Below are 56,808 nucleotides of genomic sequence, written 5' to 3'. Positions count from 1 at the left end.
GCATTGCTCTTTGAGGGGTGGGCTGCGCCAACGTTCCTTCCTGATGGGGTTGGAGTATAGGAGGGAATCACAAGGTGCTCAGGGACGGAGTCGGGTGTGATAACGATGCTCTTCCAGTGCCCTCGAGGCTGGCCCCTGCCGCCCGACTCAGCTAGCATCCTGCCTTTTCCCCAGGATTGCCCTTCCATGAAGATCGTCTCGTTCAACATCAACGGCCTGCGCGCCCGGCCCCATCAGTTGGCGGCGTTGATCGACAAGCACCAGCCGGATGTGATCGGCCTGCAGGAAACCAAGGTCTCCGACGATCAGTTCCCGCTCGCCGAGGTGCAGGCCCTCGGTTACCACGTGCATTACCACGGCCAGAAAGGCCATTACGGCGTCGCCCTGCTGTCGCGCCAGGCGCCGCTGAGCCTGGTCAAGGGCTTCTCCACCGATGAAGAAGATGCCCAGCGCCGCTTCATCTGGGGCACCTTCGCCGATGACCAGGGCAACCCGGTGACCATCATGAACGGTTATTTCCCCCAGGGCGAAAGCCGCGACCACCCCACCAAGTTCCCGGCCAAGCAGCGTTTCTATGCCGACCTGCAGAACCTGCTGGAAAGCGAGTTCAAGAACGACCAGCCGCTGATCGTGATGGGCGACGTGAATATCTCCCCGGAGGACTGCGACATCGGCATCGGCCCGGACAACGCCAAGCGCTGGTTGAAGACCGGCAAATGCAGCTTCCTGCCGGAAGAACGCGAGTGGATGGCCAGGCTCAAGGGCTGGGGCCTGACCGACAGCTTCCGTCACCTGCACCCGGAGGTGGTCGATCAGTTCAGCTGGTTCGACTATCGCAGCCGGGGCTTCGAGGATGAACCGAAACGCGGGCTGCGCATCGACCTGATCCTCACCTCCGATGCGCTGTTGCCGCGGGTCAAGGCGGCGGGTGTGGACTATGAACTGCGCGGGATGGAAAAGCCGTCCGACCATGCGCCGATCTGGCTTGAATTGAGCTGACAACGCGAACCCTGTGGGAGCTGGCTTGCCAGCGATGAGGCCCGACCTGACACCCTCTTCGTCAGTGCCGGCCAAATCGCTGGCAAGCCAGCTCCCACAAGGTCCCACGCCACAGCCGTCATTTTTATTTCATCTTCCTGTCTTAATCTGCCGCCACCTTCGTCCCTTCGAGAGTGCCTTCCGGCAATGATCCGCGCCTGCGCCCTGCTCCTCGCCCTGCTCGCCCCCCTGGCGGTTGCCGATACCCTGCGCATCCAGGGTTCCAACACCATCGGCGCAGCCCTGGCCCCGGCACTGGTGCGCGGACTCCTGGAGAGCCGGGGCACCAGCGATATCCACACGGAGCCCGGCGCCCGGGCCAATGAAGTGCGCATCAGCGCCGGCGATATCCAGGTGGACATTGCCGCCCACGGCACCAGCACCGGTTTCGCCGCACTCAAGGCCGGCAGCGCCGACCTGGCGGCTGCCTCGCGCCCGATCAAGGACAGCGAGCAGGCCGAACTCCAGGCCCTGGGCAACCTGACCAGTGCCGAAGCAGAGCAGGTCATCGGCCTCGACGGCGTCGCGGTGCTGGTCCACCCTGACAACCCTCTGCCGCAACTGACCATCGAGCAACTGGCGAAGATCTTTTCCGGGCAGATCACCACCTGGGAAGCACTCGGCGTCGGCGGCGGACCGATCCGCCTGTATGCCCGTGACGACCGCTCCGGCACCTGGGAAACCTTCAAGAGCCTGGTACTCGATCCGCACCAGCAGGTCCTGGCCGAGAACACCCGGCGCTTCGAGTCCGGCGAAGAACTCAGCGAAGCCGTGCGCAACGACCGCCATGCCATCGGTTTCAGCAGCCTGAGCACGGTGCACGGCGCGCGGGTCCTGGCCGTCGCCGACGGTGCCTCGCGGGCGATGCTGCCGAGCCCGGAGCAGATCGCCAGCGAGGATTACCCGCTGACGCGTCGCCTGTACTTCTACCTGCCGCCGGCACAGCACAATCCCCTCGCCCGTGCCCTGCTGGCGTTCAGCCAAAGCCCGCAGGGCCAGGCCATCGTCGCCAGCAACGGTTTTATCGACCAGCGCGTGCGCACTATCGACGAACAGCCCCAGGCGGACATGCCGCCAAGCTACCGCCGTCTGTCTAGCGAAGCCAGGCGGCTGTCGGTCAACTTCCGCTTCCAGGAAGGCAGCGCGACGCTCGACAACAAGGCCCTGAGCGACATCCAGCGGCTGGCCGAGTACCTCAAGCAGAACCGCAAGCTGGACAACAAGGTGGTGCTGGTGGGCTTCGGCGATGCCAAGGATGACGCCCGTCGCGCCGACCTGCTGTCGCGTCTGCGCGCAATGGCGGTGCGCCGCGAACTGGTCAGGGCCGGCGTGACCCTGCGCGATGTCATCGGCCTCGGCGCCGAGCTGCCGGTGGCGGCCAATACCGACACCCAGGGCCGGATACGCAATCGACGTGTCGAAGCCTGGGTTTACTGAAGGAGGTTTCGCTCATCCTTGTAAGACCTTGTAACGCTCTCACCCGACCCCGCGCCTGTCGCCGACTAGGCTGAAACATGTGACGCCGGGCCCCTCTGACGGTCATTCGACCGCCATGTCGGAGTCACTTCCACGACATAGGGAGGGGCTCATGACAGCTCTGCATGATTTCATCAATGCCGAATTCCTCGGCACCAGCGGCCTGCTTTGGCTGGCCTTCGTCGTTATCGTCGTCGCCCTGCTGGTCCTCGACCTCGGGGTGCTGCACCGCGACCAACGCGAAATCGAGATGCGCGAGAGCCTGCTGCTCTACGCCGGCTACTTCAGTGTCGGGCTGATGTTCGGCGGCTGGATCTGGTACGAACTCGGCGCCCAGAGCGCCCTGGAGTTCTATACCGGGCTGCTGGTGGAACAGTCGCTGTCGATGGACAACGTCTTCGTCATGGCGATGATCTTCGGCTACTTCGGCATTCCCCGACGCTACCAGCACCGCGTGCTGTTCTGGGGGATCCTCGGGGTGGTGGTGCTGCGGGCGATCATGATCGGCGTCGGCAGCGCCCTGGTGAAGGAGTTCGACTGGATTCTCTACGTGTTCGGCGCCTTCCTGCTGATCACCGGGGTGAAGATGCTGTTCAGCCGCGAGGATTCGCATCCGGACCTGGCCAACAACCCGATGATCAGGTTCATCAAGAAACATGTGCGAGTTACCGACCGCCTGCATGACGCGCACTTCTTCGTGCGTCTGACGCCACCGGGCGGCTCGAAGGCGATTCTCTACGCCACGCCGCTGTTCCTGGCCCTGGTGCTGATCGAGCTGGCCGACCTGGTGTTCGCGGTGGACAGCGTGCCGGCGATCTTCTCCATCACCCAGGACCCGTTCATCGTCTACACCTCGAACATCTTCGCCATTCTGGGCCTGCGGGCCCTGTACTTTGCCCTGGCGGCGCTGATGCACAGGTTCGTCTACCTGAAGTACGCGCTGGCGCTGGTGCTGATCTTCATCGGCGGGAAGATCTTCCTGCATGGGTTCATCGGCAAGATCCCGGCGCTGGTGTCGCTGGGGGTGACCTTCGGCTTGCTGGCGGGCGGGGTGGTGTTGTCGCTGTTCAAGACAAGGGCTGAAAAATCACCACAAAAAGAAGGCTGACCGCTAACCTGTGGGAGCTGGCTTGCCAGCGATAGCTATGGTGAATCACTACAGCAATCGCTGGCAAGCCAGCTCCCACAGGGGTTAGCTGCCAACCTTAAGATTAGTGGCTGCTACGCAACATCTCCTTCGGCACATACTTGCCGATCTCGTACTTGCCGATCGCCGCACGGTGCACTTCATCCGGGCCGTCGGCCAGGCGCAGGGTGCGCTGCATCGCGTACATGTAGGCCAGCGGGAAGTCCCCGGAAACCCCGGCGCCACCATGGATCTGGATCGCCCGGTCGATCACCCTCAGCGCCACGTTCGGCGCCACCACCTTGATCTGCGCGATTTCGCTGCGGGCCACCTTGTTGCCTGCGGTGTCCATCATGTACGCCGCCTTCAGGGTCAGCAGGCGGGCCATGTCGATTTCCATGCGCGAGTCGGCGATCTTGTCGACGTTACCGCCCAGCCGCGCCAGCGGACGACCGAAGGCGGTACGCGCCACCGAGCGCTTGCACATCAGTTCAAGGGCCCGTTCGGCCATGCCGATGGAACGCATGCAGTGGTGGATACGGCCAGGACCGAGGCGTCCCTGGGCAATCTCGAAACCACGGCCCTCGCCGAGGATCACGTTCTCGTACGGTACCCGCACGTTCTCGAACAACACCTCGGCATGGCCATGGGGCGCGTCGTCATAACCGAATACCGGCAACGGGCGAACGATCTTCACCCCTGGCGCATCGGTGGGCACGAGGATCATCGAATGCTGCTGGTGGCGCGGGTTGTCCGGATTGCTCAGGCCCATGAAGATCATCACCTTGCAGCGCGGATCGCAGGCGCCGGAGGTCCACCATTTGCGCCCGTTGATCACCCACTCGTCGCCCTGGCGCTCGGCGCGGGCGGCCATGTTGGTCGCGTCGGACGAGGCTACGTCCGGTTCGGTCATGGCGAAGGCGGAACGGATCTCGCCACGCAGCAGCGGTTCCAGCCATTGGCGCTTCTGCTCCTCGCTGCCATAGCGCACCAGCACTTCCATATTGCCGGTATCCGGTGCCGAGCAGTTGAACGGCTCCGGCCCCAGCAGCGAACGGCCCATGATCTCGGCCAACGGCGCATATTCCAGGTTGGTCAGGCCGGCGCCCAGCTCCGACTCGGGCAGGAACAGGTTCCACAGGCCCTCGGCCTTGGCCTTGTTCTTCAGCTCTTCCATGATCGCCGTCGGCTGCCAGCGATCACCCTCGGCGACCTGGCGCTCGAACACCGCTTCGGCGGGATAGACATAGGCATCCATGAACGCCGTGACGCGCTCGCGCAGGGCCTGGACCTTGGGTGTGTAGGCGAAATCCATCAGCAGTACCTTCTTCGGGAAAGGGATCTGCAACGGATGCTAGAACACCGGTCAAAATCCACCTAGTCTATTTTCAGCGTGTATAAACATTCATAACCGATATATGATCGGCCGATAACACCAACAAGAGCAGTGCCCATGAACCTGAACAAGGTCGACCTGAATCTGTTCATCGTTTTCGATGCGATCTACACCGAAGCCAACCTGACCCGTGCCGGGCAGATCGTCGGCATTACCCAGCCGGCGGTGTCCAACGCCCTGGCCCGGCTGCGCGAAACCTTCAACGATCCGCTGTTCGTGCGTACTGCCCAGGGCATGGTGCCGACGCCGATGGCGCAGAACATCATCGGCCCGGTGCGCAACGCCCTGTCGCTGTTGCGCGTATCGGTGCAGGAAAGCCGGATCTTCAACCCGTTGCAGGCCAACAAGACGTTCCGCATCAGCATGACCGACCTCACCGAGGCGGTGGTCCTGCCGCCGCTATTCCAGCGCCTGCGCCGCCTGGCGCCGGCGGTGGTGATCGAAAGCTTCCTGTGCAAGCGCCGCGAGACCACCAAGGAGCTGGCCGCCGGGCGCCTGGACTTCGCCGTGGATGCGCCGCTCAACACCGACCCGCAGGTGCGCCACGTCAAGCTGATGCAGGACCAGTACGTCTGCGCCCTGCGCCAGGGGCATCCGATGGCGAAGGAGCGGATCAGCCTCGACGAGTACATGGGCATGACTCATATCCATATCTCCAGCCGCCGCAACGGTCTGGGTTACGTGGACCTGGCACTGGGCAAGATGGGCCTGCAACGGCGCATCGCCCTGCGCTCGCAGCATTACCTGATGGCCTCCCAGGTGCTGCAGCAGACCGATATGGTGATGACCGTGCCGGAGCGTTTCGCCCGGCGTCATCAACTGAACTACGTACGCTTGCCGGTGAACGATGTGCCGCCACTGGAAACCCATCTGTACTGGCATGAAAGCACCGACCAGGACCCGGCCAACCGCTGGATGCGCGAGCAGATGATCGAGTTGTGCCAGGCGGTGGTGGCGCAGGATGAGCGGGAGGCGAAGCAGTAGGCGGGAGCCGGTCTGCGGCAGGGAGTGCGTGGTTCCCTGCCCCGGACCGGCTTGTTGCTCAAGGTGTTCTCGAGGGCCCTATCGCTGGCAAGCCAGCTCCCACAGGGTCAGCGTAGTAAGCGGGCCCACCGTTTGACTCCAGCCCCCGGGGGGACTGGCTTGCCAGCGATAGGGCCCTCGGGAACAGAAGATCAGAAGGTCATTTCCTTCACATCGTCGGCCACGATCAGCTTGCCCGCGGTCTTCTCGATGATTTCCTCGACACTTACCCCAGGCGCCGTCTCCTTGAGGATGAAGGCGCCATTGTCGATTTCCAGGTAGGCCAGGTCGGTCAGCACCTTGCGGATGCAGCCGGCGCCGGTCAGCGGCAGGCTGCAGCGCGGCAGCAGCTTGGACTCGCCATCCTTGGATGCATGGGTCATGGTGACGATGATGTTCTCGGCACCGGCCACCAGGTCCATCGCCCCGCCCATGCCCTTGACCAGCTTGCCGGGGATCATCCAGGAGGCGATGTTGCCTTCCACGTCCACTTCGAAGGCGCCGAGCACGGTGAGATCGACATGCCCGCCGCGGATCATCGCGAAGGATTCGGCCGAGTTGAAGATCGACGCGCCACGGCGGGCGGTCACGGTCTGCTTGCCGGCGTTGATCATGTCGGCATCGAGCTGGCCTTCGCTGGGGAATTCGCCCATGCCCAGCAGGCCGTTTTCCGATTGCAGCATCACGTCCATATCGGCGGGGACGTAGTTGGCCACCAGTGTCGGAATGCCGATGCCGAGGTTGACGTAGTAGCCGTCCTTGAGTTCGCGGGCGACGCGCTGGGCCATTTGTTCGCGGGTAAGTGCCATGGTCAGGATCTCTTCGTTGTTCTGGGGACGGGTCAGGCTTTGACGGTGCGCTTTTCGATGCGCTTCTCGAAAGTGCCGACGATGACCCGGTCGACATAGATGCCCGGGGTGTGGATCTCGCTTGGCAGCAGCACGCCCGGTTCGACGATCTCCTCGACCTCGACCACGGTGATCCGGCCGGCGGTGGCGGCCAGCGGGTTGAAGTTCTGTGCGGTGTTGCGGTACACCACGTTGCCGTAGTGGTCGGCCTTCCAGCCCTTGACGATGGCGAAGTCGCCGGTGATGGCTTCTTCGAGGATGTAATGGCGCCCGTTGAACTGGCGCACTTCCTTGCCTTCGGCGACCGGGGTGCCGTAGCCGGTGGCGGTGTAGAAGGCCGGGATCCCGGCGCCACCGGCGCGCATCTTCTCGGCCAGTGTGCCTTGCGGGGTGAGTTCCACTTCCAGTTCGCCACTAAGCAACTGGCGTTCGAATTCAGCGTTCTCGCCTACATAGGAGGCGATCATCTTGCGGATCTGGCGGTCTTCCAGGAGCACGCCGAGGCCGAAGCCATCGACACCGCAGTTGTTGGAGACCACGGTCAGGCCGGTGACACCGCGGCGCTTGATCTCGGCAATGAGATTCTCGGGAATGCCGCAGAGGCCGAAACCGCCGGCCAGTACCGTCATGTCGTCGGTCAGGCCTTCGAGGGCCTGTTCATAGGTTGCTACGCGCTTGTCCAGTCCGGCCATGTGATCCGCCTTGTTGTCGTTGTAGGGCTGGACGGATCTTCCTCTCTGAGGACTGATTTGTTAATTTTGTTTTTCTCATTGATTGATTTGGATTTCAAAACAATTCCATGAACCTCAAGCAATTGCGCGCCTTCGTCGCGGTCGCCACCTACCAGAGCTTCGCCCAGGCCGGTGAGCACCTGCATATATCGCAGCCTGCGCTGAGCCTGACCATCAAGGGTCTGGAAGAGCAACTCGGCGGCGCCCTGCTCAGCCGTACCACGCGCAGTGTCAGCCTGACTCCGGAAGGCCAGGTCCTGTTGCCCCTGGCCCGGCAACTGCTGGCCGACTGGGACAACACCGAGGAGTTGCTGCGCCAGCACTTCACCCTGCAGTTGGGGCGGGTGTCGATCGCCGCCATGCCGGCCTTCGCCGGCAACCTGCTGCCGCCGGTGCTCAAGCTGTTTCGCCAGCGCTACCCGCGGGTGACCGTCACGGTGCATGACGTGATCAATGAACAGGTACTGGAACTGGTCCGGCATCGGCGCGTGGAGCTGGGCATCGGTTTCGAGCCGGAATCCAGCGAGCCGTTGCTGTTCCGGCCGTTGTACCTGGACCGTTTCGTCGCCGTGGTGCCGAAGGACTCGCCGCTGGCAGGGCAGGCCCAGGTGAGCTGGACGGAGTTGCTGCGCGAGGATTTCATTGCGCTGCAGCGACCGTCGGCGGTGCGCCTGCTGCTGGAACGGCATGTGGCGGCGGATCACGGCAAGCTGGCGGTGGCGTTCGAAAGTCATCAGTTGTCTACCATTGGCCGGATGGTCGCCAACGGGCTGGGGGTCAGTGCCGTGCCGGCGCTGTGCATCGGCCAGATGCGCGAGCTGGGAGCGCAGTGCGTGGCGCTGGTGGAGCCGGTGGTGGAGCGCAGGATCGGTGTGACGATGCTGGCGGATCATAAATTGTCGGCAGCGGCGCAGGCGGTTTTGGATGTGTTGGTGGCTGAGGTCACCGATCCTGGTTGTGATTTGTGGTGTGGCTGATGGCCTCATCGCTGGCAAGCCAGCGATGAGGCCAGAACATTCAGGAGGAGTTTGACAGATGAGAACGACAACACTCGGCAACCATCAGGCCCCGGTCATCGGCCAGGGCACCTGGTACATGGGTGAAGACCCGGGTCAGCGCCGGCGTGAGGTCGCCGCCCTGCAGCAAGGCATCGACCTCGGCCTGACACTGATCGATACCGCGGAGATGTACGCTGAAGGCGGCGCCGAGGAAGTGGTCGGCGAAGCCCTGGCCGGGCGCCGGGACCAGGTTTTCCTGGTCAGCAAGGTGTACCCGCACAACGCCAGCCGCCAAGGGGCCATCGCCGCCTGCGAGCGCAGCCTGCAACGCCTGGCCACCGACCATATCGACCTGTACCTGTTGCACTGGCGCGGCCAGTACCCGCTGGAAGAAACCGTGGAGGCCTTCGAGCGCCTGCGCGAAGCGGGCAAGATCGGGCGCTGGGGGGTATCCAACTTCGATAGCGACGATATGCGCGAACTGGACAATCCGGCCTGCGCTACCGACCAGGTGCTGTACAACCCGGAGCAACGCGGCATCGAGTTCGACCTGCTGCCCTGGTGCCGCGAACACCAGGTACCGGTCATGGCCTACTGCCCGCTGGCCCAGGCCGGGCGCCTGCTGCGCCATCCGGTTCTGGCGCAGGTCGCCGAACGCCACGGCGTCACACCCGCCCAGGTCAGCCTGGCCTGGGTCACCCGCAATGACGGGGTGATCGCGATCCCCAAGGCGGTGGAGCCACGCCATGTACAGCTCAATGCGGCGGCAGGCCGGCTGGGCCTCGATGCCGAGGACCTGCAAGCCATCGACCAGGCCTTCCCTGCCCCGACCCGCAAGCAACGCCTGGCGGTGGTCTGACCCTCAGTGAAAGTCCCGGCTACGCACATCCAGCCCGCTCAATAGCGGGCTGAGATCTTCCAGGCGCCGGGCGATCAGATGGCGTACGCCATCGGCGAACTCCAGCTTGCCGCGTACCTGCATCAGTTGTGCACCTACCAGCACCCGTCGCTGGCGCTCGGCCAGATCGCGCCAGACCACCACGTTGAGCATGCCGAACTCGTCTTCCAGGGTAACGAAGGTCACCCCGCTGGCGGTCTGCGGGCGCTGCCGACCGACTACTAGCCCGGCCACGCTGATGCTGTCGCCATGCGCCACATCGTCCAGCGCCCGCGAACTGCGACAGCCCAGGGCGGTGAGACGACGGCGCAGCAGGCTCAGGGGATGCGGGCCAAGGGTGGTGCCGATGCTGTTGTAGTCGGCGAACAGGTCCTCGCCCACGCTGGGCGCGGGCAACGCCACCGCGATTTCCGGAGTCGGCTCGATGCCGGCGAACAAGGGGAGTTGCGCCTGCACCGCGGCCACTTCCCAGCGCGCCTGGTAACGGTGCCCCGCCAGTGCAGCGAGTGCACCGGCATCGGCCAGCAGGTCGCGGGCGCGGTTGTCGAGCCCGGCGCGCAGGCACAGGTCACCGACATCGCGGAACGCCTGTACTTCCCGCACCCGGGCCAGACGCCGGGCATCCTCTTCGCGAAACCCGCGCACCTGCCGCAGGCCGATACGCAGTGCCAGCGCGCCGCCCTGCCCCGGTTCCAGGCTGCAATCCCAGTGGCTGTGCCGGACATCCACCGGGCGAATCTCGATGGCATGCCTGCGCGCGTCCTGGAGGATCTGGTCCGGACTGTAGAAACCCATGGGCCAGCTGTTGATCAGGGCGCAGGCAAAGATCGCCGGCTCATGGCACTTGAGCCAGCAACTGGCGTAGGTCAGCAGGGCGAAACTGGCGGCATGGGACTCGGGGAAACCGTAGCTGCCGAAGCCCTTGATCTGCTCGAAGATACGTTCGGCGAACGCCAGGTCGTAGCCGTTGCGCAGCATGCCCTCGGTGAGGCGAACGCGATGCGGCTCGAGCCCGCCATGACGCTTCCAGGCCGCCATGGAGCGACGCAACTCGTCGGCTTCGCCGGGGGTGAAGTCGGCGGCGACGATGGCCAGGGACATGACCTGCTCCTGGAACAGCGGTACGCCGAGGGTGCGTTCGAAGACCGCCTTGAGCTTTTCCGAGGGATAGACCACCTCTTCCTGATTGTTTCGCCGACGCAGGTAGGGATGCACCATGTCCCCCTGAATCGGCCCCGGCCGCACGATCGCCACCTGGATAACCAGGTCGTAGAACTTCTGCGGCCTGAGCCTAGGCAGCATGGCCATCTGCGCCCGCGACTCGATCTGGAACACACCGATGGTGTCGGCGCGGCTGATCATGTCGTAGGTCGGGCGGTCGTCCGCCGGGATTGCGGCGATGCTCAGGCGCTTGCCGCGATGCACCTCGTAGAGATCGAAACAGCGGCGCAAGGCGCTGAGCATGCCCAGCGCCAGTACATCGACCTTGAGCAGGCCCATCATGTCGAGGTCGTCCTTGTCCCACTGGATCACCGTGCGCTCTTGCATGGCGGCGTTCTCCACCGGCACCAGGGTATCCAGCGGCTGCTCGCTGATAACGAAGCCGCCGGGGTGCTGGGACAGGTGCCGGGGGAAGCCCATCAGCTCGCCGGTCAGGGTCAAGACCCGGTGCAGCAGCGGGCTGTCCGGGTCGAAGCCGGCTTCCACCAGGCGCTCGGGCGACGGCACCCGGTCGCTCCAGCGCCCGCAGCAGTCGGACAAGGCGCCCAGCTGGTCCGGCGGCAGGCCCAGCACCCGGCCGATATCACGTATCGCGCCGGAGGCATGGTAAGTGCTGACCACCGCCGTCAGGGCGGCGCGATGGCGACCGTAACGCCTGAACACGTATTGCAGGACTTCCTCGCGGCGGTCGTGCTCGAAGTCCACGTCGATATCCGGCGGCTCCTTGCGTTCACGGGACAGGAAGCGTTCGAACAGCAGGCTGGTCTGGCTCGGGTCCAGCTCGGTGATGCCGAGGACGAAACACACCACCGAATTGGCCGCCGAGCCACGGCCCTGGCACAGGATGCCCTGCTCGCGGGCGAAGCGGACGATGTCATGGACGGTGAGGAAGTAGGACTCGTATTCAAGGTCGGTGATCAGTTGCAGTTCGTGTTCCAGTGCTTGGCGATTCTTGTCGCTGATGCCCGCCGGCCAGCGCGTGGGGATTCCTCGCTCGCAGAGGTCGCGCAGCCAGGCGCCGGCGGTGTAGCCCTGGGGCACGATTTCGTGGGGGTACTGATAGTTGATGTCGCGCTTGAGTTCGAAGTGACAGCGTGCGGCGATCCGCGTGGTTTCCTCCAGCAAGGCCGGTGGATACAGCGCGGCCAGCTGTTCGAGCGGACGCAGATGGCGCTCGCCATTGGCGAACAGGCGGTGCCCGGCCTCGGCAACGGTGGTGTGATGACGGATGGCGGTCATGCAGTCCTGCAAGGCTCGTCGCCCCCGGCTGTGCATATGCACGTCGCCGCAGGCCAGCGGGCGGATATCCAGCTCGCGGGCCAGGGCCAGCAAGTCCTGCAGGCGCTGGCGGTCGTCATGGCCGTGGTGCAGGTGCACGGCCAGCCACAGGCGCTCGCCGAAAATCTCGCGCAGCCAGCGGCCAGGGGCCGGGTCGTCCGTAGCATCCGCAACCCAGAGCGCCAGCAGGCCGTCCATGGGTTGTTCGAAGTCTTCGCGCAGAACCCGGTAGCTGCCCTTTTCCGTACGCCGCCGGGCCTGGGTGATCAAGCCGCACAGACGCTGGTAACCCGTCGGGCTTTCCACCAGCAGCACCAGCTTCGGGCCGTCTTCCACGCGCATCTCGCTGCCGACGATCAGCGGCAGTTCGACCTTTCTCGCCGCATCCCAGGCCCGGACGATCCCGGCCAGGGTGCATTCGTCGGTGATCGCCAGGGCCTTGTAGCCCTGCTGTTTCGCTCGCCCGAACAGCTCCATCGCACTCGATGCCCCGCGCTGGAAACTGAAGTTCGACAGGCAATGCAGCTCGGCATAACCACTCATGCGAACCAGCCTTGCAGCCACAGCGGGCTGTCGCGGCTTTCGCCCAACTGGCGATAAGCCCAGCCGCGCTGGCCGGCGGCGGTCTCCACCAGGTAGTAGTCACGGCGCACATCGCCGCCATCCCACCAGCCGGACTCGATGCGCTCCGGCCCGGCCAGCAGGCGCAGGCCGTTCAGCGGCAGGGATCGCGGCGCTTCCAGCAACCAACCGGGACGCGGTGCCGGACCAGGAGCGCAGGTAGCCGGCAGATCAGCACTGCGCCAGGCATATTCCGGACGGTGATCGGCCACCACGCCCACGGTACGCACCGCATCATCGCCGAGACGGGCCCGCAGGCGTTCGCGCAACTGCTCCCAACCCTGTTGCTGCTGGGCCCTGGCCGAGAACAATTCGCCGGCCAGGGGCACGAAGGCCGGCAGTTCCTCGGCGCTTAAGCGCAGGTTGCGCACTGCAGCGCGCAGGCTCAGTTGCTCCAGGCGGCCGCGGGCCAGCTCCAGCAGGCGCCCGGCGTCGCGTTCGGCCGCCAGCAGGCCGACCTGCAGCCGCGTGTCGGCGCCCTCGGCATGCTCCAGGAACAGGTCGAAGCGCTGCACCCCGGCATCGCGCCCGGCAAGAAAGGCGGCCAGGTCCTCGATCATCCGCCGTAGCGGAAACAGCAGGGCCTGGCTGGACTCCACATCGAAGTTCAGTTCCAGCCGCGACTCGAAACGGTCCGGCGGCAGGTAGCAGTCCAGGGCCATGGCACGCAGCCCCAGCAAACGGTCCAGATGCAGTTGCACCTGGGCGGGAAAACGCCTGGCCAGGGTTTCGCGGGGCAGCGTCAATACCTGGTGCAAGTGGCGCAGGCCCATGCGGCTGAAGGCCGTGGCGGCGTCCGCAGGCAGGCCAAGGCGATCGATGGGCATGGCCGCCAGTGCGGCACGGGTGAGCTCGGCATCGCTGGCTGCCAGCCCGTCATGGGCATTGGCCAGCATCCGCGCCGCCACCGGGTTGCTGGCCAGGACGATACGGTGGCTGAAGCCCAGGGTCTTCAATTCCTTGCGCAAGCAGGCCTCGAACCTGGGCCAGGGTCCGAACAGGCCCAGGCTGGATTCCACTTCGAGCAGCAGGGCACGGGGGTAATGCAGGCTGACCTGGGAACTGAAGCGGTAGGCCCAGGCGGCAAGCAACTGCTGCTGGCACTCGGTAGCAGCAGGATCGTGCTCCACCGTGGTGAAACCGCCGGCCAGGGCCTGGGCCGTGGCCAGGCTTTGCCCGGCGCGCAGGCCAAGGGCCCGGGCAGGCGGATTGACCGCCTGCACTATCCGGCGATTGGCCGGACCGGTAATCAGAACCAGCGGTTGATCGGCGTCTTCACGCCTGCGCAGGACACTGTCGAGCGCCAGTTGCGGTAACAGGATGCAAGCCCAGAGCATGGCGTCTCACCCTGTGCGTCCGCTGGCGGCGATTGGCCGGGCCGGCGCCAGCCCGCCACGGCACTTGAGTACCCGCCATTGCGCCGGCTTGCTATCGACAGCGATGCGCAGGGCCGCAGGCGACGGATTGAGCCCAGCACCCTGGTCGCGACAGGCGAAGGCCAGGGCCTGGCCGGTTTCGGCAGCCACCTGCAAACGCCGTAATGCACGGTCATCGGCACGCTGTGGCCAGCACAGCACGGCGGCGCAACTGCCGGAGCGCAGGCATTGCTCGGCAGCCCACAGGCTTTCCTTGCTGCCCGCCTCGATCACCGACAGCCAGCGCAAATCCACGCCCGCGGCCTGCCAGGCCGGAGGATAGGGAATGAACGGCGGAGCCACCAGCACCACCCGCTCACCAGCCGAGGTCAGCCGTGCCAGGCTGGGCCAGAGCAGTTGCAGCTCACCCGCGCCCTCCTGCGCCAGCAACAGCTCGCTGAGCGCGGCCGCCGGCCAGCCACCGCCAGGCAGCACCGCATCCAGTGCGGCATGCCCTGTGGGCTGCAGGCCATGGTCCTCGACCACCGGCCGGCCTTTCCAGACACGGCGGGTATCGAGCAGCCCGTCGAGGCTGACCACCGCGCCCATCAGTCACGCCTGACCAGGCCGCAGAACACGCCTTCGATGACGAAGTCGCGGTCCGGACCGACAATGATCGGCTCATAGGCCGGGTTGCGCGGCAGCAAGCGGTAGTGGCCGTTGCCACGTTCGAAACGCTTGATGGTCACCTCGCCATCGAGGCGCGCGACCACGATCTGGCCGTCCCGGGGGTCGGGCTGCTGGCGGATGCCCACCAGGTCGCCGTCGAGGATGCCGTCGTCGATCATCGAATCGCCACGGACCTTGAGCAGGTAGTCCGGGCTGCGGCTGAACAGGTGGGCATCGAGCAGCAACTGCTCGTGGATATCCACGTCCGGGCCGATCGGCCGGCCCGCCGCCACCTGGCCAAGCACCGGGATGTCCAGCACCTCGGGCCGACGCAAGGGACCGGCCAGGCGGATGCTACGCGCCTGGTTCGGCGTGATCTCGATGAAACCGGCCTCGCAAAGGGCCTGGACATGCTTGCGCGCCACGCTGCGCGAGGCGAAACCGAAGGCCTGGGCGATATCGGAAAGGCTCGGCGGCCGCCCTTCTCCGGTGATGCGATCACGGATGAAGGTGAGGATGGCGCTGCGTTTGGGAGAGAGTCTGGTCATGGGATACATTTGTACTCTTTTCGTACTCCACTGACCAGCACCATCGATCGGCGGGTATGATGGCCGTTCATCGCTCTACGGATATGCACCATGCTCGACGCCCTGCTTTTCGACCTCGACGGTACCCTGGCCGATACCGACAAGCTTCACCTGCTGGCCATGCAGCAGTTGCTGCACGAGGATGGCCGTACCCTGACCGAGGCGGAATTCGAGGCGCATATCAGCGGACGGGCCAATGCCGACCTGTGCCGCTACCTGTTTCCCGACCGGCCGGTAAACGAACACCGGGCCTTTGCCGACCGCAAGGAGGCGCGCTTTCGCGAACTGTCGCCGAGCTTGCAGCCGACGCCGGGTCTGCTCCGCCTGCTGGAGTACGCCGAGAACCGTGGCATCGGCATGGCGGTGGTGACCAATGCACCGCGGGCCAATGCCGAGCACATGCTCCAGGCGCTGGACCTGGCCGGGCGTTTCGAGCACGTGCTGGTGGCGGAGGAACTGCCGAAAGCCAAGCCGGACCCGCTGCCCTACCTCACCGGGTTGCAACGTTTGAATGCGCAGGCCGGGCAGGCACTGGCCTTCGAGGATTCGGTGCCGGGGGTCAAGGCCGCCAGTGGTGCGGGGATCTTTACCGTGGGGTTGTCGACGAGCCAGACGGTGGAGGCGTTGAGGGCGGCGGGGGCGCAGTTGGTGGTGGCGGATTTCAAGGATGAGCGGTTGTGGGAAGTGATTGGGCGGATGACAGGTAAATAGAGGTTGTCCGGGCCATTTATCGCTGGCAAGCCAGCTCCCACAGGGTCCGAGTCGCTGCAAAACCCTGTGGGAGCTGGCTTGCCAGCGATGAGGCCCTGAAGGACACCGCCAATCACCTTGACGTATACGTCAACCTGGCTTTAGGTTAGGCGCCATATCGCCTTCACGCAGAGCCAGCCCATGAGCAGCCAGACCTACAGTATTTCCGACCTGTCCCGCGAGCTGGACATCACCACCCGGGCCATCCGCTTCTACGAGGAACAAGGTTTGCTGAGCCCCGAGCGGCGCGGCCTGGAACGGGTCTATTCGGCACGCGACAAGGTCAGCCTGAAACTGATCCTGCGTGGCAAGCGCATCGGTTTTTCCCTCGCCGAGTGCCGCGAACTGATCGAGCTGTACGACCCCACCGGCGGCAATACCCGGCAGCTCAACAGCATGCTGGCGAAGATCGCCGAGCGCCGTGCCCAGCTGGAGCAGCAATTGCTCGACATCCAGCAGATGCAACTGGAACTGGATACCGCCGAAGAACGTTGCCAGCAGGCGCTGGCAGCAACCCTGAACACGCAGAACAACAACGGCCATTGAGCCCCACCAGGAAGCCCCCCGCCATGCCATTGCCCGCCAAAGTGCGTCTGGTCGAAGTCGGTCCCCGCGACGGCCTGCAGAACGAAGCCCAACCCATCAGCGTCGCCGACAAGGTGCGCCTGGTCGACGACCTGACCGATGCCGGCCTGTCCTACGTCGAAGTGGGCAGTTTCGTCTCGCCGAAATGGGTGCCGCAAATGGCCGGTTCGACCGAAGTCTTCGCCGGCATCCGCCAGCAGCCGGGCGTCACTTATGCCGCCCTGGCACCGAACATGCGCGGCTTCGAGGACGCCCTCGCCGCCCGGGTCAAGGAAGTCGCGGTGTTCGCCGCCGCCTCCGAGGCCTTCTCCCAGCGCAATATCAACTGCTCGATCAGCGAGAGCCTGCAACGCTTCGTGCCGATCATGGAGGCTGCGCGCCAGCACGGTGTGCGGGTACGCGGCTATGTGTCCTGCGTGCTCGGCTGCCCCTACGAGGGCGAGGTGGACGCGGCCCAGGTCGCCGCCGTGGCCCGCGAGCTCTATGAAATGGGCTGCTATGAAGTGTCCCTCGGCGACACCATCGGCACCGGCACCCCGGGGGCTACCCGTCATCTGTTCAACGTGGTCGGCGCCCAGGTGCCACGCCCGCACCTGGCCGGGCATTTCCACGACACCTACGGCCAGGCCCTGGCCAACGTCTATGCCAGCCTGTTGGAAGGTATCAACGTGTTCGACAGCTCGGTCGCCGGCCTCGGCGGCTGCCCGTACGCCAAGGGCGCCAGCGGCAATGTGGCCAGCGAGGACATGGTGTACATGCTGCAAGGCCTGGGCATCGATACCGGGATCGACCTGGAGCGGTTGATCGCCGCTGGCCAGCGCATCAGCGCCGTGCTCGGTCGCGCCACCGGCTCGCGGGTAGCACGTGCGCGTAACGCCTGCTGAGGAAGTGGTAACACTGTGCACTCGGTCACAAAGTGTTACCGCCTACCCACTGCCTAGGGAAATTCCGGGTAACACGGAAACAAATCAGCGGTTTTTCCCGCGCAGGCTTTTCCACCAAATTCTTCAAATCATTGATTTTATTGGATTTCTAAAAGTTGGCACGGCACCTGCTTTATCTCTGGCACAACAAGAATAAAAAATGCGGCATACCCAATAAAAACAAGACGTACCGGATCTGACATAACAAGAACAATACGGCAGAGACGAAGCTAACTGATTTTTTTGAAGTGGATGGCTTTTCCGGGGCGTGCCCCGCAACCAGACAGAGAACAATAAAACTACCTCAAGGTAGCGCCCGTCACGGTTGGATCAGCAATGATGAAGGTCGATCAGCGCTCAAAAAAATACGTTTGCTCTTGACCCCGGATGGGGGTCGCACAAAACAGCGACAAGAGGCAACGGTTGACAAAAACAACAACAGACCGCCCTCCAATAACAAAAAAGAGCACGCAACAATCTTTGAGGGGAGCTTCGGCTCCCCTCAGTGCATTCAGGCCTTGCCATTTTCCTCCTTGTCTCCCTCCTCCTTGCGCTTCCTTTTGTGCTCCTGGTCCTCGAACAGGTCCACCACCCACGGCATGATCGAAAACACCACCAGCGCCAATATCGTGCTGAACAGCGCCGTGGCCTCGCGGCCCATTCCGGCGGCCACGCCTATGGCGGCGGTCATCCACAGGCCCGCGGCGGTGGTCAGGCCCTTGACGTGACTGGCGTCCAGATCGTGCCCCTTGAGGATGGTACCGGCACCGAGGAAACCGATCCCGGCGACGATCCCCTGCACCACCCGGCTCAGCGCCGCATCGTCAGCCCCGGCCATGCGCGGGACCAGGACGAACAGTGCCGCACCGATGGCCACCAGCATATGGGTGCGCACCCCGGCGGCCTTGCCTTTCATCTCGCGCTCGAAACCGAGCACCGCCCCCAGAAGCGCGGCCATCAGCAGGCGTACCGAAACCTGGGTCAATTGTTTCGCATCGGTAATGTCGGCGAACTCCGCCACAAGCGTCATCCACACTTCATCCCACCAGGCATCCATGGCGTTTTCCTTGTCAGTGCTGTCAGTCGATGGACAACAGCCGCTTCGACAAAGTGCGATGCAACCGCTGATCGGCTCGAGGCCGCAAGCGGGACGGGCCGATGGTCTACCCCATAGGCCCTTTGCACGAGGAACACACCATGCCCATCCAGATCGATGACACCACCCGGCGCTGCACCCTGATCAGCGAAGAACTGAATATCGAAGGCAACGCCAGCGAAGTGCAGGTGTTGACCGACGAGAACCTGCGCATGTCCGTGGCCGAACTGGCCGGCAAGCGCGTGCCGATCACCGAAGCGGAAGCCGATGCGCTGACCGTGGCTGGTGCGGTGGATGGTCGCAGGCACCTGAAAAGCAGCGCTCCAGGCTCGATAATCTAAGGCCTGCAGGGCTTTTTCGGAAAATCTGATACGGTTTTTATCGGGATACCTGAATCTGTTCTGAATACAGATCGCTCGCCATAGTGCCCTGGCCTGATCGAGGCCTGATGAGCGACGAACCATGAGCGAACCTATTCCCGTCAAGATCGTTGAAGTTGCCGAGCCGACCCACAAGAAGAAGGCCGCCAGCAGCGACCAGCAGATCTTCACCCGCAGCTTTACCGGCCTGTACCGCAACCTGCGCCTGGGTGGCGCAGGTTTTCTCTTCCTGTTGTTCTTCGCCACCGCCTGGCTGGAATGGGGTGGCCGCCAGGCCGTGCTCTGGGACTTGGCCGAGAGCAAATTCCATATCTTCGGCGCGACGTTCTGGCCACAGGATTTCATCCTGCTCTCGGCGCTGCTGATCATCTGCGCCTTCGGCCTGTTCGCCATCACCGTGTTCGCCGGGCGGGTCTGGTGCGGCTATACCTGCCCGCAAAGCACCTGGACCTGGCTGTTCATGTGGTGCGAGAAGGTCAGCGAAGGCGACCGCAACCAGCGCATGAAACTGGACAAGGCGCCGTGGGGGCCGAACAAGCTGGCCCGCCGCGCCCTCAAGCACAGTCTCTGGCTGGCCATCAGCCTTCTGACGGGCCTGACCTTCGTCGGCTATTTCACGCCGATCCGCCCTCTGGCTGAAGAACTGTTCACCTTGCAGGCCGGTGGCGTCAGCCTGTTCTGGATCCTGTTCTTCACCGGCGCCACCTATATCAATGCAGGCTGGTTGCGCGAGGCGGTGTGCATGCACATGTGTCCCTACGCCCGTTTCCAGAGTGTGATGTTCGACAAGGACACCCTGGCCGTGGCCTATGACCCGCGTCGCGGCGAGAACCGCGGTGCACGCAAGAAGGACCAGGACTACAAGGCGGCCGGTCTCGGCGACTGCATCGACTGCACGATGTGCGTACAGGTCTGCCCGACTGGCATCGACATTCGCGACGGCCTGCAGATGGAATGCATCGGTTGCGCCGCCTGCATCGACGCCTGCGACAGCATCATGGACAAGATGAACTACCCGCGCGGCCTGATCGGCTACAAGTCCGAGCACAGCCTGCAAGGCGGGCGCACCCACTGGCTGCGCCCGCGCCTGCTGGGCTACGTCACCGTGCTGGTAGTGATGATCGGTGCCCTGGTTATCGCCCTGCATGAACGGCCGATGCTGTCCATGGACGTCATCAAGGACCGCGGCCTGTTCCGGGAGAATGCCCGCGGTCAGATCGAAAACATCTACATGCTCAAGGTGATCAACAAGACCCAGGTAGCGCAGAACTACCAGTTGCGCTTGCTGGATGCCGAGGGCTTCGAACTGCATGGCCAGACCTACTTCAGCGTTCCCGCCGGGGAAATGGCCGAGCTGCCGGTATCGGTGGCGATGCTGGGCGAACGGGCAACCAGCAGTTCGCAGGAACTGGACTTCGAACTGGTGGACAGCGACGAACCGGCGATCCGCGCCGTGGCCCGCAGCCGCTTCGTTGCCCCGCTCAACCGCTGATCCCCTACACTGCGTGCACTTCGAACCAGCAGAGCCATGATGAAACGCTACGAGAAATTCGCCGACGACATTGCCGAACTGATCTACACCGGGGTCCTCGGACCCGGCCAGCGCGTGCCGTCGGTGCGCTACGCCAGCCAGACCCACGGGGTCAGCCCGTCCACGGTGTTCCAGGCCTACTACCTGCTGGAGCGCCGCGGGCTGATCCGCGCGCGGCCGCGCTCGGGGTATTTCGTCAACGCCCATGCGCCGAAACCGTTCAGCGAACCACGGATCGGCGAGCCGGCCATCGAGTCCACCGAGGTCGACGTCAGCGAACTGGTGTTCTCCATCCTCGAATCGATCAAGGACCCGCACACCGTGCCGTTCGGCTCGGCGTTCCCCAGCCCTGCCCTGTTCCCCCTGCAACGCCTGGCCCGCTCGCTGGCCAGCGCGACCCGAGACATGGATCCGCGCATGGTGGTCACCGACCTTTCGCCAGGCAATCCGCGACTGCGCCGGCAGATCGCCCTGCGCTACATGGTCGGCGGGCTGATGCTGCCGATGGAGGAACTGCTCATCACCAACGGTGCACTGGAAGCCCTGAACCTGTGCTTGCAGGCGGTGACCGAACCGGGCGACCTGGTGGCGATCGAGGCACCGGCGTTCTACGCCTGCCTGCAGGTGCTTGAGCGCCTCAAGCTCAAGGCCGTGGAAATTCCCGTGCACCCGCGCGAGGGCATCGACCTGGGGGTATTGGCCCAGACCCTGGAGCGGCACCCGGTCAAGGCCGTGTGGTGCATGACCAACTTCCAGAACCCGGTGGGCGCCAGCGTGCCGGAAGAAAAGAAGCGGGCGCTGGTCGAGTTGTTGCGCCAGCACCAGGTGCCGCTGATCGAGGACGACGTTTACGCAGAGCTGTATTACGCCCAGCAGGCGCCGAAGCCGGCGAAAGCCTTCGACACCGAGGGCCTGGTGATGCATTGCAGTTCCTTCTCCAAAAGCCTCGCCCCCGGCTATCGGATTGGCTGGGTAGCCGCCGGACGTTTCGCCCGCACCATCGAACGGCTCAAGCTGATGACTTCGCTGTGCGCCTCGATGCCTGCCCAGGCGGCCATCGCCGACTACCTCCAGCACGGCGGCTACGACCGCCACCTGCGCCGCCTGCGCTATGCCCTGGAAGAACAGAAGAACGCCATGCTCGCCGCCATCGCCCGGCATTTTCCCGCCTCGGTACGGGTCAGCCATCCTTCGGGCGGTTACTTCCTTTGGCTGGAACTGCCGGAGAGCATGGACTCCCTCAAACTGTTCCAGATGGCCCTGGCCCAGGGCATCAGCATCGCCCCGGGGCCGATCTTCTCGCCGACCCGGCGCTTCCGTCATTGCATCCGCTTGAATTACGGCAGCCCCTGGACCGAGCAATCGGAAAAAGCCATGGAAACACTCGGACGGATCGTACGCTCCTTCTAGCCGCCGCATCAGCGGCGGTCTAAAGTGGCGCCATTGGCCTGCGTCCGGACCTTTCCATGCCCTCCCGCGAACTCGACTCCCTGCGCCTGCAACTCCAGACCCTGCAACAACGCAATGCCGCCCTCGAACGGCAACTGCTGCAACAACAGGCGCAGGATGAGGACTTCTACCGCTTTCTGTTCGACACCATGGACGAGGGCTTCTGTGTCATCGAGTTTTTCGATGGCCCCCATGGCCCGCTGAGTGACTACATTCACGTCGTGGCCAACGCCGCCTACGCTCGCCACGCCGGGATTCCCAACGTGGTCGGGCAGAAACTGCGGGAAATGGTCCCCGACGAGGCCGACGACTGGGTCGCCCGTTACGGTGCGGTATTGCGCACTGGCGAGCCCTTGCACTTCGAACAGGAACTGGTCGCCACCGGCCGCGTGCTGTCGGTCACCACCTTCCGCATCGAACCGGCCGAGCGCAAGCAGGTTGCGGTGCTGTTCCAGGACGTGACCGAACGACGCAACGCCGAGCGGGCCGTGCATCGGCTCAACGAGCAACTGGAGCAACGGGTGCGCGACGCGCTGGCCGAACGCCAATTGCTCGCTCAACTGGTGGACAACAGCGTGGCTTGCGTCCAGGTGGTCAGCCCCGACCTGCGCTGGATGGCGATCAACCAGCAGGCCCTCAAGGACTGCTATCACCTCTACGACGAGGCACCGAAGGTCGGCGACCGGGTGGAGCACGTCCTGCGCCGCTTCCCCGCCGATTGCGCGCGGACCCTGTCCTTGTGGCGCCGGGCCCTGGCCGGTGAGGTGTTTATCGAAACCGTCGAGTTCGGCAGCGGTGACCGCCGCCGTCATTACGAACTGCGCTTCAATGCGCTGCACGACGACCAGGGCGAACTGCTTGGCGCCTATCTTTTCGCCTATGACATCAGTGCCCGGGTCGAGGAGCAGCAACGCCTGCTGCGCGCCGAGGAGGCCCTGCGCCAGGCGCAGAAAATGGAAGCGGTGGGCCAGCTCACCGGCGGCATCGCCCATGATTTCAACAACCTGCTCGGCGGCATCCTCGGTGCCCACGAACTGATGCGCCAGCGTCTGGACCAGCAGCGCCACGCCGAACTGCATCCACTGCTGGAAGCCGCCAGCACCTCGGCCCAACGCGCGGCGTCGCTGGTTCACCGCCTGCTGGCCTTTTCCCGACAGCAGACCCTGCAACCCCAGGCCACCGATGTCGGTGCCCTGCTGCGCGACATGGAGGAGCTGATCCAGCGCAGCGTCGGCCCGGCCATCGCGGTTCGCAGCCAGTTCAGGGATGACCTGTGGCCGACCTTCATCGACCCGCCGCAACTGGAAAGCGCCCTGCTCAACCTGTGCATCAATGCCCGGGATGCCCTGCCCAATGGCGGGCTGATCGAAATCGCCATCGACAATATCGAGCTGGACGAAGAACGCGGACGCCCGCTGGACCTGGCCGCAGGGCCGTACCTGTGCCTGAGCGTCGCCGACAACGGCACGGGGATGTCCGCCGATGTCGCGGCGCGGGCCATCGATCCGTTTTTCACCACCAAGCCGCTGGGCCAGGGCACCGGGCTTGGGCTGTCGATGGCCTACGGTTTCGTCCGTCAGTCAGGCGGGCAACTGCGTATCGTCAGCGCCCCTGGCCAGGGCACGCGGATCGAGCTGTACCTGCCGCGCCATCACCAGAGCGCGGCGGCAAGCCCGGCCCGCACTAGCGCGCACAATGTCCCGGGCCTGGGCAGCGGAGCGCGCATCGTGCTGGTGGAAGACCAGGACACCCTGCGCGGGGTGATTACCGAGAGCCTGGAAGAGTCCGGTCACCGGGTCGAGTTCTACGCGAGCGCTGTGCTGGCCTTGCCAAGGTTGAAGGACGGGACGCCGCCGGATTTGCTGATCAGCGATATCGGCCTGCCGGGCGGGCTCAGCGGTCGGCAAATGGCGGCAGCGGTGCGCCAGGTGCACCCGCAGTTGCCGGTGCTGTTCATCACCGGCTACGACGAAAGCGCCGCGCTGAGCGATGGGCGACTGGCGCCGGGGATCAGCGTGATGACCAAGCCGTTTACGTTGGAGGGGTTGATGGCGCGGGTGGAGGAGATTCTCGGGGAGCGGTGAATGGGGCTGGGGCTGGGGCTGGTTATTGTGTGTTGATCCGTTTGCTCGGGTGACTCAGCGTCGCCCTGGCAAATGGATATGCACGCAATCTCCAACACCCCCAAAGACAGTTCCCGCAGGTTCGCTGCCCAACGCTCCCTGACAAATCTGTAATTCAAACCTCAGTTTGCTGTCAGCCACAGCAGATTAAGGTCGGGCATCCCTGTTGATGGACTGACACCCCATGCCCCACCTTCCTACCCGCCGCACCTTCGTCAAGGGCCTGGCCGCAGCCAGCGCCCTGGGCGGTCTCGGCCTTTGGCGCAGCAACGCATGGGCCCGCGGGCCGCATGATGCCGTCGAGCTGGACGGCCAGCATTTCGAGCTGTTCATCGGCCAGACCGCCGTGAATATCACCGGCAAGCCACGGACCGCGCTGACCATCAACAACAGCCTGCCCGGCCCGGTGCTGCGCTGGCGCGAAGGCGATACGGTGACCCTGCGGGTGCGCAATCGCCTGGACGAAAGCACCTCGCTGCACTGGCACGGGATCATCCTCCCGGCCAACATGGACGGCGTGCCCGGCCTGAGCTTCGCCGGCATCGAGCCCGGCGGCGATTACCTGTACCGCTTCACCCTGGAGCAAAACGGCACCTACTGGTACCACAGCCATTCCGGCCTGCAGGAGCAGGCCGGGGTCTACGGCGCCATCGTCATCGAGCCGAAGACCCCCGAGGCCCACGTCTACCAGCGCGATTGCGTGCTGCTGCTCAGCGACTGGAGCGACGAGAAGCCCGCCGCCCTGCTGACCCGCTTGAAGAAACAGTCCGACTACTACAACCAGCGGCAGCGCACCGTCGGCGACTTCATCGATGACGTGGCCCGCGACGGCTGGTCGGCGACCCTGGCCAACCGCAAGGAATGGGCGCTGATGCACATGACGCCCACCGATATCGCCGATATCAGCGCCGCCACCTATACCTACCTGCTCAACGGACTGGCTCCCGAGGGCAACTTCACCTGCCTGTTCCAGCCCGGCGAAACCCTGCGCCTGCGCCTGATAAACGGCTCGGCGATGACCTACTTCGACTTCCGCATTCCCGGCCTCAAGCTCACCGTGATCGCCGCCGACGGCCAGCCGGTGCAGCCGGTCACGGTGGACGAACTGCGCCTGGCGGTGGCGGAAACCTACGATGTGCTGGTCACGGTCGGCGACCTGCCGGCCTACACCCTGTTCGCCCAAAGCATGGACCGCAGTGGCTATGCCCGCGGTACCCTGGCCCGGGCCCATGGCCTGAGTGCAGCGATTCCGGCGCTGGAGCCCAAGCCGGTGCTGACCATGGCGGACATGGGCCATGGCAACATGGGCGCGATGGACCACGGCAGCATGGCCGGCATGCATCACGCCATGCCGGGCATGGACATGCAGCAGCACCCGGCTTCGGAAAACGGCAACCCGCTGGTGGACATGCAGACCATGATGCCCAAGGCCAACCTGGGCGATCCCGGCATCGGCCTGCGCGATAACGGCCGCCGGGTACTGACCTATGCCGACCTGAAAAGTACCTTCGCCGACCCGGATGGCCGCGAGCCGGGGCGCGAGATCGAACTGCACCTGACCGGGCACATGGAGCGCTTCGCCTGGTCGTTCGACGGCATCCGCTTTTCCGATGCCGAACCGCTGCGCCTGAAATACGGCGAGCGCCTGCGCATCACCCTGGTCAACGACACCATGATGGCCCACCCCATCCACCTGCACGGCCTGTGGAGCGACCTGGAGGATGAACACGGGCGATTCCAGGTGCGCAAGCACACCGTTGACATGCCACCGGGCAGCCGCCGCAGTTACCGGGTCAGTGCCGACGCCCTGGGCCGCTGGGCCTACCACTGCCACCTGCTCTACCACATGGAAACCGGCATGTTCCGCGAGGTACGCGTCGATGAATGAACGATCGAACAGGCCGTTGATCGGCGGCATTGCCCTGCTTTTGCTGCTGGGCAGCGAGGAGATTCGCGCGGCAACGATGGATCACTCCGGCATGAATCACTCCGGTATGGATCATTCGGCCATGGGCCATGGCGCGATGAACCATGGAGCAATGGATCATGACGCAGTGAATCACGGAGCAATGACGCATGGCTCGATGAACCACGATGCACCGCAACTACCACGTACACCGCTCAAACCGGTTACCGACGCCGATCGCCAGGCAGCCTTCCCGCCCCTGCCCGGGCACCAGGTGCATGATCGGCAGATCAACTGGGCGGTGACCGTCGAACAACTGGAGTACCAGAATTTCGAAAACAGCAGCGCGCTGAACTGGAATGCCAACGCCTGGATCGGCGGTGATATCGACCGCCTGTGGCTGCGCAGCGAAGGCGAACGGGAACAGGGACGCACCCACAAGGCAGAATTGCAGGCACTCTGGGGGCACGCCTTCAGCCCCTGGTGGGAAGTGGTCGCGGGCGTGCGCCAGGACTTCAAGCCGGGCAGCGGCCAGACCTGGGCAGCCTTCGGCGTCCAGGGCACACCGCTCTATGGCATGGAACTGGAAGCCACGCTGTATGCGGGCGAGCGGCAACAGACCGCGCTGCGGCTGGAAGCGTCCTACGCTATCCTGCTGACCCAGCGCTGGCGGCTGGAGCCAATGGTCGAAGCCAATTTCCATGGACGCAACGACGCCGGCCGCGGACAAGGCTCAGGGCTGTCGGACAGCGAGACCGGGGTGCGCCTGCGCTACGAGATCACCCCGGGGTTTGCGCCCTATGTAGGGGTGACCTTCAACCGGATGTATGGCGAAACGGCGGCGATGGCCCGGGATGAAGGCGAGGATATCGGGCAGACGCGCTGGGTGGCGGGTATCAGGTTAAGGTTCTAGACCGTGTCGCCCCGATCGCCGCACCGCAGCGATGAGGCCCGGTCAGACAACACAGAATTCAAAGGAGAAAGACCATGCTGAAGAAAAACCTGGCAGCCCTCGGCCTGCTGGCCCTGGCCACCCTGGCCCAGGCCGGGCAGACCATCGATGTCTACCGCGATCCCAACTGTGGCTGCTGCAAGGAATGGATCAGCCATCTGCGCGACAACGGCTATACCGTCAACGACCACGTCGAACCGAACATGAGCGCGGTCAAGCAGAAACTCGGCGTGGCGCCGCGCCTGGCTTCCTGCCATACCGGCGTGATCAACGGCCAGTTCATCGAAGGCCATGTCCCGGCCGAGCAGATTGCAGTGCTCGGCAAACGCCCCGACCTGAAAGGCATTGCCGTACCGGGTATGCCAATGGGCTCCCCGGGCATGGAAATGGGCGATCACAAGGACGCCTACCAGGTCATCGGCTTGACCGGTGCCGGCACCGACGAAGTGATTGCCGAGTACTGACTGGCACGGCCAGGTCCGCTTATTGTCATCAACAGGGAGACAATCAATCCGCACCCAGCCGGATTGTCGGAAAGACCAATCCCCAGGAAAATGCCCGGACTTTCATAGCAAACGCTGCCTCAAGCAGTTCATGGAGACCGAGCAATGCCACACGAAGGCAGCCTTCTGCAAACCGCGGTGATCTTCCTCCTCGCCGCGGTCGTTACCGTTCCCCTGGCCAAGCGCATGCAACTGGGGGCCGTGCTCGGCTACCTGCTGGCTGGCGTGGTGATCGGCCCGCAAGCCCTGGGGCTGATCCGCGACACCCAGAGCGTTGCGCATATCTCCGAGCTGGGCGTGGTCCTGCTGCTGTTCATCATCGGCCTGGAACTGTCGCCACGGCGCCTGTGGCTGATGCGCAAGTCGGTGTTCGGCGTGGGCCTGGCGCAGGTCCTGCTGACCGGTGCGGTGATCGGCGCCATCGCGCTGTTCGGCTTTGCCCGCTCGCTGCCGGCGGCCATTGTCCTGGGCCTTGGCCTGGCCCTGTCGTCCACCGCCTTCGGTTTGCAGAGCCTGGCCGAAAGCAAGCAGCTCAATGCGCCCCATGGTCGCCTTGCCTTTGCCATCCTGCTGTTCCAGGACATCGCCGCGATTCCGCTGATCGCCCTGGTGCCGCTGCTGGCCGCCGCCGGGCCGGATACCAGCCATGGCGACAGTCTGGGCCACGGCCTCAAGGTATTCGGCAGCATTGCCATCGTTATCGTCGGCGGCCGCTACCTGCTGCGTCCGTTGTTCCGCATCGTGGCCCGCACCGGCCTGCCGGAAGTGTCTACCGCCACCGCCCTGCTGGTGGTGATCGGTACGGCCTGGCTCATGGAGGAAGCAGGCATTTCCATGGCCCTGGGCGCTTTCCTCGCTGGCTTGCTGCTGGCGGACTCGGAATACCGGCATGAACTTGAGGCGCAGATCGAGCCGTTCAAAGGGCTGCTGCTGGGGCTGTTTTTCATCAGCGTGGGCATGGGGGCCAACCTGCGCCTGCTGCTGGATATGCCGCTGCTGCTGATCGGCCTGACGCTGCTGCTGGTAGCGGTGAAGCTGCCGCTGCTGATGCTGGTCGGCCACTTCGCCGGTGGCCTGAACAAGGTCAATGCCCTGCGCCTGGGCGTGGTGCTGGCCGCCGGTGGCGAATTCGCCTTCGTGGTGTTCAAGCTGGGACGCGACCAGGGCCTGTTCGACCTGCAAACCTACGACATGCTGCTGATGACCATCACCCTGTCCATGGCCATCACCCCGCTCCTGCTGCTCGGCTGCGCTCGCCTGGGCAAGCGCCCGCAGGTGGTGCGCGAAGTGCCGGAGCAATACAAGGACATCGATACCGATGCGCCGCGGGTGGTGATCGTCGGCATGGGCCGGATGGGCCAGATCGTGGCGCGGATCCTGCGCGCGCAGAAGATACCCTTCCTCGCTCTGGAAACCTCGGTGGATACCATCGAGATGACCCGCATGTTCGAGCAGGTGCCAGTGTTCTACGGTGACCCGCAACGTCCCGAGGTGCTGCATGCGGCGAAGGTCGGCGAGGCCGAATACTTCGTCATCGCCACCGACGACGCCGAGGCCACGACGCGCACGGCGCAGCGGGTCAAGCAGATGTACCCGCATCTCAAGGTCCTGGCCCGGGCACGCAATCGCCAGCATGTGCATGAACTGGTGGAGGTGGGCGCCGAGCCGATTCGCGAGACCTTCCATTCGAGCCTGGAAATGAGCCGGATGACCCTGGTCGGGCTGGGCTTGAGCGAGGACCAGGCGGCGGACCGGATCCAGCGCTTCACCCGGCACGACGAGGAAGTGCTGGCCGCCCAGGGCCGGGTGCGGGATGACAAGGCCAAGGTGATGCAGACGGCCAAGGAAGCGCGGCTGGATCTGGAGCGGTTGTTCGAAGCCGATGCTGATTGATTGATCTTTTGGGCCTCATCGCTGGCAAGCCAGCTCCCACAGGTTCGGCAGCGCCGCGGACACTGTGGGAGCTGGCTTGCCAGCGATGAGGCCCTGAAGATCAACAGAGATACTTGCAGTAGACTCCGGGCTTGTCACAACGGAGCCGCCCTTCTTGGAAGACCTCAACTCCCTCTATTACTTCACCCAGGTCGTCGAACACGGCGGCTTCGCCCCCGCCGGCCGCGCGCTGGACATGCCCAAGTCCAAGCTCAGCCGGCGCATTTGCGAACTGGAGGAGCGCCTCGGCGTGCGCCTTCTGCATCGCACCAGCCGTCACTGCTCGCTGACCGAAATCGGCCAGGAATACTATCGACGCTGCCTGGCCATGCGGGTCGAGGCCGAGGGCGCGGCCGAGGTGATCGAGCGCAATCGCAGCGAGCCCCGCGGCTTGGTGCGCCTGAGCTGCCCGACCACCCTGCTCAACTCCTGGGTCGGGCCGATGCTGACCCGCTATATGCTCAAGTACCCGTTGGTAGAGCTGTTCATCGAAAGCACCAACCGCCGCGTCGATCTGCTGCACGAAGGTTTCGACCTGGCCTTGCGGGTGCGCTTCCCGCCCTTGGAAAACACCGACATGGTGATGAAGGTGCTGAGCAACAGCACCCAATGCCTGGTCGGCCAGCCGTCGTTTCTCCACGCGCTGCCGGAGGGCTTCGACCCGCAGCGGCTCGGCGAGCTGCCCAGCCTGCACTGGGGCAGCGCCCAGCGCGAGTACCAATGGGAGTTGTTCCAGGGCGAGGACATGAGCCGCAGCCTGGTGATCCCGCATACCCCACGCATGGTCACCGACGACCTGTTCGCCTTGCGCCATTTCGTCGTCGCCGGGGTGGGAATCGCTCACCTGCCACGGGTGGCGGTGCGCGAGGACCTGGCGGCGGGGCGGCTGGTGGAGTTGCTGCCGGGATGGCATCCGCGCTGCGGCATCGTGCATGCGATCTTCCCGTCACGGCGCGGCTTGCTGCCGTCGGTGCGGGCATTGATCGATCATCTGGCGGAGGAGTTTGCGGGGAGTGACATGGCCTAGAAAGCAGAAGGCCTCATCGCAGTGGTCCGACGATGAGGCCCGAAAGCACAACGGGGATCAGCGCGACAGGAACGCCAGCAGGTCTTCGTTCAACTGCTGCGCATGAGTCACGGCAAACCCGTGGGGCGCCCCGCTGTAGAGGGTCAGCTCGGCCCCGCGGATCATCTGCGCGGCTTTCTTGCCCGTGGTCTCGAAAGGCACGATCTGGTCGTCATCGCCATGGATCACCAGGGTTGGCACGTCGATCTTCGCCATGTCCGGACGGAAGTCGGTTTCGGAAAACGCCGTCACGCAGTCCAGGGTGGCCTTGAGCGAGGCCATCAGGGCGATGTTCAGGGTCTGGGCCTGCACGCCCTGGGATACCTTCTGCCCATGATTGATGCCGTAGAACGGCGCTGCGAAGTCGGCGATGAATTGCGCACGGTCGGCGCGGATGCCGTCGCGGATGCCATCGAATACCGACTTGTCGACACCCTCCGGATTGTCCGCGGTCTTGATGAACAGCGGCGTGACCGCGCCCAGGAGGACCAGCCCGGCCACCCGCTCGCTGCCATGCCGGGCGATATAGCGGGTGACATCGCCGCCGCCCATGGAGAAGCCCACCAGGGTCACCTCGTTGAGGTCGAGGTGCTCGATCAGCTGGGCGATATCGTCGGCGAAGGTGTCGTAGTCATAGCCCGTCCACGGCTGGCTGGAACGCCCGAAACCGCGACGGTCGAAGGCGATGGCGCGGTAGCCGCGGCTGGCCAGGAACTCCATCTGCACATCCCACATATCGGCGTCCAGCGGCCAGCCATGGCTGAACAGCACGGGCTTGCCGCTGCCCCAGTCCTTGTAATAGATCGCGGTACCGTCACGGGTAACGAGAGTGCTCATAGCGGTATCTCCTGAAAAATGCGTAGGTAGTTTCTTGAGTGTGTATGGGGCGATTCGTTCAGGTCCGCAGCCAGCCGGCAGCGAGGCGGGTCACCAGCGGCATGATGAAAAACACCACGGGCAGGATGACGAAGAGGTTGCCGATCAGGTTGCCCGCCAGCGGCCCGCCCAGCGCGGGAACCGCAGCGAACAATGGCGCCAGCAAGGCCGGGACCAGCAGGGTCATCGGGCAGATCACCAGGTAGGTCAGCACCGCCTGCTTCCAGCGCGGGGGTTGCTGGGCACCACTGCCGACAGGGGTGAACCAGAACTCGGGGTCGGCGTGGACTTCGGTATGGTCGCCGCCATCAAGCAAAGGCATGACCTCGTCGATCATCCGCTGGCGCTCGCTGGAGTTGACCCAATCCTGCAGACGGGCCGACTCACAGAAGCGCACCACTGTGGTGAAGTGCCTGCCGCCCTGCTCCGGACGGATGACGTTGACGCCCAGGTGACCGGGCTGGCGACGCGCGGCCTGCACGGCGCGCTTGAGCCATTCTTCATAGGTGTCCAGCGCGTCGCTGCGGACCTTGTGCTGGATGACCAGCGTGACCACGTTGGAGCTGTCCTGGTTGGCGGTGTTCATAAGCAGTTTCCCTGGCGATAAGTGGTGTGTCGCGTTGATGGGAAAAGCTTAATTTCGACACCCTTTCAGCACTAGACGGCCAAATCGGCCTTTAGCGTTCCATTAAAGGAACGATAAACAATCGAACACTTCCGTGCTGGCAGCCATGGATCACGGGAAATATCCTACGCACCCTTCGGAAAAAGGAAGCGCGCCCACCGTGCTGAACTATTGGGGTCTGTTCTTCGCGGCATTCGGCGCCGCCACGTTATTGCCGCTGCAATCCGAGGCGGTGCTGGTGGGCCTGCTCCTGCACGATCCGCAGGCGGTGACGAGCCTGTTGCTGGTGGCGACCCTGGGCAACGTACTGGGCTCTATCGTCAACTGGCTGCTGGGGCGAGCTCTGGAACGCTGGCGCGACAAGCGCTGGTTCCCCTTTTCCGCCACGCAACTGGACAAGGCGCAGCAGCGCTACCAGCGCTATGGGCAATGGTCGCTGCTGCTGAGCTGGATGCCGGTGATCGGCGACCCGCTGACCCTGATCGCCGGGATCATGCGCGAGCCATTCTGGCGCTTCGTGCTGCTGGTGACCCTGGCCAAGGGCGCACGGTACCTGGTGCTGGCGCTGATTACCCTGGGTTGGTTCGGCCGCTGACGCCCCAGATCATCTCCTCGGTCCAGCCCAGTTCGACGAAATCCTGCGCGCGCAGATGGGCCTCCCCCTCGCAGAAAAATTCATCCAGTTGCGGCGGGCGCACACCGGTATCCGCGAGCATGGCGTGGACCTGCCCGCGGTGGTGGATCTGGTGCTCGAAGAGATGGGACAGCAGGCGCAAGCGCTGGTCGCGCTGAACCCGCTCGGGACGGACGATGCTGACGTAGCGCTGCAACTGGTCGTCGCGCTGTTGCTGGCAATAGGCAATCAGGCGCCGGTCGTTCTGCGCCTGTTCCCGGTGCAACTGCCCGACATCGTCGAAGGGTTGTTCCGGCTCGAAGAAGCGCGCCGACAGTTCGTCCGGCGGCTCCCCGCGCAGCTCGCGCTCCAGGGCCTGGAGGTAGAACCAGTCGACGGTCAGCAGGTGATTGAGGGTGGCCTTGATCGAGGGGAAGAAACTGCACCGCGGCGCGACCAGTTCGTCGCGGCTCAGTTGCCGGCACGCCTTGTACAGGCGGTGGTTGGCCCAGGCATTGTTGTAGGCCATGGTCAGCAGGTGGTGCGACAGTGGCTCGGCCATCTTGCACGTCCTCAGTGGAAGCGTTGCAGCTGCATCTCCCGCAGACGGCTGAGTGTCCGTCGGAACGGGAACTCCAGGTAGCCTTGAGTGTAGAGCGCTTCCAGGGGAACGTCGGCCTCCAGGTAAAGGGCTACGCGCTGGTCATAGCATTCATCGACGAGGGCGATGAAACGCCGTGCACCGTTGTCCTGCGGTGACAGTTGCGGCAGCTCCCGATCGCCGGCCACCACCCGCTCGGCGCCATCCTCGGTGCCCCGGGCGATCCTGCCCGGGCGCTGCGCCGCACCGAGCGCCGGCACGCCGCTGAGCAGAATGGCATCGAACGTTTCGCACAGGGCCATGAACTCCATGGCGGCCAGGGGCTGTTCGCACAGATGCGGGTAATCGCACCAGAGCACCCTGGCGCTGCGGCGGATCACCTGGACGGTGCGGTAGCCGACGGGCAGGTCCGCATCAGTGGCCGGGGCGCCGCCGCTCAAGTCGTTGAACACCTGCTCCAGCGCGCAGGGCTGGCCGGCCTGGCGCACCCAGTAGCGCTGCTGGCCGACACCGGGGTGCAGGCGATGATCCTGCTCACCCTGGACTGCCACCACCTGCATCGACGCCTCGATCGCGGCGATGGCCGGGAGGAAGCGCTCGCGGTTGAAGCCGTCGGCGTAGAGCTCGCGTGGCGGCAGGTTGGAGGTAGCGACCACCACTACCCCGGACTCGAACAGCACCTGGAACAGACGACCGAGAATGATCGCATCACCGATATCGTTGACGAACAGCTCGTCGAAACACAGCACGCGGATCTCTTCGGCGAGGCCTTGGGCCAGGGCCTTGAGCGGGTCGGCAGTGCCGTTGAGCTGGAACAGGCGCTGGTGGGTCCAGCGCATGAAGTGATGGAAATGCTGGCGGCGCGCGGGAATCGTCAGGCAACCATGGAACTGGTCCATCAGCCAGGTCTTGCCGCGGCCGACCGGGCCCCAGAGGTACACGCCCCGGGCCGGTTCGCCGCGCTGCACGGCATCAAAGCAGTTTTGCAGGGCTTGCACGGCGGCCTGCTGGGCAGGATCGGGAATGAAGCCCTGCTGCTCGATGGCCTGGCGGTACAGGGCCAGGGGGGTGTGGGACATGCTGACCCTCGGACAAAAGGGCACAGGGTATATCAGTAAGCCATTATTTGTATGTGGATTTTGAAGTCGGCGCGGTCCCTGTGGGAGCGGGTTTACCCGCGATTGCTGTTATGGATTCACTGAAGTAATCGCGGGTGAACCCGCTCCCACAGGGGCCGCGTAATGGCGGCTTATTCTGCCAGCCCCACCTTCAGCAGTTCCCCATCCTCCTCATCCGTCAGCAGGTAGAGGAACCCGTCCGGCCCTACCCGGACATCCCGCACCCGGGCGTCCAACTGCCCGAGCATGCGCTCTTCATGGACGATCCTGTCGCCATCGAGCTGCAACCTGATCACTTCCTGGGTTGCCAGGGCACCGATGAACAGGTTGTGGTCCCAGGGTTTGAAGCGACCGCCATCATAGAACGCCATGCCACTGATGCCCGGGGATTTCTCCCAGACGTGGTGAGGCGCTACCGTGCCCTTCACGTCCTTGCCCTTGGCCTCGGGAATGGGCATCAGCGAATAATTGATGCCATGGGTCGCCAGCGGCCAGCCGTAGTTCTTGCCGGGCTTGGGAATATTGATCTCGTCACCACCACGGGGACCATGCTCGTGGGTCCAGAGTTGCCCGGTCCAGGGGTTGAGCGCCGCGCCCTGCTGGTTGCGGTGGCCGTAGGACCAGATCGCCGGTTGCACGTTTTTCTGTCCGACGAAAGGGTTGTCCTTGGGAATTTCGCCATCGGGCAGGATGCGCACCACCTTGCCCTGCAGCTTGTCGAGGTCCTGAGCGGTCGGTCGCTCGTTGTTTTCGCCCAGGGCGATGAACAGATGACCCTCGCGGTCGAACACCAGCCGCGAGCCGAAGTGATTGCCGCTGGACAGCTTCGGCTCCTGGCGGAAGATCACGTTGAAATCCTCCAGGCTCGACAGGTCGCCGGAAAGCCGACCGCGCCCAACCGCCGTGCCGGCCTTGCCACCCTTGCCACCGCCCTCGGCAAACGACAGATAGACCAGGCGGTCCTTCTTGAACGTCGGCGACAACACCACGTCGAGCAGGCCGCCCTGGCCCTTGGCCCAGACCTCGGGCACGCCACTCAATGGCGCACCCACCCTGCCCTCAGGGCCGATCACCCGCAGGTTGCCCTGGCGCTCGGTAACCAGGATCCCCTGGTTGTCCGGAAGAAACGCCAGGGCCCAGGGGTGTTTCAGGCCCTCGGCCAGAGTCGCCACCTTGAGCGTGCCCTCTTCGCTGGGGAAGGTCCGTTCAGGCGCGGCCTGGGCCAGAAGTGGCAAGAGTGCGGCAGTGCCGAAGGCGAGCAGCCAGGATCGTGAGGTCATGCGGGCTTCCTTTCTGGGGGCGCGATCACGGTGCACGTTGTGAATCGCGGGGTGGGCGGATGGGCTCCAGGCGTGGCGCCTGTTGCTCGCGACGCAGGTCGTCGCCGTTGCCGATGCCCCGGTTCTCCAGGGTTGGCGGGCGGGATGGCGGCTGGGTGGACGGGCCGCGCACCGGCGGCGTGGCGGGCACGCTGCCCTGCTGGCTATTGGGATTGATGTCGCGGATGGGACTGTTGTTCGGGTTGTTTTCGCTCGCTGCCAGCACCGCCCCCGCAGCGCAAGCGGCAAGGACAGCAGCGAACAGCATCGGCAAGCGTCGGCGTGACATGGGCACCTCCCGCAATTGGGCATCTCCGAAGGTTGGATAGCCTAAGGTGCGAGAGGTTCGCCCGGAAAGCGCCGGGGCCGGCGCAGGTGATTCATTTTGTTACGAGGGAAGCATTGCCCTGGCGGCCCCGCAGCAGCACCGGTCTCAGTAGGCCAGCGACCAGGTCAGGGTGTAGGTGCGGCCGCGCCCCTGGTAGTCATACAGGTACGCAGGGCCATAGGTCGGCGAGTAGAACAGCGTCGCGCGCTGGCCCCAGACGGTGCTGTATTGCTTGTCCAGCAGGTTCTGGATGCCGGCGCTGAAGGTGCCGAAACCGGTCTCCTGGCTACCCAGCAGGTCGAAGGTGGTGTAGCCGGAAATCTTGTGGTCGGCATCGTCCTCGAGGGTGAAGGCGTGGTTGGCCTGCAGCCGCGCATTGCGCCCGTCGCCTTTCCAGCCGACGAAGGCGGTGGACTTGGACAGCGAAGCATAACGGGCATCGCGCTTGATCCAGTCGCCGTCAGTGTCTTCCTCCTCGGAACGCACCAGGTGCAGGGTGCTGCCGGCCTCCCAACCGCTTTCGAAGCGACGGGTCACTGCGCCTTCGAAGCCGAAGTCACGGCTTTTCTTGTCTTCGACGTTGATGGTCAGGGTCGCCGAGTCGGTGCTGATGACCTTGTCCGACCAGATGTAGTAGACCGCCGCCTGGGCATCCCAGTCCACATCGGCATAGCGCCAGCCCATCTCGACCTGGCGGCTCTTGATCCCGGCCAGCGGGTTGTCATCGACGCTCAGGCCAGCCTTGCCGTAGTACTTGGCCGGGTCCGGCAGGTCGAAACCTTCGCCGTAGTTAGTCCAGACCTGGTGCCCGTTCTTGAAATCGTAGATCGCCCCCAGGTTGTACAGGTTGACCTGATAGTCGTTGCTGCCACCGGGAATGCCCTTGAAGTCACCGACATCCACGTCCATCTGCTGGCGTCGCGCGCCGCCGGACAGGGTCAGGTTGTCGGTCAGGTGCCAGTCCAGTTGCGCGTAGGCAGACAGGCCGTCGACCCGATAGCTCGGGTAGCGCGGCGCCTTGCTCGCGGTTTCCAGTTCGAGGCCGCCGCTGCTGGACGAGGTGCGCGCATCGAAGGTGCTTTGCTCGGCATTGAAGCGCTCGCGATCGAGGTCGACGCCGTAGGTGAGCTTGAGGGTATCCCACTGCTTGGCAAACAGCGCCTTCAGGCTGGAAACCTCGAAGTTCTGCTGCGAGGCGGCGAAGTACACGCCGCGCGAGCCCCGGGGCGTACCGCTGTTGTAGTAGGGAAACGGGTAGAAATTGTCGTCTTCCTTGCGGTACGAGGCCTGCAGGTAGAAGTCCTGGCCGAGCACATCGGCATGGTGGTAGTTGGCGTTGAGCAGCAGGCGCCGGGTTTGCGGCTCCAGGTCGCTGGACAGCCCGTTGCGCAGTTCGGCGTCTTCCAGGTCCGACGGCGCGTTGTAGTTCAGGTGCGGAAAGTAGATCCCGGTGCTGCCGTGGTTGCCGGAGTCGTAGTACTGCGCCAGCAGGTCGAGGCTCTGTTCGTCGTTGAACTGCATACCCAGGCTACCCAGCACGTCGATGGTGCGGTTGTATTGCAGGTCGGTCTGGGTGTTATCGATGAAGATCTGCTCGCCGGCGCCGTCGTAGAAGGCTTCGTTCTGCTCGGCGGACACCCCCAGGCGGGCATTGATGCGCTCGTTGCCGCCACTGACCGATTGGGCAATGCGCGTCGACAGGTCGTCACTGTTGTTGAAGCCGCTGCTGGCCCCGACCTGGGTTTCGAAACGCGCCGGGCCCTCTTCACCCTTCTTGGTAACGATGTTGATGATCCCGCCGGTGGCACCGCCGCCGTAGATGGCGCTGGCGCCGGACAGCACTTCGACGCGCTGGACGTTGAACGGCGAGATACTGTCGAACTGGCGCGACAGGCCACGGGAGCTGTTCTGGCTGACCCCGTCGATCATCACCAGGACATTGCGCCCGCGCATGTTCTGGCCGTAGTTGGTCCGCCCTTCCGGCGCCAGGTCCAGGCCCGGGACCAGCTTGCCAATGGCTTCCTTGAGACTGACACCGCTGCTGATCTGCTCCTTGAGCTGCTCCTGGTCGACCACCCAGACGGTGCCGGGAATCTCGCTGATCGAGGTGCTGGTACGCGAGGCCACGCTGACCTCGATCGCCTTGAGGGCGATGCTGGCCTGGGGCTCGGCCTTGCGCAGGATCACCGTGTTCGTATCGCTGAACTGCCAGCTCATGCCGCTGCCGGCAAGCAGTTGTTGCAGGGCCTGTTCGATGCTGTAGCTGCCGCGCAGGCCCGGGCTGTCCAGGCCGGCGACGTCGCTGGTGGTGAACAGCAGGTGCAGCCCGGCCTGGTCGGCGAATTGGGTCAGGGTCTGGTCGAGGCTCTGCGCCGGCAGGTCGAGGCTAACCTGGCGTGCCTGGGCGGCGCTGGTCTGTGCAGGGTTCACGGCTTCGGCGGCATGGGCGGCGAACGGGCCGCAGAGGCCGGTGGCCACGGCCGAAGCCAGCAGGGCCAGTTTGAAGGAACGGGTGGAACGTGCTGAGGACGGGGACAGACCTTTCACTGTTTTCTTCCAGACGAATGCGTAAATGAGAATGAGTTGCTGATCAGTCTCACTACGACGATTCGGCCTTGCAGAACTTGCAGTGACTTTCGAAAAATTTTTCAGTGCCCGGATCAGTACAGGACGGCCAGCCACGGCAGATAGGTGACCTTCAGCTCATAGCGTTGTTCGAGGGTGCGCAGCAGGCCGTGAGGATCATCGAGATCGAACACGCCGCTGACCGGCAAGGCACCGAGCTGATTGTCGGAAATCAGGATGCGCCCGTGCTGGTAGCGCTCCAGCTCGGCGATCACTTCCCGTAGCGGGCGGCCGTTGAAGATCAGCTTGCCACGTTGCCAGGCAGTTTGCGCCTGGGCATCGGGGCTCGCCGCGAGCAGGCGCTCGCCGACCCGCGCCTCGCCACGGGCCACCACCACACTGGCGGCCTGGCCCTGGCGACGCACGCTGAACACCGCACCACTGCCCTGCACCCGTTCGTCGCCGCTATCGACCACGAACGGCCGCGGATCCTGCGCCGGCTCGAACAGCGCCTCGCCTTCGCGCAACGACACCAGGCGCCGGTCGTCGCTGTACTTCACCGAAAACGCGCTGGCGCTGTTGAGGGTGACCCGCGAGCCGTCTTCCAGAGTTACGGTGCGGCGCTCACCAGTGCTGGTGTGGTAGTCGGCCAGCAGTGCCGGTGCCTGTTGCCAGCCACCGTAGCCCACCAGCGCTAGCACCAGCGAAGCGGCGATGGCCGAGCCCCAGCGACGGCTGCGGCGCGGCACGACGGACAACCTGGCGGCAGCTTCGGTGTGGCCGATATCGCCCCACAGTGCCTCGGCCTCCTCGGCGGCGGCCAGATGTTCGGCGCTGAGTTCGCGCCAGCGCTGGTAGCGGGACCGGTCGGCGGCACTGGCAGTGCCCGAATGCAACAGCACCTGCCAATCGATGGCAGCATCTGAAAGATCGAGGATGGGCTGGGGTTCGGAAGGCATGCGCGCGTCAGTCATGGTTGTGCTTGAGCCAGTCGCGACAATGGCGCAGGGCCTGGCCGATGTATTTTGCCACCATGCTTTCGGATACGCCCAGCCGTTTTGCGATCTGCGCCTGGGTCAGGCCCTCGACGCGGTTCAGCAGCAACGCCTGGCGGGCATTGTCGGAGAGTTGCAGCAGGGCTTCGTCGAGGATGGCCAGGCGCTCCCGGGCCAGCAGCGTGGCCTCCGGCGCCGGCCCCGGGCAGACCATCTGCCCTGCCACATCGCTGTCGCCGAGGTTGCTTTCCTGGCGTTGCTCGCGGCGCAGGGTGTCGATGGCCAGGTTGCCGGCGACCCGGAAAATGAAACTGCGGGCGTGCACTACCGGCACGTCCTGCTCATCGATCTTCACCAGCTTGAGCCATGTCTCCTGGGCCACGTCGGCCGCGCGCTGGCGGTCGTTCATGCGCCGGGTCAGGAACAGCAGGAGATCATCGTAATGCTCCTGGAAACTGGCCAGCAGCCCTGAAGCGGGGGACGTCAGCATGAGTGGGAAAGATCGCCGTGGAAAGTAGGACATGAGCTTTAATGAGAAGGATTATCTTTCAAGTCACGTACGACTTTCAACGCCGCCGTGCATTTGCCACACTCCGTGGCACCCTGTTCCCGGAGCAATCGCCATGTCCCGCCTGTTGCGCCATCTCACCGGCCTAAGCCTGATCCTCGCCCTGTCAGCCTGTGCGCTGCTCCAGGGGCGGGATCCGGTGAACATCAGCGTGATCGGCATCGACCCCCTGCCTGGCCAGGACCTGGAGTTGCGCATGGCGGTGAAATTGCGGGTGCAGAACCCCAACGAGACGGTCATCGACTTCAATGGCGTGGCCCTGAACCTGAAGGTCAATGGCCAGCCGCTGGCCGCCGGCGTCAGCGACCAGCACGGCAGCATTGGCCGCTTCAGCGAACAGGTGCTGGTAGTGCCGGTAAGCATCACCGCGTTTTCGGTATTGCGCCAGGCCGTGGGCCTGAGCCAGATGAGCAGCCTCGACGGCATGCCCTACGAGGTCAATGGCAAGCTCGCCGGGGGTGCCTTCGGCACCATGCGCTTCAAGGACCGCGGCACCTTCGAGCTGCCGCGTTGAAGCTCAGGCCTTACTGGCGCTGGCCGCCGCCATCAGCTTGTTGACCTCGCCGCGCACCATGTTGGCGTATTCCGGCGGCGACATGGCGTCCAGTTCGGCCCGCACCCACTCCGCCCATTTGCCCTTGCGCCGCGGCTTCTCGCCGATCAGGCGGACGGCTTCGCCCTTGGCCTTGGCCAGGTTGGTCTGCCATAGCTCGAACAGCCGGGCTTTTTCGTCTTCGATCTCGGCCCGTTCGGCGAAACTCTTGTTGGCCAGGTTGAAACTCATGGGTAATTCCTGCCGCTTGAAAATGGGCGCTATCTTACACTGTAGCCGCCGATGCCCTGCAAACCGGTGCAACTTTTCCGTACCGGCGGGCGTCCATCACACATCGACGTATGACTTGACCGAGGAAGCGCAATGGCCAGGAAAACCACCCAGCACACCGAAAGCGAGCAGATCAAGGACCAGGCGTTCAGCGAACTGCAGGCACTGATCCAGGAGTCGGAGAAGCTGCTCAACGACAGCGCCTCGCTGGTCGGCGAAGAAGCCGAGACCCTGCGTGCCCAGTTGCAGCTCAAGTTGAAACAGGCCGGCCAGGCGGTGGGTAACGTGCGTGACAGGGCCAAGCCGGTGGTGGACGCCACCGAGCAGTACATTGGCGGGCATCCGTGGCAGACGGTGGCGATTTCGGCGGGGTTTGGATTGGTAGTGGGATTGCTGCTGGGGCGCCGCTCCTGATCAGGGATCTTTAGTGACTTTTAGGGCCTCATCGCTGGCAAGCCCCACCCCACAGGGTTCAGCGGCGCTGCGGCCCCTGTGGGAGCTGGCTTGCCAGCGATGGGGTCAGCGGAGATTCAACGGCTCGACGACACCACAAGCAATCGCCATCCCCACCAGTTCCGGCAGGTGCTCGGCCTGCATACGCTTCATGACCCGCGAGCGGTACAGGTCGACGGTCTTGACGCTGACCTCCAGTTGCTCGGCAATCTCCCGGTTGGTGTAACCCTTGACCAGCGGCACGAACACATCGCGCTCGCGCGGCGTGAGGCTGTCGATCCGTGCCTGCACCGCGTCGCGCTGGCGGCTGCCGACCTGGATCTGCGACGAACGCCCCAAGGCATCCTGGACGCTGTCCAAAAGCATCTGGTCGTTGTACGGCTTTTCGATGAAGTCGCAGGCACCGGCCTTGAAAGCCCTGACCACGATCGGCACATCGGCGTGACCACTGACGAAGATCACCGGCAGGTCGATCCCCTTCGCCCGCAACGCTTCCTGCACGCTCAGGCCGCCCATGCCGGGCATGCGCACATCGAGCAGCACGCATGCCGGCAAGTCGCCGTCGCAGGCATCGAGAAAGGCCTGGCCGCTGGTGAATGGCAGGGCCACCAGGCCCACCGACTCCAGCAGCCACACCGTTGAATCGAGCATGCCCTGGTCGTCGTCGACCACATAGACCTTCGGATCCTGCATCAAAGTCCCCTTGTTCAAACGCTTGCCGCCGGCGCCAGCCGACAGCTCAAAATCAGTCCCCCGCCCTCCCCCGGGCTGGCCGAGAGCGTGCCGCCGAAACCTTCGACGATACTGCGGCTCATGCTCAGGCCAAGGCCCAGTCCTTCCGGCTTGCTCGTGGTGAAGGGGGTGAAGATGCCGTCCAGTTGCTCCGGCGCCACGCCCGGCCCCTGGTCGATTACCTGGACCAGCAGGCGCGCGCCCTCCTGCTCGCCACGCAGCACGATCCGCGACGGCTGCCCCGGCTGATGCTCGCGGTTGGCGTCGATGGCGTTGCGCAGCAGATTGAGCAGGACCTGCTCCAGCAGCACGCGGTCGGCGTACACCGGCGGCAGATTGTCCGCCATTCGCTGCTCGATCGTCACCTGCGCCTGCGTCGCCTCCCAGGCACACAGGCGCACCGCCTCGCGCGCCACCCCGGCCACCGACAGCGCCTGCAGGCGCCGCGGTTCCTTGCGCAGGAAGGCACGCAGGCGCTTGATCACTTCGGCGGCGTGGGTCGCCTGTTCGCTGATCCGCTGCAAACCCTGGGCAACCCGGCCGGCAGCCTGCGGATCACGCTCCAGGGCATGCAGGTAACGTTGGCTGGCAGCGGCGTAGTTGAGCACGGCGGCAAGCGGCTGGTTGATTTCGTGGGCAATGCCCGAGGCCAGTTCACCGAGGGTCACCAGGCGCGCGGTGTGGGCCAGTTCATCCTGGTGGCGGCGCTGCTGGGTCTCGCGCAGTTCGCGCTCGGTCATGTCGCGGGCCACCAGCGAGTAGTAGCGCTCGCCGCCGGCCGCCGTATGCGCAAGCAACACCAGGGACACCGGAAACGCCGCAGTCCCGTCGTAGGGCGCCAACCGCGCTTCGCATTGCCACACGCCCTCGCGTTCGGCACGCAGCCAGCCCTCGTGATCGAGGCGCTGGCAAGCCTCGGCGTCGAGCAGTGCGCCCAGGCGAGGTGCGTCCTCCACGGCGGTCAGGCCCAAGGCCCGGCGCGCCGAGCGGTTGAGGTAGGTCAGGCGCCCGTCAGGATCGGCGAACAGCACCAGGTCGGTATTGGCCTCCACCACTTCGGCCAGGCGCCGGCGGTTTTCCTGGGCCTCGATACGCACGGTGATATCCCGCGAGACACTGACGATCTCCACCACCGCACCGGTATAGGTCTCGCGGATGGCGCGGCTGGCGATCTCGAACCAAAGGTCGCGGCCGTCGCGATGGCGCACGCGGCACGTCATGGTCTGGTAGCCATCGCGCTCGAGCGCGGTCGAGGCCTGAATAAGGTGTTGGCGGCGATCCTGGGGATGCAGCAGGGCCTGCACCTTGACCCCGCGCAGTTCCTCCGGCCAGTAGCCGAGCAGGCGGTACGAAGCCGGCGAGGCATCGAGGAAACTGCCGTCGGGGGTGTGCCGGGAAATAAGGTCGGTGGTGTTCTCGGTAATCAGCCGGTACAGGCGCCGGGCCTGGGCCGCCTCGCGCTCGGCGCGACGCTCGCCAGTGGCGTCACGGCACCGCGCAACCACCTGGTCGGGGCCGGCAGGGATGAAGGTCCATAGCAGAATGCGCTCGCCGGCCAGGCTCTCGACCTCGGCAATCGCCCGCTGTTGACCCAGACAGGCGCGGACCAGCGCGGCATGGTTGGCCGGCAGCAGCACCGACAGGCTTTGCGGCGGCCAGCCATTGAGCTCGTCGCGCATGGCCGGGTTGGCGGCGCGCAGCACGGCGTTGGCGTCGAGCAGCAGCGAGGGTTGCGGATCGTTATCGAGCAAGGCCGAAGGAATGAGCGTCACAAGGAGGACTCCGCTTTTTATAGTATTTGTACCATATTGCTATAGTCTATCTTCCAAGTACCATGGCGAACAGCGTAAAAATCAACGCAACGGAACGGTCACCCCGCTCCAGAACCCTGATCAGAGCTAACAATCAGCCAACAGGACATCGCTTTCTATGTCGATCTTCTCCGAGGGCCTGCAGCCCGCGCCTGTCAACCATGTCGCCCTTACTCCCCTGAGCTTCATCGAACGCACCGCTGCCGTGTACGGCGACTACCCGGCGGTGATCCACGGTTCGATCCGGCGCAACTGGCAGGAAACCTACCAGCGCTGCCGACGCCTGGCCAGCGCCCTGGCCGGCCGCGGCATCGGCCGGGGCGATACGGTGGCGGTGATGCTGCCGAATATCCCGGCGATGCTCGAAGCGCATTTCGGCGTGCCGATGATCGGCGCCGTGCTCAATGCCCTCAACGTGCGCCTCGACGCCGAAGCCATTGCCTTCATGCTGGAACATGGTGAAGCCAAGGTGCTGATCACCGACCGCGAATTCCACAAGGTCATCGGCGCCGCCCTGCAGTTGATGGAACATCCGCCGCTGGTGGTGGATGTGGACGATCCCGAGTACGGCGAAGGGTGCGCGGTCAGCGAGCTGGACTATGAGGCCTTTCTTGCCGAGGGCGACCCGCAGTTCGCCTGGCAGTGGCCCGAGGACGAGTGGCAAGCGATCTCGCTGAACTACACCTCCGGCACCACCGGCAACCCCAAGGGTGTGGTCTATCACCACCGCGGCGCCTACCTGAACTCCCTGGGCAACCAGATGACCTGGGCCATGGGCAATCATCCGGTGTACCTGTGGACCCTGCCGATGTTCCACTGCAACGGCTGGTGCTATCCCTGGACCGTCACCGCCCTGGCCGGAACCCATGTGTTCCTGCGCCGGGTCGATCCGCAGAAGATCCTCACCCTGATCCGCGAACACCAGGTCAGCCACCTGTGCGGTGCCCCCATCGTACTCAATGCGCTGATCAACATGCCCGACTCGGCCAAGGCGGCCATCGACCATCCGGTCAATGCCATGGTCGCCGGCGCGGCGCCGCCGGCCAAGGTCATTGGCGCAGTGGAGGAAATGGGCATCAAGGTCACCCACGTGTATGGATTGACCGAGGTCTACGGGCCCGTGACGGTCTGCGCCTGGCACGCCGAGTGGGATGAAAAGCCGTTGCAGGAACGGGCGCGGATCAAATCGCGTCAAGGCGTGCGCTACGCCACCCTCGAAGGCCTGATGGTCGCCGACCCGCAGACCCTCGAACCCGTGGCACGGGACGGCAACACCCTGGGCGAGATCTTCATGCGCGGCAACACGGTGATGAAGGGCTACCTGAAGAACCCCGAAGCCACTGCCGAAGCCTTCCGTGGCGGCTGGTTCCATACCGGCGACCTGGCGGTCTGCCATCCGGACGGCTATGTCGAGATCAAGGACCGGCTCAAGGACATCATTATTTCCGGCGGCGAGAACATTTCCACCATCGAAGTGGAGGACACGCTATACCGCCATCCCGCCGTGCTCGAAGCCGCCGTGGTCGCCCGGCCGGACGAGAAATGGGGCGAGACGCCCTGCGCCTGGATCAGCCTCAAGCCCGGCTTCGAAGACACCCGCGAGGCCGAGATCATCGCCTTCTGCCGCGAACACCTGGCCGGCTTCAAGCTGCCGAAGACGGTGATCTTCCGCGACCTGCCGAAGACCTCCACCGGCAAGATCCAGAAGTACCTGCTGCGCGACTGGGCCAAGGCGCTCTGATCCGTCCCTCCTTTTATTACGAGAACCAAGATGCCTGAATTCAATGCCCCGCTGCGCGATATGCGCTTCGTCCTTCATGAAGTGTTCCAGGGCCCGGCCCAATGGGCGCGACTGCCGGCCCTGGCGGCGACGGTGGACGGCGAGACCGCCGATGCCATCCTCGAAGAGGCGGCGAAGATTACCGGCCAATTGATCGCCCCGCTCAACCGTAGCGGCGACGAACAGGGCGTCGGCTTCGAGGCGGGCCAGGTCACCACCCCGGAAGGTTTCAAGGACGCCTGGGGTACGTACCGCGAGGGTGGATGGGTCGGCCTGGCCGGCAACCCGGAGCATGGCGGCATGGGCATGCCGAAGATGCTCGCGGTGCAGTTCGAGGAAATGCTTTACGCCGCCAACTGCTCCTTCAGCCTGTACTCGGCGCTGAGCGCCGGCTGCTGCCTGGCCATCGACGCCCATGCCAGCGATAGCCTGCGCGCGCTATACCTGCCACGCCTGTACAGCGGCGAATGGGCCGGCACCATGTGCCTGACCGAACCCCATGCGGGCACCGACCTGGGCATCATCCGCAGCAAGGCCGAAGCGCTGATCGACGGCAGCTACGCCATCAGCGGGACCAAGATCTTCATCACCGGTGGCGACCAGGACCTCACCGAGAACATCATTCACCTGGTCCTGGCCAGGCTGCCGGACGCGCCCGCCGGGCCCAAGGGCATCTCGCTGTTCCTGGTGCCCAAGCGCGTGGTCAACGATGACGGCAGCCTGGGCGTGGACAACGCGGTGAGCTGCGGTTCGGTCGAGCACAAGATGGGCATCAAGGCCTCGGCCACCTGCGTCATGAACTTCGATGGCGCGGTGGGTTACCTGGTCGGCGAACCCAATCGCGGACTGGCGGCGATGTTCACCATGATGAATTACGAACGGCTGTCCATCGGCATCCAGGGCATCGGTTGCGCCGAGGCGTCGTACCAGAGCGCGGCCGCCTACGCCCGGGATCGCCTGCAAAGCCGCGCAGCCACGGGTGCGCAAGCCAAGGACAGGATCGCCGATCCGATCATCGTGCATGCCGACGTGCGCCGCATGTTGCTGACCATGCGCGCCCTGACCGAAGGCGGGCGGGCATTCGCCACCTACGTCGGGCAACAGCTGGATATCGCCAAATATGCCGAGGACGCCGGCGAGCGCGAAGCCGCGCAACGCCTGGTAGCCCTGCTGACGCCGGTGGCCAAGGCGTTCTTCACCGACACTGGCCTGGAAAGCTGCGTGCTGGGACAGCAGGTATTCGGCGGCCACGGCTATATTCGCGAATGGGGCCAGGAGCAACTGGTGCGCGATGTGCGGATCGCGCAGATCTACGAAGGCACCAACGGTATCCAGGCCCTGGACCTGCTCGGGCGCAAGGTGGTGGCCGATGGCGGACAGTCGCTGGCCCTGCTGGCCAGTGAAATCCGCACATTCTGCGAGAGCGAGCCGCCTTACGCCGCGCGCTTGCTGGAAGCGCTGGAACGACTGGAGAGCACCACCCAATGGCTGCGCGAGCAGGCTGGCGTCGATGCCAATGCGGTGGGTGCGGCGTCGGTGGAGTACCTGCACCTGTTCGGCTATGTCGCCTACGCCTACATGTGGTCGCGCATGGCGGCGGTAGCGAAGGCCCGGCATGCCGACGAGCCGGAATTCTACGAAGCCAAGCTGGCCACGGCGGCCTTCTATTTCGCCCGCCTGCTGCCGCGGACCCTGTCCCTGCAGGCCGGCATCCAGGCCGGGAGCGCCAGCCTGTATCAGCTCGACGCCGAGCATTTCTGAACGGCGGATATCCCGGCACGCCCGAGCGTGCCGGTTTTCCGACCGCCGGTTGGTTTGTGCGGAAAAGCCGGCTTTGCAGCGGATTTACTGCAAATAAATCTCACAACTGATAGTGATTCGCCATGATCTCGGTTCCGGAGCCCCGCCACGCAGGGGTAGAATGGCCAAAACCGGGAGTATCAATGAATCAGGCCAGCCCCAGCGACGACGAACTCAACGCCATTACCGATGCCGCTGCGCATTGGTGCATGCGCTTGCACGCTGACGACTGCACTGAACAGGAACAGGCCGAGTTCGCCGAGTGGCTGACGGCCAGCCCGCTGCACCGTCGTGAGTTCGAGGCGATGCAGGATATCTGGATAACTGCCGACCAGCTTCCCCGCTCGCCTGCCCCTGCGCAAATCCTGCAATTGCCGCTCAAGCCCCGGCAGCAGCCACAACGTGCCCGGCACTATGCGTCGGCGGCAGTCATCGCCTTGCTGGCCCTGCCCCTGGCCGGCTGGGTCGGCTGGGACCAAGGCTGGCTGCCCAACGATTACCAGTCGGTGCAAAGCACTGATAGCCGTCGCACCGTCACCCTTGGTGATGGCAGCGAGGTGGAATTGAACCTCGGCACCTCCCTGCGCTACATGAATTTCAAGGACCAGCGCCGGGTCACCCTGAGCAAGGGCGAGGCGTTCTTCACGGTCCATCACGATTCACGGCACCCGTTCGTGGTCCGCGCCGGCAACGGCCAGACCGAAGTCACCGGCACCCGTTTCAACGTCTGGAAGTACCGCGACCAGGTCAAGGTGACCCTGGTGGAAGGTTCTGTGCTGGTCAGCAGCGAGAGCTTCAAGCTCGGCAGCGGCTACCGTCTCGGCCCGGGCATGCAGGCCGCCTACCAAACCGGCGATCTCGAACCGAGCCTGAACCAGACTTATGCCAATGACCCCAGCCTGGCATGGCGCAATGGCAAGCTGGTGATCGACAACCTCACCCTCGACCAGGCCCTGCCGCTGATCAACCGCTACCTCGACAGCCCTCTGCGCCTGGCCGATGCCAGCACCGGCAGCGTGCGCATCAGCGGGATCTACAACACCAGCGATGTGAAAAAGCTGGTGCGCACCTTGCCCAAGGTGCTGCCGGTGTACCTGACCCAGGACAAGAACGGCGACACGGTGTTGAACCGGATTTCGCCGCCGCCGAAGAAGGGCTGATACTCCTCCGTCGCCAGGACCGGCCTCATCGCTGGCAAGCCAGCTCCCACAGGTCCGCGCTCGACACCATCGATCCTGAGCTTACAGCACCATCGCCGCCACCCACCCCGCCGCCAGCAGCGGCAGGTTGTAGTGGATGAAGGTGGGCACCACGGTGTCCCAGATGTGGTGATGCTGGCCATCGACGTTCAGCCCGGAAGTCGGCCCGAGGGTCGAGTCCGAGGCCGGCGACCCGGCATCACCCAGCGCACCCGCCGTACCGACGATGCAGACCGTGGCGATCGGGTCGAAGCCCAGTTGCACGCACAACGGCACGAAGATCGCCGCAAGGATCGGCACGGTCGAGAACGAAGAACCGATGCCCATGGTCACCAGCAGGCCCACCAGCAGCATCAGCAACGCGCCGATGCCCTTGCTGTGGTCGATCCACACCGCCGACGCCTCGACCAGGGTCTTCACCTCCCCGGTGGCTTTCATCACTTCGGCAAAGCCGGAGGCAGCGATCATGATGAAGCCGATCATCGCCATCATCTTCATGCCTTCGGTGAACAGGTCGTCGGTGTCCTTCCAGCGGACGATGCCGGAAACCGAGAAGATCAGGAAACCCGCCAGCGCGCCGATGATCATCGAGTCCAGCCACAACTGGACGATGAACGCCGCCGCGATCGCACAGCCGGCAATCAGGAGCGTCAGCGGGTTGTAGCTGACCGCCACCTGCTCGACCTGCTCGATCTTTTCCAGGTCGTATACGCGCTTCTTGCGATAACTGAAGAACACCGCAATCAGCAGCCCGGCGAGCATGCCCGCCGCCGGGATGGCCATGGCATGGGTGACGTTGACGCCACTGATATCGACGCCGCTACGGGCCACGTTGGCCAGCAGGATTTCGTTGAGGAAGATATTGCCGAAGCCCACCGGCAGGAACATGTACGGGGTGATCAGGCCGAAGGTGATGACGCAGGCCACCAGGCGCCGGTCGATCTGCAGCCGCGTCAGTACATAGAGCAACGGTGGTACCAGCAGCGGAATGAAGGCGATGTGGATTGGCAGCAGGTTCTGCGAAGCGATCGCCACGACCAGCATCAGCCCGATCAATAGCCATTTGATTTTTCCGCCCTGGCCGTCGCGCTGCCCATGGAACATCGCCAAGGCCCGGTCGGCCAGGGCATGGGCCAGTCCGGATTTGGCGATGGCCACCGCGAAGGCGCCGAGCAAGGCGTAGGACAACGCCACCGTGGCCCCGCCGCCCAGCCCGCCATTGAAGGCCTTGAGCGTACCTTCGATCCCCAGGCCACCGACCAGCCCGCCCACCAGCGCACCAATGATCAGGGCGATGACCACATGCACGCGGGACAGGCTCAGCACCAGCATGATGCCGACCGCGGCAATGACTGCATTCATTCTTTCCAGCCTCTTGAAACGATGAAAAAGCACTAGCGTCGGCGACAGATATGCCCTGGGGGCCTGGCCGAATGACGGTATGTAATGTGGAAGGCGCACACTCTGAAGGAGGCCTCCCCCATTGTCAAAGCGCAGCGGCCCATAGCGGTGCGGGGGTCGCGTCGATGACCGAAAAGGACGCAATTAAATTGAACGTTTGAATAAAGAAACCGGTGCAGAGGCCGATACAGTCGGCGTGTCTATCTCTAATGGTTCAAAGGATTTCGCCAATGTCGTTCAGACAGCTTTCCATCCAATGGAAGATCACCCTGCTGGCCGGACTTTGCCTTGCCAGCATCGTCACCCTGCTGGTCGGTCTTTCGCTGTATCGCATGGAGCATACGACGGAGCTGGTCAAGGCCAGCAGCATGCAGATGCTCACCGAAGCGGCCGAGGGCCGCATCGAGTCCCAGGGCGAAGTCCAGGCGCTGACCATCCGTCGGCAGTTCATGGATGCCTACCAGTACGGCGCCGGGTTTGCGCGCCAGGTGCTGTTCCTGCGTGAACAGGCAGAAAAGCGCTTCCTCGATGCCTTCGACCTGCGCGAGGACATGACCCGCCAGGTGCGCTCGGCACTGCAGGCCAACCCGGACCTGCTTGGCCTGTCGCTGGTGTTCGAACCCAACGCCCTCGACGGCAAGGACACGCTTTTCGCCAACCAGGATGCCCTGGGCAGCAACGAGACCGGGCGCTTCGCCCTGTACTGGTCGCAACCGACCGCAGGCCAGTTGACCTCCATGGCCCTGCCGGAAAAGGACATGGCCGACACCAGCATCGGACCGAGCGGCGAGCCGGCCAACACCTGGTCGGTATGCCCGCGTACCACGCGCAAGACCTGCATCACCGAGCCGTACTTCTACGAGATCGCCGGCCAGCAGGTACTGATGACCAGCATCGTGTTCCCGTTGATCGTCAACGACAAGGTCATCGCCACCCTGTCCATCGATATCAACCTGAACAGCCTGCAGGCCTTGAGCAAGGACGCCAGCGCCAGGCTCTATGGCGGACAGACGCGGACCGGCATCATCAGCCCGGCCGGCCTGCTTGCCGGCTACAGCCCGGACGCCAGCAAGCTGGCCAAGCGCTATGCGGACATCGACACGGCCAGCGGCGCCGAGCTGATGCGCCTGCTGGGTGATGGCACCGCGCTGCACAGCATCCAGCACGAAGGCCGCCTGAAGGTGCTTGCCTCGTTCGCTCCGACGCCCGGTGCCAAGCCTTGGGGCGTCCTGCTGGATGTACCGGAAAGCGCCCTGACCGGCCCGGCCGAAGCGCTCAAGCAGGAACTGGACCAGCGCAATACCAGCGGCGCCATGATCGAACTGGCCCTGGGCCTGCTGGCGGCGGTGGTCGGCCTGCTGCTGATCTGGCTGCTGGCCCGCGGCGTGACCCGGCCGATCCTCCACGTTGCCCACCGCCTGCGCGAGATCGCCAGCGGCGATGGCGACCTGACCAGCCGCCTGGCCTACGCCAAGCAGGACGAACTGGGCGAGCTGGCCGGCTGGTTCAATCGCTTCCTCGACAAACTGCAGCCGACCATCGCCGAAGTGAAAAGCTCGGTGCACGCAGCGCGGGATACTGCCGACAAGTCGTCGGCCATCGCCAGCCAGACCAGTGCCGGCATGGAGCAGCAATACCGCCAGGTCGACCAGGTCGCTACTGCGTCCCACGAGATGAGCGCTACCGCCCACGATGTCGCCCGCAGCGCGGCACAAGCGGCCCAGGCGGCGCGGGACGTGGACCAGGCGACCCGCCAGGGCCTGGCGGTGATCGACCAGACCACCAACAGCATCGGCACCCTGGCCGCCAACATGAGCACTGCCATGGGCCAGGTCGAAGGCCTGGCGGATAACAGCGAGAAAATCGGCTCGGTACTGGAAGTGATCCGCTCCATCGCCGAGCAGACCAACCTGCTGGCGCTCAACGCAGCCATCGAAGCGGCCCGTGCCGGTGAGGCCGGACGCGGCTTCGCGGTGGTTGCCGACGAGGTGCGCAACCTGGCCCAGCGCACCCAGGAATCGGTGGAAGAAACCCGTCATGTGATCGAGCAACTGCAGGCTGGCACCCGCGAGGTGGTGGGTGCCATGGACAGCAGCCATCGCCAGGCCCAGGGCAGCGTCGAACAGGTCGGCCAGGCGGTGACCGCGCTGCGCCAGATCGGCGAGGCGGTAGCGGTGATCACCGATATGAACCTGCAGATCGCCAGCGCCGCCGAGGAACAAAGTGCGGTCGCCGAAGAGATCAGCGGCAACGTAGCGACAATCCGCGATGTCACCGAATCCTTGTCGCACCAGGCGGAGGAATCGGCGCGGGTCAGCCAGGCGCTGAACAGCCTGGCCAACCAGCAGCAGGGCTTGATGGATCACTTCAAGGTGTAATCCGGCCCATCGGGCAGGGCCTCAGCGCCCTGCCCGCCTCGGCAGTTCGATATGCACCCGCAAGCCGCCCAGCGGACTTGCCTGCAGGTCCATCCGGCCACGCCAGGCCTCGACGATATCGCGCACGATGCCCAGCCCGAGCCCATGCCCGGCAACCTGTTCATCCAGGCGCGCGCCGCGCTCCAGCACACCCAGGCGCGCATCCTCGGGAATCCCCGGACCGTCGTCGTCGACCCACAGCAGGTAGCTCTCCAGCGTCTGGCGAATGCCCAGGCATACTTCGCCGTCGGCCCATTTGCAGGCGTTGTCCAGCAGGTTGCCGAGCAGTTCCAGAAGGTCCTCGCGGTCCCAGGGCAGCGACAGGCCATCCGGCACATCGTGACGGATCAGCAGGCCATCACCATGGATCATGCCCAGGGTCGAGAGCAGGCCCGGGAGTTCCACATCGCAATCGAAGTGCGCCCCGGGCAAGGCATCGCCAGCCAGGCGGGCACGGTTGAGTTCACGGCTGAGGCGCTGCTGGATCTGCTCCAGTTGCTCGCGCAACTGCGCGGCCAGCTCCGGGGCGTCCTTCAAACGCTCGCTGGATGCCAGGCTAAGCAGCACCGCCAGGGGCGTCTTGAGCGCATGGCCGAGATTGCCCAGCGCATTGCGCGAGCGGCGCAGGCTGTCCTCCGTGTGGGCCAGCAGGTGGTTGATCTGGGCAACCAGGGGTTCCAGCTCGCCAGGCACTTCGCTGTCCAACTGGGTGCGCTTGCCCTGTTGCAATTGGGCAATCTGCTCGCGGGAACGCTCCAGCGGACGCAACGATCGGGTGACGATCAGGCGTTGCAGCACCAGCACCAGCACCAACGCCAGCAGGCCGAGGCCCAGGCCGATCTGCTGCATGCGGCGAAAGCCATCGCGCATGGGCGTATAGTCCTGGGCGACGCTGATGGAAATGGCCTGGCCCTGGCGCCGGTAATCGGCGCGCAGCACCAGCAACTGCTGGCCTGCCGGGCCTAGTTCAAGACCGTCGTGCAGGCCGGCGGTGGCCGGCCTGGGCAACTCGGTGTCCCACAATGAGCGAGACCGCCAGGTCTGGCTGTCGAAGTCGATACGGAAGTAGTAGCCGGAAAACTGCCGGTTGTAGGCTGCGGAGATGCGCCGCTGATCCAGCTGCATGCCGCTGGGCCCCTGGACCAGGGCCATCAGCAGGTTTTCGCTTTCCTTGCGCAGGCCGCTTTCCAGATAGCGGTGCAGCCCCACCTCGAACAGCCACAGGCTGACCTGGGCCAGGGCCAGCCCGACCACCACCAATGTTCCCACCAGGCCGAGGCTGAGGCGCGACTGGATCGACCTCACTGCAATGCCCCGCCAAAGCGGTAGCCCTGGCCGCGATGGGTTTCGATCACGCTGCGGCCAAGCTTGCGGCGCAGGTGGTTGACATGGACTTCCAGCACATTCGAATCACGTTCGGTTTCACCGTTGTAGAGGTGCTCGGCGAGATGGCTCTTCGACAGGATCTGTTGCGGGTGCAACATGAAATAGCGCAGCAGGCGGAATTCCGCAGCGGTGAGTTGCACATCCTCGCCGCTGCGGCTGACGCACTGACGGCCTTCATCCAGATGCAGGCCGGCGGCCTCCAGGGTCGGCTGGTTGGCCAGGCCGCGAGCGCGGCGCAGCAGGGACTGGATGCGCAGTTGCAGTTCTTCAGGATGGAAAGGCTTGCTCAGGTAGTCGTCGGCGCCGGCCTTGAGTCCTTCGATCCGGTCGGCCCAGGAGCCCCGCGCGGTCAGGATCAGCACCGGCGTGACCAAACCACCGGCACGCCACTGGTGCAGCACTTCGAGCCCCGGGATACCGGGCAGGCCAAGGTCCAGCACGATCAGGTCGTAAGGTTCGCTGGCGCCCTGGTACACAGCGTCGCGGCCATCGGCCAGCCAGTCCACCGCATAGCCCAGGCGTTGCAGGCTGGCCGTCAGTTCATCGGCGAGCGAGACGTTGTCCTCGACCAATAGCAGGCGCATCAATCATCTTCCTCATCTTTGAGCAGGGTGCCGCTGGCGGCATCGAGCTTGATTTCGCGTACGACACCTTCACCGGTCAGCAACTCGACTTCGTAGACATAGACATCGTCATCCTCTTCCAGCTCCGCCTCCAGCAGGCGCGCCCCGGGATAGCGTCCCAGGGCGGCTTGCAGCAGTTGTTCAAGCGGCAGGATGACCCCGTCGCGACGCAGGGCCAGGGCTTCGTCCTGGTCAAGGTCGCGGGCCAAGGCCAGGGAGCATACCGCCAACAGTGCCAGCAGGGGCCAGCGGATGCCCAGGGCAAGACGTGTCATCAGCTGTCTCGTTCGTTCTTCAGCACTTCACCGGTCTTGGCATCCAGGTCCACATCCCACTCGACGTTCTGCGCGTCCCGCAGTTCGACCTTATAGATGTAGCGGCCGTACTCTTCTTCCAGTTCGCTGTCGGTGACGGTCGAACCAGCGTGCTGCTCAAGGGCCTTCTGTTTCAGGACATCGAGCGACTGGATCTGCTGGCTCTGCACCAGCTTCACTACCTGGTCGGGTTGCACGTCCTTGGCCAGGGCGACATTGGCACCCATGGCAAGGGTAGCGGCGGCGAACAGGGCAGTGAAAGTTTTCATCATGTTTCTCCATCGTTATCAATCGGGTACGGTGGAAAGTCTAACCAGCCGAACTTAATTGAAGCTGAAAATAGCTGGCGACATGATAGCGCGGTACGCTGCGGCTTATACTCGCCAGTCAACCCGTAGCGAGCCGATCCAATGACCGCCATCCATACACCCTTTCCTGCGCTGACCTTCAAGGCTGGCAAACGCGCATTGGCGCGCATACGCGAAAACGGGCTGAGCGCGGCAGATGTCGGCGTGCTACCGGGTGCCGCAGGTGGCCCCAAGGCGCTGGGTATCCAGGGGCTGGACCTGGCCTTGTTCGGTGAATGGCTGCCCCGGGCGCCACGGGAGCGGGCGCTGATAGGCGCCTCGATTGGCTCCTGGCGCTTCGCCAGTGCCTGCCTGCCAGATCCGGCCACAGCGATCCGCCGCCTGGGCGAGCTGTACACGGCGCAAGACTTCGCAAAAGGGGTGACCCAGGCCGAAGTCAGCCGCAGTTGCCAGCGCATGCTCGATGATCTGCTTGAAGGCCGCGATGCCAGAGTCCTGGATAATCCGCTGTATCGCTTGAACATCATGGTAGTGAAGAGCCATGGCCTGCTTGCCGAGGATCACCGCGCGCGCCTGGGGCTGGGGCTGTCCTCGGTGATTGCCGATAACCTCATCGGTCGGCCACGCCTGGCCAGGCACTTCGAACGCATCATTCTGCACGACGTCCGCAGCGCACCGCCGCTTGGAGCCCTCACGGACTTCCCGTCGCGCTGCCTGCCATTGGCGACCGACAACCTGCGCCATGCCTTGCTGGCGTCCGGCTCGATCCCGATGGTCATGGAAGGCGTGCGCGACATCCCGGGAGCAGGCTCCGGCACCTATCGCGATGGCGGTCTGCTCGACTATCACCTCGACCTGCCCTATAGCGGTGGCGACATCGTGCTCTACCCGCATTTCACCGACAAGGTGATTCCCGGCTGGTTCGACAAGGCCCTGCCCTGGCGGCGCGGCGATACAGAAAGGCTGAAGAACGTGGTACTGCTGGCACCGTCGCCCCAGTATCTGGCCCGGCTGCCCTATGGCAAGTTGCCCGATCGAAGCGACTTCAAGCGCTTCATGGGCGATGCTGCCAGCCGCCAGCGTTACTGGCGTACCGCAATGACCGAAAGCCAGCGCCTGGGCGACAGTTTCCTGGAGCTGGTCGAGCGAGGGCTGGGCGACCATCTGCAACCCTTGTCGTGACCTTGCTGGTAAACTGCGCGACAGCATTGGCTTTCAGAGTTGGATATTTTGGAAATCTTCAAAGAATTTACCTTCGAATCGGCGCACCGGCTGCCGAACGTTCCCGCCGGCCACAAGTGCGGTCGCCTGCATGGCCACTCGTTCAAGGTCGCCCTGCACCTGACCGGGCCACTCGATCCTCATACCGGCTGGATCCGCGACTTCTCCGAGATCAAGGCGATCTTCAAGCCGCTCTACGAACAACTGGACCACAACTATCTCAATGATATTCCCGGTCTGGAAAACCCGACCAGCGAAGTGATCGCCAAATGGATCTGGGACCAGGTCAAGCCGCTGCTGCCAGAGTTGAGCAAAGTACGGATTCATGAGACATGCACCAGCGGATGCGAATACACCGGCGACTGATGGTTTAGCGTTTCACCAGAAAGGGCTTGCTCTGGTTACCAGGCAAGCCCTTTTTCGTAGCTGTATTCTCGTGATCCAGAAAGACAAAACCCCTACCTGCATAAA

Annotated in this window: 51 protein-coding genes and 1 pseudogene; 27 read left to right on the top strand and 25 right to left on the bottom strand. The window is 64.5% G+C overall.

From position 1 onward, the window contains the following. Window positions 1–186: 186 nt before the first annotated feature. The 3 genes from xthA to N7650_RS05100 all read left to right on the top strand — a co-directional run bounded on the left by xthA (window position 187) and on the right by N7650_RS05100 (window position 3,622). Window positions 187–999, top strand: a complete 813-nt coding sequence (gene xthA, locus N7650_RS05110) for an exodeoxyribonuclease III (protein ID WP_009401023.1) — start codon at window positions 187–189, stop codon at window positions 997–999. 186 nt (window positions 1,000–1,185) lie between these two features. Continuing rightward, on the top strand, window positions 1,186–2,475 hold the full coding sequence (locus tag N7650_RS05105; protein ID WP_279897273.1) for a phosphate ABC transporter substrate-binding/OmpA family protein: 1,290 nt from the start codon (window positions 1,186–1,188) through the stop codon (window positions 2,473–2,475). Between the two features lie 151 nt (window positions 2,476–2,626). Further along, window positions 2,627–3,622, top strand: a complete 996-nt coding sequence (locus N7650_RS05100; RefSeq protein WP_279897272.1) for a TerC family protein — start codon at window positions 2,627–2,629, stop codon at window positions 3,620–3,622. Window positions 3,623–3,725: 103 nt separating this feature from the next. Here N7650_RS05100 and N7650_RS05095 read toward each other — a convergent pair whose 3' ends face one another. Beyond that, window positions 3,726–4,955: an acyl-CoA dehydrogenase gene (locus N7650_RS05095; protein ID WP_009401026.1), complete on the bottom strand. Its 1,230-nt coding sequence runs from the start codon at window positions 4,953–4,955 to the stop codon at window positions 3,726–3,728. A 138-nt stretch (window positions 4,956–5,093) separates the two neighbouring features. Here N7650_RS05095 and N7650_RS05090 point away from each other — a divergent pair, with 138 nt between their 5' ends. Then, window positions 5,094–6,020, top strand: a complete 927-nt coding sequence (locus N7650_RS05090; protein ID WP_009401027.1) for a LysR family transcriptional regulator — start codon at window positions 5,094–5,096, stop codon at window positions 6,018–6,020. A 191-nt stretch (window positions 6,021–6,211) separates the two neighbouring features. On the opposite strand, the gene N7650_RS05085 is transcribed toward N7650_RS05090, so the two are convergent. Both N7650_RS05085 and N7650_RS05080 read right to left on the bottom strand, forming a co-directional pair. Next, window positions 6,212–6,868 (bottom strand): CoA transferase subunit B, encoded by a 657-nt coding sequence (locus N7650_RS05085; RefSeq protein ID WP_279897271.1) that lies wholly within the window; start codon window positions 6,866–6,868, stop codon window positions 6,212–6,214. Between the two features lie 32 nt (window positions 6,869–6,900). Beyond that, the gene (locus N7650_RS05080; RefSeq protein ID WP_009401029.1) at window positions 6,901–7,599 is read right to left on the bottom strand and encodes a CoA transferase subunit A; all 699 of its coding nucleotides are present in this window, start codon (window positions 7,597–7,599) and stop codon (window positions 6,901–6,903) included. A 107-nt stretch (window positions 7,600–7,706) separates the two neighbouring features. On the opposite strand from N7650_RS05080, the gene N7650_RS05075 reads away from it, so the two are divergent. Continuing rightward, on the top strand, window positions 7,707–8,615 hold the full coding sequence (locus N7650_RS05075; protein ID WP_279897270.1) for a LysR substrate-binding domain-containing protein: 909 nt from the start codon (window positions 7,707–7,709) through the stop codon (window positions 8,613–8,615). A 58-nt stretch (window positions 8,616–8,673) separates the two neighbouring features. Then, entirely contained in the window at window positions 8,674–9,495 is an 822-nt protein-coding gene (locus tag N7650_RS05070; RefSeq protein ID WP_279897269.1) for an aldo/keto reductase, read from the top strand. A 3-nt stretch (window positions 9,496–9,498) separates the two neighbouring features. Here N7650_RS05070 and N7650_RS05065 read toward each other — a convergent pair whose 3' ends face one another. The 4 genes from N7650_RS05065 to lexA are packed head-to-tail and all read right to left on the bottom strand — an operon-like array spanning window position 9,499 to window position 15,235. Further along, on the bottom strand, window positions 9,499–12,597 hold the full coding sequence (locus tag N7650_RS05065; protein ID WP_279897268.1) for an error-prone DNA polymerase: 3,099 nt from the start codon (window positions 12,595–12,597) through the stop codon (window positions 9,499–9,501). After that, window positions 12,573–13,991, bottom strand: a complete 1,419-nt coding sequence (locus tag N7650_RS05060) for a DNA polymerase Y family protein (protein ID WP_279897267.1) — start codon at window positions 13,989–13,991, stop codon at window positions 12,573–12,575. Before N7650_RS05060 ends, N7650_RS05065 begins: the two co-directional genes overlap by 25 nt. Window positions 13,992–13,997: 6 nt before the next feature. Continuing rightward, a complete protein-coding gene (imuA, locus tag N7650_RS05055) occupies window positions 13,998–14,618 on the bottom strand; it encodes a translesion DNA synthesis-associated protein ImuA (RefSeq protein WP_279897266.1) in 621 nt (206 codons plus the stop codon). Further along, complete coding sequence (gene lexA, locus N7650_RS05050; protein WP_009401036.1) at window positions 14,618–15,235, bottom strand: transcriptional repressor LexA; 618 nt, start codon at window positions 15,233–15,235, stop codon at window positions 14,618–14,620. Before lexA ends, imuA begins: the two co-directional genes overlap by 1 nt. 81 nt (window positions 15,236–15,316) lie before the next feature. Here lexA and N7650_RS05045 point away from each other — a divergent pair, with 81 nt between their 5' ends. The 3 genes from N7650_RS05045 (at window position 15,317) to N7650_RS05035 (ending at window position 17,484) form a co-directional block, all read left to right on the top strand. Then, window positions 15,317–15,976 (top strand): HAD-IA family hydrolase, encoded by a 660-nt coding sequence (locus N7650_RS05045; protein ID WP_009401037.1) that lies wholly within the window; start codon window positions 15,317–15,319, stop codon window positions 15,974–15,976. 180 nt (window positions 15,977–16,156) lie between these two features. Further along, on the top strand, window positions 16,157–16,561 hold the full coding sequence (locus tag N7650_RS05040) for a MerR family DNA-binding transcriptional regulator (protein ID WP_009401038.1): 405 nt from the start codon (window positions 16,157–16,159) through the stop codon (window positions 16,559–16,561). 23 nt (window positions 16,562–16,584) lie between these two features. After that, entirely contained in the window at window positions 16,585–17,484 is a 900-nt protein-coding gene (locus N7650_RS05035; protein WP_279897265.1) for a hydroxymethylglutaryl-CoA lyase, read from the top strand. 550 nt (window positions 17,485–18,034) lie between these two features. Here the strand turns inward: N7650_RS05035 and N7650_RS05030 are convergent. Continuing rightward, window positions 18,035–18,580, bottom strand: coding sequence for an MgtC/SapB family protein (locus N7650_RS05030; protein ID WP_279897264.1), 546 nt, complete (start codon window positions 18,578–18,580; stop codon window positions 18,035–18,037). 140 nt (window positions 18,581–18,720) lie between these two features. Between N7650_RS05030 and N7650_RS05025 the strand changes: the two genes are divergently transcribed. The 9 genes from N7650_RS05025 (at window position 18,721) to N7650_RS04985 (ending at window position 30,422) form a co-directional block, all read left to right on the top strand. Beyond that, on the top strand, window positions 18,721–18,960 hold the full coding sequence (locus tag N7650_RS05025) for a DUF3203 family protein (RefSeq protein ID WP_009401041.1): 240 nt from the start codon (window positions 18,721–18,723) through the stop codon (window positions 18,958–18,960). 121 nt (window positions 18,961–19,081) lie between these two features. Further along, complete coding sequence (gene ccoG / locus N7650_RS05020) at window positions 19,082–20,491, top strand: cytochrome c oxidase accessory protein CcoG (protein WP_009401042.1); 1,410 nt, start codon at window positions 19,082–19,084, stop codon at window positions 20,489–20,491. Between the two features lie 39 nt (window positions 20,492–20,530). Further along, complete coding sequence (mapR, locus tag N7650_RS05015) at window positions 20,531–21,940, top strand: GntR family transcriptional regulator MpaR (RefSeq protein WP_279897394.1); 1,410 nt, start codon at window positions 20,531–20,533, stop codon at window positions 21,938–21,940. A 56-nt stretch (window positions 21,941–21,996) separates the two neighbouring features. Next, window positions 21,997–24,063, top strand: coding sequence for a PAS domain-containing protein (locus N7650_RS05010; RefSeq protein ID WP_279897263.1), 2,067 nt, complete (start codon window positions 21,997–21,999; stop codon window positions 24,061–24,063). A gap of 223 nt (window positions 24,064–24,286) precedes the next feature. Further along, window positions 24,287–25,990 carry a copper resistance system multicopper oxidase gene (locus tag N7650_RS05005; protein ID WP_279897262.1) on the top strand — a complete coding sequence of 568 codons (1,704 nt, stop codon included), beginning with the start codon at window positions 24,287–24,289 and terminating at the stop codon, window positions 25,988–25,990. Beyond that, complete coding sequence (locus tag N7650_RS05000; protein ID WP_279897261.1) at window positions 25,983–26,921, top strand: copper resistance protein B; 939 nt, start codon at window positions 25,983–25,985, stop codon at window positions 26,919–26,921. Before N7650_RS05005 ends, N7650_RS05000 begins: the two co-directional genes overlap by 8 nt. Before the next feature lie 74 nt (window positions 26,922–26,995). Continuing rightward, the gene (locus N7650_RS04995; RefSeq protein ID WP_279897260.1) at window positions 26,996–27,424 is read left to right on the top strand and encodes a DUF411 domain-containing protein; all 429 of its coding nucleotides are present in this window, start codon (window positions 26,996–26,998) and stop codon (window positions 27,422–27,424) included. 144 nt (window positions 27,425–27,568) lie between these two features. Next, entirely contained in the window at window positions 27,569–29,356 is a 1,788-nt protein-coding gene (locus N7650_RS04990) for a monovalent cation:proton antiporter-2 (CPA2) family protein (RefSeq protein WP_279897259.1), read from the top strand. Between the two features lie 154 nt (window positions 29,357–29,510). Next, window positions 29,511–30,422 (top strand): LysR substrate-binding domain-containing protein, encoded by a 912-nt coding sequence (locus tag N7650_RS04985; RefSeq protein ID WP_279897258.1) that lies wholly within the window; start codon window positions 29,511–29,513, stop codon window positions 30,420–30,422. Window positions 30,423–30,479: 57 nt separating this feature from the next. Here the strand turns inward: N7650_RS04985 and N7650_RS04980 are convergent, their stop codons facing one another. Together N7650_RS04980 and N7650_RS04975 are read right to left on the bottom strand one after the other, a co-directional pair. After that, complete coding sequence (locus tag N7650_RS04980; RefSeq protein WP_064302901.1) at window positions 30,480–31,298, bottom strand: alpha/beta hydrolase; 819 nt, start codon at window positions 31,296–31,298, stop codon at window positions 30,480–30,482. 58 nt (window positions 31,299–31,356) lie between these two features. Continuing rightward, a complete protein-coding gene (locus tag N7650_RS04975) occupies window positions 31,357–31,923 on the bottom strand; it encodes an antibiotic biosynthesis monooxygenase (protein ID WP_009401054.1) in 567 nt (188 codons plus the stop codon). 199 nt (window positions 31,924–32,122) lie between these two features. Between N7650_RS04975 and N7650_RS04970 the strand changes: the two genes are divergently transcribed. Further along, a complete protein-coding gene (locus N7650_RS04970) occupies window positions 32,123–32,557 on the top strand; it encodes a DedA family protein (protein ID WP_279897257.1) in 435 nt (144 codons plus the stop codon). Here the strand turns inward: N7650_RS04970 and N7650_RS04965 are convergent. From N7650_RS04965 to N7650_RS04935, 7 genes and pseudogenes are all read right to left on the bottom strand, one after another. Continuing rightward, complete coding sequence (locus N7650_RS04965) at window positions 32,532–33,137, bottom strand: DinB family protein (RefSeq protein WP_279897256.1); 606 nt, start codon at window positions 33,135–33,137, stop codon at window positions 32,532–32,534. The genes N7650_RS04970 and N7650_RS04965 overlap by 26 nt on opposite strands. 11 nt (window positions 33,138–33,148) lie before the next feature. After that, entirely contained in the window at window positions 33,149–34,255 is a 1,107-nt protein-coding gene (gene zapE / locus N7650_RS04960; RefSeq protein ID WP_064302897.1) for a cell division protein ZapE, read from the bottom strand. Window positions 34,256–34,425: 170 nt separating this feature from the next. Then, window positions 34,426–35,574 (bottom strand): PQQ-dependent sugar dehydrogenase, encoded by a 1,149-nt coding sequence (locus tag N7650_RS04955; protein ID WP_279897255.1) that lies wholly within the window; start codon window positions 35,572–35,574, stop codon window positions 34,426–34,428. A gap of 25 nt (window positions 35,575–35,599) precedes the next feature. Beyond that, on the bottom strand, window positions 35,600–35,881 hold the full coding sequence (locus tag N7650_RS04950) for a hypothetical protein (RefSeq protein ID WP_279897392.1): 282 nt from the start codon (window positions 35,879–35,881) through the stop codon (window positions 35,600–35,602). 165 nt (window positions 35,882–36,046) lie between these two features. Continuing rightward, window positions 36,047–38,479: a TonB-dependent receptor gene (locus tag N7650_RS04945; protein WP_279897389.1), complete on the bottom strand. Its 2,433-nt coding sequence runs from the start codon at window positions 38,477–38,479 to the stop codon at window positions 36,047–36,049. 122 nt (window positions 38,480–38,601) lie between these two features. Further along, entirely contained in the window at window positions 38,602–39,480 is an 879-nt protein-coding gene (locus N7650_RS04940; protein ID WP_009401061.1) for a FecR domain-containing protein, read from the bottom strand. A 7-nt stretch (window positions 39,481–39,487) separates the two neighbouring features. Continuing rightward, window positions 39,488–39,991 (bottom strand): annotated as a pseudogene (locus N7650_RS04935) (sigma-70 family RNA polymerase sigma factor); the annotation flags it as partial. Between the two features lie 133 nt (window positions 39,992–40,124). Here N7650_RS04935 and N7650_RS04930 point away from each other — a divergent pair. Then, complete coding sequence (locus N7650_RS04930) at window positions 40,125–40,583, top strand: LEA type 2 family protein (protein WP_279897254.1); 459 nt, start codon at window positions 40,125–40,127, stop codon at window positions 40,581–40,583. A gap of 3 nt (window positions 40,584–40,586) precedes the next feature. Here the strand turns inward: N7650_RS04930 and N7650_RS04925 are convergent, their stop codons facing one another. Beyond that, window positions 40,587–40,853: a hypothetical protein gene (locus N7650_RS04925; RefSeq protein ID WP_009401064.1), complete on the bottom strand. Its 267-nt coding sequence runs from the start codon at window positions 40,851–40,853 to the stop codon at window positions 40,587–40,589. Between the two features lie 132 nt (window positions 40,854–40,985). Between N7650_RS04925 and N7650_RS04920 the strand changes: the two genes are divergently transcribed. Beyond that, window positions 40,986–41,306: a DUF883 family protein gene (locus tag N7650_RS04920; protein ID WP_009401066.1), complete on the top strand. Its 321-nt coding sequence runs from the start codon at window positions 40,986–40,988 to the stop codon at window positions 41,304–41,306. 105 nt (window positions 41,307–41,411) lie between these two features. Here N7650_RS04920 and N7650_RS04915 read toward each other — a convergent pair whose 3' ends face one another. After that, the gene (locus N7650_RS04915; protein ID WP_279897253.1) at window positions 41,412–42,038 is read right to left on the bottom strand and encodes a response regulator transcription factor; all 627 of its coding nucleotides are present in this window, start codon (window positions 42,036–42,038) and stop codon (window positions 41,412–41,414) included. Window positions 42,039–42,052: 14 nt separating this feature from the next. Further along, window positions 42,053–43,849, bottom strand: coding sequence for a PAS domain S-box protein (locus tag N7650_RS04910; protein ID WP_279897252.1), 1,797 nt, complete (start codon window positions 43,847–43,849; stop codon window positions 42,053–42,055). 157 nt (window positions 43,850–44,006) lie between these two features. Between N7650_RS04910 and N7650_RS04905 the strand changes: the two genes are divergently transcribed. From N7650_RS04905 to N7650_RS04895, 3 genes are all read left to right on the top strand, one after another. Further along, window positions 44,007–45,629 (top strand): acyl-CoA synthetase, encoded by a 1,623-nt coding sequence (locus N7650_RS04905; protein ID WP_279897251.1) that lies wholly within the window; start codon window positions 44,007–44,009, stop codon window positions 45,627–45,629. A 30-nt stretch (window positions 45,630–45,659) separates the two neighbouring features. Further along, window positions 45,660–47,429 (top strand): acyl-CoA dehydrogenase C-terminal domain-containing protein, encoded by a 1,770-nt coding sequence (locus N7650_RS04900; protein ID WP_279897250.1) that lies wholly within the window; start codon window positions 45,660–45,662, stop codon window positions 47,427–47,429. Window positions 47,430–47,611: 182 nt separating this feature from the next. After that, the gene (locus N7650_RS04895; RefSeq protein ID WP_009401072.1) at window positions 47,612–48,628 is read left to right on the top strand and encodes a FecR family protein; all 1,017 of its coding nucleotides are present in this window, start codon (window positions 47,612–47,614) and stop codon (window positions 48,626–48,628) included. An 81-nt stretch (window positions 48,629–48,709) separates the two neighbouring features. Here the strand turns inward: N7650_RS04895 and N7650_RS04890 are convergent, their stop codons facing one another. Next, the gene (locus N7650_RS04890) at window positions 48,710–50,029 is read right to left on the bottom strand and encodes a Na+/H+ antiporter NhaC family protein (protein WP_009401073.1); all 1,320 of its coding nucleotides are present in this window, start codon (window positions 50,027–50,029) and stop codon (window positions 48,710–48,712) included. 269 nt (window positions 50,030–50,298) lie between these two features. Between N7650_RS04890 and N7650_RS04885 the strand changes: the two genes are divergently transcribed. Then, window positions 50,299–52,446: a methyl-accepting chemotaxis protein gene (locus N7650_RS04885; protein WP_279897249.1), complete on the top strand. Its 2,148-nt coding sequence runs from the start codon at window positions 50,299–50,301 to the stop codon at window positions 52,444–52,446. A 21-nt stretch (window positions 52,447–52,467) separates the two neighbouring features. Here N7650_RS04885 and N7650_RS04880 read toward each other — a convergent pair whose 3' ends face one another. From N7650_RS04880 to N7650_RS04865, 4 genes are read right to left on the bottom strand one after another with little or no spacing between them, the layout of a single operon-like run. Beyond that, the gene (locus N7650_RS04880; protein ID WP_279897248.1) at window positions 52,468–53,790 is read right to left on the bottom strand and encodes a sensor histidine kinase; all 1,323 of its coding nucleotides are present in this window, start codon (window positions 53,788–53,790) and stop codon (window positions 52,468–52,470) included. Next, window positions 53,787–54,455 (bottom strand): response regulator transcription factor, encoded by a 669-nt coding sequence (locus N7650_RS04875; RefSeq protein WP_279897247.1) that lies wholly within the window; start codon window positions 54,453–54,455, stop codon window positions 53,787–53,789. The genes N7650_RS04880 and N7650_RS04875 overlap by 4 nt, the downstream gene beginning before the upstream one ends. Beyond that, on the bottom strand, window positions 54,455–54,769 hold the full coding sequence (locus tag N7650_RS04870) for a PepSY domain-containing protein (RefSeq protein WP_009401078.1): 315 nt from the start codon (window positions 54,767–54,769) through the stop codon (window positions 54,455–54,457). The genes N7650_RS04875 and N7650_RS04870 overlap by 1 nt, the downstream gene beginning before the upstream one ends. Beyond that, on the bottom strand, window positions 54,769–55,077 hold the full coding sequence (locus N7650_RS04865; RefSeq protein WP_279897246.1) for a PepSY domain-containing protein: 309 nt from the start codon (window positions 55,075–55,077) through the stop codon (window positions 54,769–54,771). The genes N7650_RS04870 and N7650_RS04865 overlap by 1 nt, the downstream gene beginning before the upstream one ends. Window positions 55,078–55,218: 141 nt before the next feature. Here N7650_RS04865 and N7650_RS04860 point away from each other — a divergent pair, with 141 nt between their 5' ends. After that, window positions 55,219–56,298, top strand: coding sequence for a patatin-like phospholipase family protein (locus N7650_RS04860; RefSeq protein WP_279897245.1), 1,080 nt, complete (start codon window positions 55,219–55,221; stop codon window positions 56,296–56,298). Window positions 56,299–56,346: 48 nt separating this feature from the next. Further along, window positions 56,347–56,703 (top strand): 6-carboxytetrahydropterin synthase QueD, encoded by a 357-nt coding sequence (gene queD / locus N7650_RS04855; protein ID WP_009401082.1) that lies wholly within the window; start codon window positions 56,347–56,349, stop codon window positions 56,701–56,703. The last annotated feature ends 105 nt before the right edge of the window (window positions 56,704–56,808 follow it).

Source organism: Pseudomonas sp. GD04058, assembly GCF_029836855.1.
In the GTDB taxonomy this organism is placed as follows: domain Bacteria; phylum Pseudomonadota; class Gammaproteobacteria; order Pseudomonadales; family Pseudomonadaceae; genus Aquipseudomonas; species Aquipseudomonas bharatica.
Note: the sequence above shows the minus strand (reverse complement) of the source record. Positions and strands in the feature narration are given on the sequence as shown.

What these genes read in the sequence shown, in the direction of transcription:
- xthA (WP_009401023.1), top strand. Translation starts at nt 187, where the DNA reads ATGAAGATCGTCTCGTTCAACATCAACGGCCTGCGCGCCCGGCCCCAT.
- N7650_RS05105 (WP_279897273.1), top strand. Translation starts at nt 1,186, where the DNA reads ATGATCCGCGCCTGCGCCCTGCTCCTCGCCCTGCTCGCCCCCCTGGCG.
- N7650_RS05100 (WP_279897272.1), top strand. Translation starts at nt 2,627, where the DNA reads ATGACAGCTCTGCATGATTTCATCAATGCCGAATTCCTCGGCACCAGC.
- N7650_RS05095 (WP_009401026.1), bottom strand. Translation starts at nt 4,955, where the DNA reads ATGGATTTCGCCTACACACCCAAGGTCCAGGCCCTGCGCGAGCGCGTC.
- N7650_RS05090 (WP_009401027.1), top strand. Translation starts at nt 5,094, where the DNA reads ATGAACCTGAACAAGGTCGACCTGAATCTGTTCATCGTTTTCGATGCG.
- N7650_RS05085 (WP_279897271.1), bottom strand. Translation starts at nt 6,868, where the DNA reads ATGGCACTTACCCGCGAACAAATGGCCCAGCGCGTCGCCCGCGAACTC.
- N7650_RS05080 (WP_009401029.1), bottom strand. Translation starts at nt 7,599, where the DNA reads ATGGCCGGACTGGACAAGCGCGTAGCAACCTATGAACAGGCCCTCGAA.
- N7650_RS05075 (WP_279897270.1), top strand. Translation starts at nt 7,707, where the DNA reads ATGAACCTCAAGCAATTGCGCGCCTTCGTCGCGGTCGCCACCTACCAG.
- N7650_RS05070 (WP_279897269.1), top strand. Translation starts at nt 8,674, where the DNA reads ATGAGAACGACAACACTCGGCAACCATCAGGCCCCGGTCATCGGCCAG.
- N7650_RS05060 (WP_279897267.1), bottom strand. Translation starts at nt 13,991, where the DNA reads ATGCTCTGGGCTTGCATCCTGTTACCGCAACTGGCGCTCGACAGTGTC.
- imuA (WP_279897266.1), bottom strand. Translation starts at nt 14,618, where the DNA reads ATGGGCGCGGTGGTCAGCCTCGACGGGCTGCTCGATACCCGCCGTGTC.
- lexA (WP_009401036.1), bottom strand. Translation starts at nt 15,235, where the DNA reads ATGTATCCCATGACCAGACTCTCTCCCAAACGCAGCGCCATCCTCACC.
- N7650_RS05045 (WP_009401037.1), top strand. Translation starts at nt 15,317, where the DNA reads ATGCTCGACGCCCTGCTTTTCGACCTCGACGGTACCCTGGCCGATACC.
- N7650_RS05040 (WP_009401038.1), top strand. Translation starts at nt 16,157, where the DNA reads ATGAGCAGCCAGACCTACAGTATTTCCGACCTGTCCCGCGAGCTGGAC.
- N7650_RS05035 (WP_279897265.1), top strand. Translation starts at nt 16,585, where the DNA reads ATGCCATTGCCCGCCAAAGTGCGTCTGGTCGAAGTCGGTCCCCGCGAC.
- N7650_RS05030 (WP_279897264.1), bottom strand. Translation starts at nt 18,580, where the DNA reads ATGGATGCCTGGTGGGATGAAGTGTGGATGACGCTTGTGGCGGAGTTC.
- N7650_RS05025 (WP_009401041.1), top strand. Translation starts at nt 18,721, where the DNA reads ATGCCCATCCAGATCGATGACACCACCCGGCGCTGCACCCTGATCAGC.
- ccoG (WP_009401042.1), top strand. Translation starts at nt 19,082, where the DNA reads ATGAGCGAACCTATTCCCGTCAAGATCGTTGAAGTTGCCGAGCCGACC.
- mapR (WP_279897394.1), top strand. Translation starts at nt 20,531, where the DNA reads ATGAAACGCTACGAGAAATTCGCCGACGACATTGCCGAACTGATCTAC.
- N7650_RS05010 (WP_279897263.1), top strand. Translation starts at nt 21,997, where the DNA reads ATGCCCTCCCGCGAACTCGACTCCCTGCGCCTGCAACTCCAGACCCTG.
- N7650_RS05005 (WP_279897262.1), top strand. Translation starts at nt 24,287, where the DNA reads ATGCCCCACCTTCCTACCCGCCGCACCTTCGTCAAGGGCCTGGCCGCA.
- N7650_RS05000 (WP_279897261.1), top strand. Translation starts at nt 25,983, where the DNA reads ATGAATGAACGATCGAACAGGCCGTTGATCGGCGGCATTGCCCTGCTT.
- N7650_RS04995 (WP_279897260.1), top strand. Translation starts at nt 26,996, where the DNA reads ATGCTGAAGAAAAACCTGGCAGCCCTCGGCCTGCTGGCCCTGGCCACC.
- N7650_RS04990 (WP_279897259.1), top strand. Translation starts at nt 27,569, where the DNA reads ATGCCACACGAAGGCAGCCTTCTGCAAACCGCGGTGATCTTCCTCCTC.
- N7650_RS04980 (WP_064302901.1), bottom strand. Translation starts at nt 31,298, where the DNA reads ATGAGCACTCTCGTTACCCGTGACGGTACCGCGATCTATTACAAGGAC.
- N7650_RS04975 (WP_009401054.1), bottom strand. Translation starts at nt 31,923, where the DNA reads ATGAACACCGCCAACCAGGACAGCTCCAACGTGGTCACGCTGGTCATC.
- N7650_RS04965 (WP_279897256.1), bottom strand. Translation starts at nt 33,137, where the DNA reads ATGGCCGAGCCACTGTCGCACCACCTGCTGACCATGGCCTACAACAAT.
- zapE (WP_064302897.1), bottom strand. Translation starts at nt 34,255, where the DNA reads ATGTCCCACACCCCCCTGGCCCTGTACCGCCAGGCCATCGAGCAGCAG.
- N7650_RS04955 (WP_279897255.1), bottom strand. Translation starts at nt 35,574, where the DNA reads ATGACCTCACGATCCTGGCTGCTCGCCTTCGGCACTGCCGCACTCTTG.
- N7650_RS04950 (WP_279897392.1), bottom strand. Translation starts at nt 35,881, where the DNA reads ATGCTGTTCGCTGCTGTCCTTGCCGCTTGCGCTGCGGGGGCGGTGCTG.
- N7650_RS04940 (WP_009401061.1), bottom strand. Translation starts at nt 39,480, where the DNA reads ATGACTGACGCGCGCATGCCTTCCGAACCCCAGCCCATCCTCGATCTT.
- N7650_RS04930 (WP_279897254.1), top strand. Translation starts at nt 40,125, where the DNA reads ATGTCCCGCCTGTTGCGCCATCTCACCGGCCTAAGCCTGATCCTCGCC.
- N7650_RS04925 (WP_009401064.1), bottom strand. Translation starts at nt 40,853, where the DNA reads ATGAGTTTCAACCTGGCCAACAAGAGTTTCGCCGAACGGGCCGAGATC.
- N7650_RS04920 (WP_009401066.1), top strand. Translation starts at nt 40,986, where the DNA reads ATGGCCAGGAAAACCACCCAGCACACCGAAAGCGAGCAGATCAAGGAC.
- N7650_RS04915 (WP_279897253.1), bottom strand. Translation starts at nt 42,038, where the DNA reads ATGCAGGATCCGAAGGTCTATGTGGTCGACGACGACCAGGGCATGCTC.
- N7650_RS04905 (WP_279897251.1), top strand. Translation starts at nt 44,007, where the DNA reads ATGTCGATCTTCTCCGAGGGCCTGCAGCCCGCGCCTGTCAACCATGTC.
- N7650_RS04900 (WP_279897250.1), top strand. Translation starts at nt 45,660, where the DNA reads ATGCCTGAATTCAATGCCCCGCTGCGCGATATGCGCTTCGTCCTTCAT.
- N7650_RS04895 (WP_009401072.1), top strand. Translation starts at nt 47,612, where the DNA reads ATGAATCAGGCCAGCCCCAGCGACGACGAACTCAACGCCATTACCGAT.
- N7650_RS04890 (WP_009401073.1), bottom strand. Translation starts at nt 50,029, where the DNA reads ATGAATGCAGTCATTGCCGCGGTCGGCATCATGCTGGTGCTGAGCCTG.
- N7650_RS04885 (WP_279897249.1), top strand. Translation starts at nt 50,299, where the DNA reads ATGTCGTTCAGACAGCTTTCCATCCAATGGAAGATCACCCTGCTGGCC.
- N7650_RS04875 (WP_279897247.1), bottom strand. Translation starts at nt 54,455, where the DNA reads ATGCGCCTGCTATTGGTCGAGGACAACGTCTCGCTCGCCGATGAACTG.
- N7650_RS04870 (WP_009401078.1), bottom strand. Translation starts at nt 54,769, where the DNA reads ATGACACGTCTTGCCCTGGGCATCCGCTGGCCCCTGCTGGCACTGTTG.
- N7650_RS04865 (WP_279897246.1), bottom strand. Translation starts at nt 55,077, where the DNA reads ATGAAAACTTTCACTGCCCTGTTCGCCGCCGCTACCCTTGCCATGGGT.
- N7650_RS04860 (WP_279897245.1), top strand. Translation starts at nt 55,219, where the DNA reads ATGACCGCCATCCATACACCCTTTCCTGCGCTGACCTTCAAGGCTGGC.